General features: G+C 51.8%; 52 protein-coding genes and 1 pseudogene (2 of these 53 running past the window's edge). 6 read left to right on the forward strand and 47 right to left on the reverse strand.

Translation table 11 applies throughout. The features are described from left to right. Positions 1 to 933 carry the 3' portion of a mannitol-1-phosphate 5-dehydrogenase gene (locus EH198_RS04605; protein ID WP_124694328.1) on the forward strand. 261 nt of this gene lie to the left of the window's left edge, so the window shows 933 of its 1,194 coding nt (coding positions 262-1,194); the start codon falls outside the window, past its left edge; the stop codon is at positions 931 to 933. 121 nt (positions 934 to 1,054) lie between these two features. Here EH198_RS04605 and EH198_RS04610 read toward each other — a convergent pair whose 3' ends face one another. From EH198_RS04610 to EH198_RS04635, 7 genes are all read right to left on the reverse strand, one after another. After that, on the reverse strand, positions 1,055 to 1,813 hold the full coding sequence (locus EH198_RS04610; protein ID WP_124694329.1) for a class I SAM-dependent methyltransferase: 759 nt from the start codon (positions 1,811 to 1,813) through the stop codon (positions 1,055 to 1,057). Positions 1,814 to 2,049: 236 nt separating this feature from the next. Further along, positions 2,050 to 3,171: an acyltransferase family protein gene (locus EH198_RS04615; protein ID WP_124694330.1), complete on the reverse strand. Its 1,122-nt coding sequence runs from the start codon at positions 3,169 to 3,171 to the stop codon at positions 2,050 to 2,052. An 84-nt stretch (positions 3,172 to 3,255) separates the two neighbouring features. Next, the gene (locus tag EH198_RS24335; protein WP_148091483.1) at positions 3,256 to 3,477 is read right to left on the reverse strand and encodes a hypothetical protein; all 222 of its coding nucleotides are present in this window, start codon (positions 3,475 to 3,477) and stop codon (positions 3,256 to 3,258) included. Between the two features lie 161 nt (positions 3,478 to 3,638). Next, complete coding sequence (locus EH198_RS04620; RefSeq protein WP_124694331.1) at positions 3,639 to 4,025, reverse strand: hypothetical protein; 387 nt, start codon at positions 4,023 to 4,025, stop codon at positions 3,639 to 3,641. After that, on the reverse strand, positions 4,003 to 5,811 hold the full coding sequence (locus EH198_RS04625) for a dynamin family protein (protein WP_185702743.1): 1,809 nt from the start codon (positions 5,809 to 5,811) through the stop codon (positions 4,003 to 4,005). Before EH198_RS04625 ends, EH198_RS04620 begins: the two co-directional genes overlap by 23 nt. Beyond that, entirely contained in the window at positions 5,808 to 7,751 is a 1,944-nt protein-coding gene (locus EH198_RS04630; protein WP_124694333.1) for a dynamin family protein, read from the reverse strand. Before EH198_RS04630 ends, EH198_RS04625 begins: the two co-directional genes overlap by 4 nt. Before the next feature lie 49 nt (positions 7,752 to 7,800). Further along, positions 7,801 to 10,983, reverse strand: a complete 3,183-nt coding sequence (locus tag EH198_RS04635; RefSeq protein ID WP_124694334.1) for a TcaA NTF2-like domain-containing protein — start codon at positions 10,981 to 10,983, stop codon at positions 7,801 to 7,803. A 141-nt stretch (positions 10,984 to 11,124) separates the two neighbouring features. Between EH198_RS04635 and EH198_RS04640 the strand changes: the two are divergent. Continuing rightward, a pseudogene (locus tag EH198_RS04640) lies at positions 11,125 to 11,899 on the forward strand (SDR family oxidoreductase). 42 nt (positions 11,900 to 11,941) lie between these two features. Here EH198_RS04640 and EH198_RS04645 read toward each other — a convergent pair. Then, positions 11,942 to 12,823: a LysR family transcriptional regulator gene (locus tag EH198_RS04645; protein ID WP_124694335.1), complete on the reverse strand. Its 882-nt coding sequence runs from the start codon at positions 12,821 to 12,823 to the stop codon at positions 11,942 to 11,944. Positions 12,824 to 12,973: 150 nt separating this feature from the next. On the opposite strand from EH198_RS04645, the gene EH198_RS04650 reads away from it, so the two are divergent. Then, positions 12,974 to 14,179: an MFS transporter gene (locus EH198_RS04650; protein WP_124694336.1), complete on the forward strand. Its 1,206-nt coding sequence runs from the start codon at positions 12,974 to 12,976 to the stop codon at positions 14,177 to 14,179. Positions 14,180 to 14,315: 136 nt separating this feature from the next. Here the strand turns inward: EH198_RS04650 and EH198_RS04655 are convergent, their stop codons facing one another. From EH198_RS04655 to EH198_RS04780, 26 genes are all read right to left on the reverse strand, one after another. Further along, a complete protein-coding gene (locus EH198_RS04655; RefSeq protein ID WP_185702744.1) occupies positions 14,316 to 15,536 on the reverse strand; it encodes a 2-hydroxyacyl-CoA dehydratase family protein in 1,221 nt (406 codons plus the stop codon). Between the two features lie 151 nt (positions 15,537 to 15,687). After that, positions 15,688 to 16,572: an acyl-CoA dehydratase activase gene (locus tag EH198_RS04660; RefSeq protein ID WP_124694338.1), complete on the reverse strand. Its 885-nt coding sequence runs from the start codon at positions 16,570 to 16,572 to the stop codon at positions 15,688 to 15,690. A 57-nt stretch (positions 16,573 to 16,629) separates the two neighbouring features. Further along, on the reverse strand, positions 16,630 to 18,660 hold the full coding sequence (locus EH198_RS04665; protein WP_124694339.1) for a 2-hydroxyacyl-CoA dehydratase: 2,031 nt from the start codon (positions 18,658 to 18,660) through the stop codon (positions 16,630 to 16,632). Between the two features lie 78 nt (positions 18,661 to 18,738). After that, the gene (locus tag EH198_RS04670) at positions 18,739 to 19,521 is read right to left on the reverse strand and encodes an ABC transporter permease (protein ID WP_221621476.1); all 783 of its coding nucleotides are present in this window, start codon (positions 19,519 to 19,521) and stop codon (positions 18,739 to 18,741) included. 49 nt (positions 19,522 to 19,570) lie between these two features. Further along, positions 19,571 to 20,581, reverse strand: a complete 1,011-nt coding sequence (locus EH198_RS04675) for an ABC transporter substrate-binding protein (RefSeq protein WP_221621477.1) — start codon at positions 20,579 to 20,581, stop codon at positions 19,571 to 19,573. Between the two features lie 84 nt (positions 20,582 to 20,665). After that, positions 20,666 to 21,520, reverse strand: a complete 855-nt coding sequence (locus tag EH198_RS04680) for an ABC transporter permease (RefSeq protein ID WP_221621478.1) — start codon at positions 21,518 to 21,520, stop codon at positions 20,666 to 20,668. Positions 21,521 to 21,712: 192 nt separating this feature from the next. Then, entirely contained in the window at positions 21,713 to 22,636 is a 924-nt protein-coding gene (gene cysK, locus EH198_RS04685) for a cysteine synthase A (protein ID WP_124694534.1), read from the reverse strand. 84 nt (positions 22,637 to 22,720) lie between these two features. After that, complete coding sequence (nifH, locus tag EH198_RS04690) at positions 22,721 to 23,599, reverse strand: nitrogenase iron protein (protein WP_124694341.1); 879 nt, start codon at positions 23,597 to 23,599, stop codon at positions 22,721 to 22,723. 78 nt (positions 23,600 to 23,677) lie between these two features. Next, positions 23,678 to 24,553 carry an ABC transporter ATP-binding protein gene (locus EH198_RS04695; RefSeq protein WP_221621479.1) on the reverse strand — a complete coding sequence of 292 codons (876 nt, stop codon included), beginning with the start codon at positions 24,551 to 24,553 and terminating at the stop codon, positions 23,678 to 23,680. Positions 24,554 to 24,594: 41 nt separating this feature from the next. After that, complete coding sequence (locus tag EH198_RS04700) at positions 24,595 to 26,133, reverse strand: nitrogenase component 1 (protein WP_124694343.1); 1,539 nt, start codon at positions 26,131 to 26,133, stop codon at positions 24,595 to 24,597. A 41-nt stretch (positions 26,134 to 26,174) separates the two neighbouring features. Next, positions 26,175 to 27,515 carry a nitrogenase component 1 gene (locus EH198_RS04705; RefSeq protein WP_124694344.1) on the reverse strand — a complete coding sequence of 447 codons (1,341 nt, stop codon included), beginning with the start codon at positions 27,513 to 27,515 and terminating at the stop codon, positions 26,175 to 26,177. Further along, entirely contained in the window at positions 27,512 to 28,468 is a 957-nt protein-coding gene (gene cysK / locus EH198_RS04710) for a cysteine synthase A (protein ID WP_124694345.1), read from the reverse strand. The genes EH198_RS04705 and cysK (EH198_RS04710) overlap by 4 nt, the downstream gene beginning before the upstream one ends. Before the next feature lie 331 nt (positions 28,469 to 28,799). Beyond that, positions 28,800 to 29,711 carry a thiamine pyrophosphate-dependent enzyme gene (locus EH198_RS04715; protein WP_221621480.1) on the reverse strand — a complete coding sequence of 304 codons (912 nt, stop codon included), beginning with the start codon at positions 29,709 to 29,711 and terminating at the stop codon, positions 28,800 to 28,802. Then, a complete protein-coding gene (locus EH198_RS04720) occupies positions 29,698 to 30,891 on the reverse strand; it encodes a transketolase C-terminal domain-containing protein (RefSeq protein WP_124694346.1) in 1,194 nt (397 codons plus the stop codon). Before EH198_RS04720 ends, EH198_RS04715 begins: the two co-directional genes overlap by 14 nt. Before the next feature lies 1 nt (position 30,892). Next, positions 30,893 to 31,195: a 4Fe-4S binding protein gene (locus tag EH198_RS04725; RefSeq protein ID WP_124694347.1), complete on the reverse strand. Its 303-nt coding sequence runs from the start codon at positions 31,193 to 31,195 to the stop codon at positions 30,893 to 30,895. After that, positions 31,164 to 31,736, reverse strand: coding sequence for a 2-oxoacid:acceptor oxidoreductase family protein (locus tag EH198_RS04730; RefSeq protein ID WP_124694348.1), 573 nt, complete (start codon positions 31,734 to 31,736; stop codon positions 31,164 to 31,166). Before EH198_RS04730 ends, EH198_RS04725 begins: the two co-directional genes overlap by 32 nt. Further along, positions 31,733 to 32,905 carry a pyridoxal phosphate-dependent aminotransferase gene (locus EH198_RS04735; RefSeq protein ID WP_124694349.1) on the reverse strand — a complete coding sequence of 391 codons (1,173 nt, stop codon included), beginning with the start codon at positions 32,903 to 32,905 and terminating at the stop codon, positions 31,733 to 31,735. The genes EH198_RS04730 and EH198_RS04735 overlap by 4 nt, the downstream gene beginning before the upstream one ends. Next, a complete protein-coding gene (locus EH198_RS04740; RefSeq protein ID WP_185702745.1) occupies positions 32,892 to 34,244 on the reverse strand; it encodes a phenylacetate--CoA ligase family protein in 1,353 nt (450 codons plus the stop codon). The genes EH198_RS04735 and EH198_RS04740 overlap by 14 nt, the downstream gene beginning before the upstream one ends. Positions 34,245 to 34,305: 61 nt before the next feature. Next, positions 34,306 to 34,971 carry a methionine ABC transporter permease gene (locus EH198_RS04745; RefSeq protein WP_124694351.1) on the reverse strand — a complete coding sequence of 222 codons (666 nt, stop codon included), beginning with the start codon at positions 34,969 to 34,971 and terminating at the stop codon, positions 34,306 to 34,308. After that, the gene (locus tag EH198_RS04750; RefSeq protein WP_124694352.1) at positions 34,964 to 35,974 is read right to left on the reverse strand and encodes a methionine ABC transporter ATP-binding protein; all 1,011 of its coding nucleotides are present in this window, start codon (positions 35,972 to 35,974) and stop codon (positions 34,964 to 34,966) included. Before EH198_RS04750 ends, EH198_RS04745 begins: the two co-directional genes overlap by 8 nt. A 33-nt stretch (positions 35,975 to 36,007) precedes the next feature. Further along, positions 36,008 to 36,886, reverse strand: coding sequence for a MetQ/NlpA family ABC transporter substrate-binding protein (locus EH198_RS04755; RefSeq protein WP_124694353.1), 879 nt, complete (start codon positions 36,884 to 36,886; stop codon positions 36,008 to 36,010). Positions 36,887 to 37,346: 460 nt separating this feature from the next. Beyond that, the gene (locus EH198_RS04760) at positions 37,347 to 38,735 is read right to left on the reverse strand and encodes an MATE family efflux transporter (protein ID WP_124694354.1); all 1,389 of its coding nucleotides are present in this window, start codon (positions 38,733 to 38,735) and stop codon (positions 37,347 to 37,349) included. Positions 38,736 to 38,798: 63 nt separating this feature from the next. Beyond that, positions 38,799 to 39,242 (reverse strand): MarR family winged helix-turn-helix transcriptional regulator, encoded by a 444-nt coding sequence (locus tag EH198_RS04765; protein ID WP_124694355.1) that lies wholly within the window; start codon positions 39,240 to 39,242, stop codon positions 38,799 to 38,801. A 147-nt stretch (positions 39,243 to 39,389) separates the two neighbouring features. Continuing rightward, complete coding sequence (locus EH198_RS04770; protein WP_221621481.1) at positions 39,390 to 39,749, reverse strand: YrdB family protein; 360 nt, start codon at positions 39,747 to 39,749, stop codon at positions 39,390 to 39,392. Positions 39,750 to 39,998: 249 nt separating this feature from the next. Then, complete coding sequence (locus EH198_RS04775) at positions 39,999 to 40,778, reverse strand: dioxygenase family protein (protein WP_124694357.1); 780 nt, start codon at positions 40,776 to 40,778, stop codon at positions 39,999 to 40,001. A 118-nt stretch (positions 40,779 to 40,896) separates the two neighbouring features. Next, a complete protein-coding gene (locus EH198_RS04780) occupies positions 40,897 to 41,292 on the reverse strand; it encodes a DoxX family protein (protein WP_124694358.1) in 396 nt (131 codons plus the stop codon). 238 nt (positions 41,293 to 41,530) lie between these two features. Here EH198_RS04780 and EH198_RS04785 point away from each other — a divergent pair, with 238 nt between their 5' ends. Next, on the forward strand, positions 41,531 to 42,082 hold the full coding sequence (locus EH198_RS04785) for a helix-turn-helix domain-containing protein (protein WP_124694359.1): 552 nt from the start codon (positions 41,531 to 41,533) through the stop codon (positions 42,080 to 42,082). Between the two features lie 146 nt (positions 42,083 to 42,228). Continuing rightward, a complete protein-coding gene (locus tag EH198_RS04790; protein ID WP_124694360.1) occupies positions 42,229 to 43,914 on the forward strand; it encodes a methyl-accepting chemotaxis protein in 1,686 nt (561 codons plus the stop codon). 130 nt (positions 43,915 to 44,044) lie between these two features. Here EH198_RS04790 and EH198_RS04795 read toward each other — a convergent pair whose 3' ends face one another. From EH198_RS04795 to EH198_RS04805, 3 genes are read right to left on the reverse strand one after another with little or no spacing between them, the layout of a single operon-like run. Next, positions 44,045 to 45,052 carry a FecCD family ABC transporter permease gene (locus tag EH198_RS04795; protein ID WP_124694361.1) on the reverse strand — a complete coding sequence of 336 codons (1,008 nt, stop codon included), beginning with the start codon at positions 45,050 to 45,052 and terminating at the stop codon, positions 44,045 to 44,047. After that, on the reverse strand, positions 45,049 to 46,059 hold the full coding sequence (locus EH198_RS04800) for a FecCD family ABC transporter permease (RefSeq protein ID WP_124694362.1): 1,011 nt from the start codon (positions 46,057 to 46,059) through the stop codon (positions 45,049 to 45,051). Before EH198_RS04800 ends, EH198_RS04795 begins: the two co-directional genes overlap by 4 nt. An 11-nt stretch (positions 46,060 to 46,070) precedes the next feature. Continuing rightward, on the reverse strand, positions 46,071 to 47,063 hold the full coding sequence (locus EH198_RS04805; RefSeq protein WP_124694363.1) for an iron-hydroxamate ABC transporter substrate-binding protein: 993 nt from the start codon (positions 47,061 to 47,063) through the stop codon (positions 46,071 to 46,073). Between the two features lie 236 nt (positions 47,064 to 47,299). On the opposite strand from EH198_RS04805, the gene EH198_RS04810 reads away from it, so the two are divergent. Beyond that, positions 47,300 to 47,719: a GNAT family N-acetyltransferase gene (locus tag EH198_RS04810; protein WP_124694364.1), complete on the forward strand. Its 420-nt coding sequence runs from the start codon at positions 47,300 to 47,302 to the stop codon at positions 47,717 to 47,719. A 65-nt stretch (positions 47,720 to 47,784) separates the two neighbouring features. On the opposite strand, the gene EH198_RS04815 is transcribed toward EH198_RS04810, so the two are convergent. From EH198_RS04815 to EH198_RS04860, 10 genes are all read right to left on the reverse strand, one after another. Next, complete coding sequence (locus EH198_RS04815; protein WP_124694365.1) at positions 47,785 to 48,333, reverse strand: GNAT family N-acetyltransferase; 549 nt, start codon at positions 48,331 to 48,333, stop codon at positions 47,785 to 47,787. Positions 48,334 to 48,421: 88 nt separating this feature from the next. After that, entirely contained in the window at positions 48,422 to 49,624 is a 1,203-nt protein-coding gene (locus EH198_RS04820) for an ABC transporter substrate-binding protein (RefSeq protein ID WP_124694366.1), read from the reverse strand. A gap of 135 nt (positions 49,625 to 49,759) precedes the next feature. Further along, on the reverse strand, positions 49,760 to 50,893 hold the full coding sequence (locus tag EH198_RS04825) for a glycosyltransferase family 2 protein (RefSeq protein WP_124694367.1): 1,134 nt from the start codon (positions 50,891 to 50,893) through the stop codon (positions 49,760 to 49,762). Between the two features lie 62 nt (positions 50,894 to 50,955). Continuing rightward, entirely contained in the window at positions 50,956 to 51,543 is a 588-nt protein-coding gene (locus tag EH198_RS04830) for a TetR/AcrR family transcriptional regulator (RefSeq protein WP_124694368.1), read from the reverse strand. Between the two features lie 213 nt (positions 51,544 to 51,756). After that, a complete protein-coding gene (locus EH198_RS04835) occupies positions 51,757 to 53,457 on the reverse strand; it encodes a methyl-accepting chemotaxis protein (protein WP_185702747.1) in 1,701 nt (566 codons plus the stop codon). A gap of 236 nt (positions 53,458 to 53,693) precedes the next feature. Further along, positions 53,694 to 54,242: an HXXEE domain-containing protein gene (locus tag EH198_RS04840; protein ID WP_124694370.1), complete on the reverse strand. Its 549-nt coding sequence runs from the start codon at positions 54,240 to 54,242 to the stop codon at positions 53,694 to 53,696. Positions 54,243 to 54,254: 12 nt separating this feature from the next. Beyond that, positions 54,255 to 54,824: a TetR/AcrR family transcriptional regulator gene (locus EH198_RS04845; protein ID WP_124694371.1), complete on the reverse strand. Its 570-nt coding sequence runs from the start codon at positions 54,822 to 54,824 to the stop codon at positions 54,255 to 54,257. 703 nt (positions 54,825 to 55,527) lie between these two features. Further along, a complete protein-coding gene (locus EH198_RS04850) occupies positions 55,528 to 56,760 on the reverse strand; it encodes an aminopeptidase (protein ID WP_124694372.1) in 1,233 nt (410 codons plus the stop codon). Between the two features lie 49 nt (positions 56,761 to 56,809). Next, on the reverse strand, positions 56,810 to 57,580 hold the full coding sequence (locus EH198_RS04855; protein ID WP_124694373.1) for an exodeoxyribonuclease III: 771 nt from the start codon (positions 57,578 to 57,580) through the stop codon (positions 56,810 to 56,812). Positions 57,581 to 57,658: 78 nt separating this feature from the next. Then, positions 57,659 to 57,671, reverse strand: the end of a protein-coding gene (locus EH198_RS04860) for a DUF1349 domain-containing protein (protein ID WP_124694374.1). Its footprint extends 596 nt past the window's final position; the window shows 13 of its 609 coding nt (coding positions 597-609); its start codon lies beyond the right edge, outside the window; it ends in the stop codon at positions 57,659 to 57,661.

The raw sequence follows: 57,671 nt of genomic DNA on the forward strand, positions 1-57,671 counted from the left end.
ATTGGAATGTCGGCGCTTCGTGACATTGCGGAATCCATTGCCAGAGGTATCGAACTGAGGTTAAAGAAGACTAAGCGTCCTGAGCCGCTCCATATCATCGCATGCGAGAATGGTATTGGAGGCAGCCAGCGATTGAAAAAGCTAGTCTATCCTCTTCTGAAACCTTCTGAACGCAAGCGTGCCGATGAATTTGTCGCATTTCCGAATACCATGGTTGACCGGATCGTACCGATCCAGCAACATAAAGACCCGCTTAAGGTTATGGTTGAGCCGTTCTGCGAGTGGGTAATCCACAAGGCCGGAATGCTGGAGGGTTTTACCAGGATCAAAGGCGTCCGTTATGTCGATTCATTGGACCCCTATATCGAACGTAAATTGTTCACCGTGAATACCGGACACTGCGCCGCAGCTTATTTTGGATACCTGGACGGGTACTCTACGATTCAAGAGGCCATTGCCAATCCGAAGGTGCTGGAACAGGTTCGCGGGGTGCTGAATGAAACCGGCGCAATGCTGACGCTTAAACACAATCTGGACAGTAAGAAGCATGAACAGTATATTGAGAAAATGCTACACCGTTTTACAAATCCCCATTTTATTGACAAAATCACCCGTGTGGCCAGATCTCCGCTTCGCAAACTGTCTCCGAACGATCGACTCGTTCGTCCCGCTCTCCAGGCTCATAAGATGGGACTCGAAACGAACCATCTGGTCGCTGCGATTGCCGCAGCCCTGGTATTCGATCACGTGAAAGATCCGGAAGCCGTAAAACTCCAAAACTCCATTCGCGAGCATGGAATCGGCTATGTAATCGAAAATCATTTGGGAATTCCGGACACCCATCCACTGCACAGCCGTATTGCTGACAAATACGATGAAAGTTTCTCATCTTACCGTTCCGAGGCCGAGCCCGACCTTTTAAGCCGGACATAGGACGGTGCCAAATGATGAGTCTCGCAAAGTGTTTTGACCGTTGTTTCCTATAACAATTAAATAGGGATCAGAAAGAGGCTGCCAGTGTGCAGCCTCTTTGCATATCCTGCATAACAGTTAATCACCGCTTGCAGGCCACCACTCGAATTCTGCGGTAATCCATCTCCCAGCGATCCTTTTGAAAAAGCGAAGGTTTCAGATCCTGCTCCAAATGCCCCAGAACCGCCTCTCGCTCCGAAGGAGAAAGCACACTTAAGACTCCATTGGCAAAAGTGTTCAGCCACTGCCGGAAGCCCTGCTCCCCACCTTCAAGCGGTGTCGGACGGTCAAAGCAGAGCGCGAGGTCTACCGTCAGTCCATACCGCTCCAGCAGTGTTGTATACTGCCCCATGCTGGGGAAATACCAAGGCAATTGGAGCTTATAGCTGGCACCTATAGCGGCAAAAGCGCGCGGAAGCCCTGCTACGACCGAAGCGATATTGCCGAGCGCGCCGAATTCGGCGATTAAACGACCGCCCGTACGCAGACTGGCTGCGATGGAGGCAGCAGCCCCGTCCGCATTCTTCAGCCAGTGCAGCGCGGCGTTGCTGAATACAGCATCAACCGGCTGCTCCGCTACATAAGTTTGACCGTCCGCGAGGATAAAGCTAAGATCAGGATATTTGGCGCGTGCGGCCTGAATCATCTCGGCGGAGGCGTCGATCCCTGTTACAGCAGCGCCGTACCCGGCAATGGCCGCGGCCAGATCTCCTGTCCCGCAGCCCCAATCTATTATCCTTTCCCCCGGCTGCGGCTTTAACAGTCCAATTAAAGACTCCCCAAACCGGGATACAAACGACATATCCACATCATAGGTTCCGGTATTCCATTGCTGATTCATTGCAGCACTCCCCTTCTTGTTTCAGTAACTTCCGGTCATTATCGCAGCAGGTCCGCTCTTCATGAATATTTTACAAGCCGCCTCCTTATAAGTGAAATATATAAATCGTATAGAAGCAATTGGTGAAGCCTATAAAAGAATAAACCGGCGGCTTTCTGTTGGAATCGGGGAGGCTGCAATGGTCGTTCGTCAGTCACATTTATCGGCGCCGGCCTGCATCAAGCAGCTTCACTCTTTTACAAAATCCTGTCCGCATAAGGAATCTTGTAAATAACCTGCGCGGCCGCAAAGGTGAGAACGACGGAAACAGGGGCCACAATAATAAATTTCAGCAGAGGAGCCAAGTTCACCTGATGCATAAGCAGCGTACTGCTTACGACGACAACAGGATGAATGATATAGGCCGTGTAGGCTAGCTTCGATAACCTATCCATGAGTCTGGAGGCCTTGTTCATCCGGCGCTGAAACAGGCAGAGCAGCCCCAGGCTGACGCCGAAGCAAATAAACGGTTCCCACATCGCATAAAGAAAAGCTTGAAGATGAAGCCCGCCGCTGTAGGTGAGATTCCCGCTCAACGCTCCCGTCACAATGAGCAGCAAAGGGAAAACCGGAATCAGAATGAGAGCCGTACGCAACCAAACTTTGCTGAGTAAAGACGGAATTTGTTCAAGCCAGTTATGGCGATAGGCCAAGATGCCGGCAATGTACAGCAGTATGTATAATGGAAAATAACCCAGTTGGAGCTCCAGGGGGCCTGTGCCCAACGGAAATACAAACCGAGTGAGGAAAGCGGCGAGCCCGCTTCCGAGCGCGAAACCGAGAAGCCTTGCTCCTACCGGGAAAGCGATGGGACGCGTTGAGGTATCTTCACTTTTTTTGAAAATCATACGGTAAAGCACATAGAAAAGAGCAAAATATATCAATGCTTCCGCGAACCAGAGAGGCCCGAAATTGATCTTTTTAACGTGCATAATAGATTCCCTGAAGAATTCCGCATACGTTTGTTCATCACGGTACTTGGCTAGATAAATGGTTGTCGGGCCAAGCCACAGCATATAGAGAACCATGGGAATGCCTAACCGCAGCAAGCGGTCGGACAAAAATCGGAGAGGCCCTTTCCGGTCATACGATTTAGGCGTAAAATAACCGGATACAAAAAAGAAAAGCGCCATAAAGAAAGCTTGGCAAACCGCAGTAAAAATAGTCAGGACGATGATCGTCGCATTGATTTGGGACTTATCTACGTCCTCATAATACCAAGACCCCGCTCCCCCATACGCAATAGACGTATGAAAGACAATGACCAGCATAGTCAGAAAAACACGAAGATTATCGAGATAATACAATCTTTTTAACATAAAGCCTCCTAATTTAAAGCTGCAATATTAAAAAAGCCGCCAAAACTCTGGCGGCATTAATCGGCCAAGCCGGGTGCAGGCAAATCAGTTTTTTGAATCAATCGGCGTGGATTCTGCTTCTGTCCGGTAACGCTCCCGTATCTGATCGCATCCCCCCAACAGCTTATTTTTAAGCTTAACGGCCCACTCCGGCGAGCTTGAATCATCCATACCCTCGACACTGCGAAGCAGCCGCGCGAACGTATACAGATCTGCAAATTTCCGAAAAATGAACGGATCGCTGATATCAACTGTACCAAGTAGCATCCGCAATGCAAGCTGATCATTTTCTGCGTTTCCGGTCTTATGGCCGACGGTCCGAGCTTTCCGCCGGCTGCAATTTGCAGCGGCGGACTCCCGGCAGTGACCGTTCTCTGGACCGGATTGACGGCACACTTTTAGGACCTGTCGTTTCTCTCGTTCAAATTCTAAATATCCGAGCTTCCGGGATTATTTTGAAAGTATCCGCCGCCCATTCCAAGCGGTCTGTCGATTGAGGTATTCCCATCACCGTCGCGGAAGTAGCCCTTTACTACGGTTCCGTCCGCTTTAATATAATCATGTACATAATGAGGCTGAACAAAATGCATGTCGCCGAGATCGAGGGTCATTGCTTTAAACGTATACCCATTACAGTATTTAAGCGGATCGTTAGCTGAATAAATATGCTCGTTTGAAACGATATGCGTATGCATGAGCGGGTCGGTCCATCCTATTCCGTCATTTGAATGATGGGTTACAACATCATGGGAACTGCTTGCATCGTGCATATGCATGTGATTGAATGTGTGATCATGACCGCTGTAATTGTCCATTTGTAACTTCTCCTTCCCTGACCTGTGAATCATTTGAAGAAATAAGGTCAACAAGTCCAAGCAGCTCGTCACGCCGGACTTGCTTGCTGACAGCCGTTTCTTTTTTTACGGTAATCTCCATTTCCAAGGATGCTTTGGCTCCCTCAACCAGACGGCTAAATTCCCGAATGGTTTGCGTTCCGATTACGTTTACGGATTCCTTTACATAATTCCGCAGCAGCGCCCGGGACTCGTCAAATAGAGAATTCAAGTGAATTTCAGCCGCCGCCAATAATTCCGGCTTGGCCCTTTCCAGTTGTTTCTCGGCCAGCTTTTGCGAAATGAACGGAAGCCCTGCCATCCCTACCACCGGTATGATAAAAGGCGCTCCGACCAGCAAAGCCGCAGCGCCAACACCGCCTACGAGCAGCCCGGCCTTAACCGGTGCACTAACTGTCCGCTGCATCAAGATCGCACCTTCCGCATTCAGCTCAAGCCTGTCTTCCTTGTATGCCTTGATGTTCACCGACTGTTCGAAGACATTCATCAGGCCCTGTCCGACCTCCTGTTCCAGACGGTAAAAAAGAGTATGCAGAGACCCGGCATACTGGTCGGTCCATTGAGAGAACTGCAGGCCGATGTGAAGCGGGAGCTGCGATTCCGCCAATATTTTTATATCGCCGCCTTGAAAATGCTGTATCCGCTGACCAATGTCCTTGCGAAGACGTTCCGCAAAATAATCGAATGATTTCACCGCCATATAAGCGATCTCTTCCTCTTGCTCGGAGAGGTAATCCGCAATCTGGCTCTCCCACATTTCGCGCCGTGAAAGAAAGGCTTCCACTCTTTGCGTCTCGCCCAACAGCGTTTCGATGTCCTTGCCCGTCATTTCACATGCCGCCGAAGCCTCTGCATGCAGAAGACGAAGCGCGTTTCCATAACGTTTCAAATAGTTCCTCAGCTTGTTCTCCGCTTTGCCGCTGGTCCCGGCAATTTCCCGGATCGCTAGTTCCACGCTCCGCAAGCCCGACTGATTCAGCAATTCTTCATCCTGCCGCAGAGTGCCGAGCAGAGCTTCCTTGGCGGAAATAGGAAGAACACGGCCTGTATGGCCAGTCATTGCCGCAAGGCGCCGTTCCAGCCGCTGAATAACTGAATCCATTTCTCCCTCATCAATCCGGTCGGCGAAATTGGCAACGTATAGGATATGGTCGGTGCCCTTATTCAGCAGATGCTGTTCAATAAATTCCTGCTCCGACCTGCGGAACGGAGCCGTCATATCCAGCATAAATATCAGAACGTCCGCCCGGGGAATGAAACGGTATGTTATTTCGGCTCTGTGCTTGTTGAGATCGCCGACGCCCGGAGTATCGACCAGCATAACATCTTTATTCATAAACGGAGCGTTGCAATAAATTCGCAGGAACTGAATCGTACCGGGGTCGAATTCGGCGGAAGCGGTATAACGGTCAAGAATTCCTGCAGTAAGCGGATAGGTCTCCGTGCTTCCATCATTGTTCAGCACCTCGACCCGTTCATTGCTGTCGTAGATCACCGTATTGATCGTCGCCGTCGTCGGAGCGACGTCAGCGGGCATGATCTCGCGGCCGAGCAGCGCGTTAATGAACGTCGATTTGCCGTGTTTAAATTCGCCTACCACGACAACGGAATTGCAGTCCTCACGCAGATCCTGCCGGAGTTCGGCCAGGGCGTCAAGGCCGGCGCTCTCCGTCAGAAGCGAAGATGCCTTATTAATGAGTTCGACGGACCGATCTGCCAACTTTTCTTTTGTCCATGCTGCACTCACACTTTCGCCCCCACTCTGCTGCTGTCGGATAATCCGCCAACCAGTTTCTCAAGATTCGTGCGAATTTGTTGAAGTTTCCGTTCCTGACGGCCGAGCAGATCCAGCTTGCTTTCAATCTCATGCTGTTCAAGACCGGCGCTTGTCTCCAACTTCCGAAGCTGGTCTTCGATCTGCCGCACCTTATGGTTAACGTTCTTCCTAATCGATTCGCGAACGGCTTGATGGACGCCATTCCATTCCATGTCAAACCCGGATATTTTGGCTTTTCGCGACTGATTGAACTGCTCGGCAAGCTGCTTTTTCAGCTTCTCTTTAGGATCTTCCTGTCGAAACAGTCTATTGAACAGGAATGCCAACGAACCGGCAACGGCAGTCAGCACCATACCTGTTCCGATTATAGCTTTGGCGATCACACTTGTCCGACTTTCCCAGGCTGTTTCCAGTTCATTAAATATATCTTCAAAGAAGCTGCTTTCTTGTGGGCTGTTATTCCCAAGCAGTGCCAGCTCCTGCTTGCCAGCAGACGGGGTTTCTTCCTGGCCGACAATCTCTTCAAGCTCGGTCTGCAGCCCCTGCATCATCTGAATTAATTCTCCGCCTGAACGTTCCAACGCAGCTTTAACACTATCGGCTATCCGCTGTTTACGCTCCAGATGGAGTTCTCGCTCCCGCGGAGCAATTTCACTCTCAACCGCTCGGTTTATGAAATCGGTATTTCTGTGGCGGTTGACATCGAATATGGCCATTCCTCCAGCATAAAGTGCCTGAAGCTCTTGCTCATACCACCGGAAAATCGACTCTTCTTCTTTTTTCATCTCCTGTTCGAACTTTCGCAATGCCGCGTTCCCGGAGTCGACCGCCTTGGAAAGTTTAGGGCGGAATGCCTGAACCTTTTCCTTCAAGTTCGCTATATTTCGGGTAAGCGCCCGCTTTTCAACTTTAAGCTGCCTGTCGGAAATCTCTGCAATGCTCCGCAGAGCTTGCCGGACCGGCTTGCCAAGCTTGACCGCGCCGCGGTCGTACTGAAGAAAATCCGACAGCTCCATCTCCAGCTCGGGCAATCCGGTTTCATTCATCGGCCAGGTCGCCATCGGTCTCCCTCGGATGACCAGCGTTTCGCCTGCAGCTGCGCGCTTGGCGTTCAGCGCTTCCTTAGCGCTCACCATGTAAAGCCGTGGATTCCCCAAGACACTCTCCAGATGTGTTCGGGCATAAGCCAATATTTTCTCTTCATTTTCTTTAGAGCCAAGTTGATCCTTAAAGTTAATGACGATAAATACTTTTTGGATATCGCTGGCCAAAAGCCGGTCTCTTATAAAGCTCATCTCCGAATCGGAGAGAATTTTTACAGCTGACAATATCAGAATAGCCGCATCGGACTGTGGAATGATCCGGTTCGTAATCTGCTCGCGGACCGGATCAAGCTCATTCGTTCCCGGAGTGTCCAAAAGCTGAACGCCGTGTCGGCAGAATTCTAACGGATAACCGATCTCCGCATGCCGAATGCTTTTGATTTTGCCGAGGGCACGTTCATACTCCAGCTCGCTGTCGGTATTTCCTTTGATTGACTCCATAGGCGCCACCAGCTCCATAAAGCTCTTCTCGCTGATTATCTCGGATGGCCTTGCCGGGTCCAGATAATGAAGCCGGTAGTATGGATCCTTTGCGTATTCTATAATATTCAGTACTGTGGTTGTAGGCACCGCATTTGAGGGAAGCACCTTCTTTCCAAGAAGTGCGTTGATGAACATGGATTTCCCCCGTGAAAATTCTCCGACGACAGTAATCAGGAAGCGCTCCTCCAGAAGCTGCTTTTTGATTTCACTGATAGCAGCAACTTCCGCCGCCATGCCCATATCTTGATAGGTAAGCAGCAGTTGGTCAAACTGCTCAATGGCCTCGCGCTTGTTCCGATCGAAACTTTCCAAAGTAAATGTCATTGTAAACCTGCCTCCCGCCGCACCCTCATCATGTTCTGTATCTGTGCTTTCAAAATTTCGTCTTTTCCAAAATATTTAACGACATCATCTCATTGATCAATGGTTGTCCTTCCGGCGTTATCACAATGCGGTAAACAACATTCAGCTTCTTCTCGTCACCGGTTCCGTCTCTGTAATAATAACGGTCCTGGAGCGTAAGCGTGGCCAGGTACTGGTTATCGTTATGCTGGTGCACATCAACCACATCAATCGAAAGGTTCTCCATCTGCATTTGTTTTTCAATTGCCATATCCAAATAGGACTTCTCGTTCTTGAATTCCTTGCCTTTCGGGTCGTAATACGCCGCAATCGAGTTAAATCCGCCCCCATTAAACGCCGACGCAAAATCCGAATAGTATTGCTGGACAAATGCCGCCACATCCGCGGAAGAGACCAAGCCTGCCGTAGGCAATGTGATCGGCGTCTTGATTGTTTTACTAATAGCAATTTGATCTATCGAAAAATGCTCGCGGTCCAACGCATGAATAAAATACTGTTTGGATCGCTCATAGTCTGTCTGCTCGCCCAGGTCATCAGTGAACCTGAATTTCTCGTATGTATCCATCCGGTATTCTCTCGGCCCCGTCTTTTTGACTCCCGCTATGTCAAAGTCTTCGTGTTCAAAAAGGTATCCCCGCCCCGCGATATCCCCTATGTATTTTGCTAATTCCTTGTGCGCTTCTCCGTCCGGCGTCAGGTAAGACGCAACCAAGGAGAAGTCGCCTGCTTGGAGGGCGTCAAAGTAAGAAACCCGGAAATCTTTGAGAAAAGAACGAAGCACGCTCCCGTCCGCGTCAACCGCAGTTTCGGTCTCACTAATCTTCTTGGCAAGCACCGATTCAATGAGGTAGGAGCCGTTAAATTCAACGACGCCATAAGTTACTTGGTATTCGGTAAGAGCATCTGCTCCTTGGTAACTCTCAAGGGTCTGGATTCGGAATTCGTTACCCGAGGAACCGGAGACCTTTTCCACGGACGTCCGCGTCCGGGTGGCGTCAGGCTTAGTCGTATTAAAGGCTTGCAGCCCGTTCCAACCTTCTGCCGTAAAATATTCCTGGCCGTTCCCGTCGTCGATGGCTGAGATTACTTGATTCATAAACTTATGCATATCCTTGCGGGCAGGCGTTTCCGACGGCAGCGGCGTTTCCGGAATCACGGAATGATCATCCGTTAGTGCAGCGGCTGCAACAGGCGCCGTATCCGGAAAGGCCGCTGCCGATTCCTCCCGGCTTTCGGGCCCGTCTTCGTTATGCCACCATAAAAAAGCAATAATTCCGGCGATTGCGGCTAATGCGATCAAACGGTTTCTTATGATTTTACGTAAGGTTTGAACTTGAAGAAGCCGCTGCTCCGAATGGAAAGGAAGAGGATCGGGCACAACCGGAATGCGGGAATCAATCAGACCTTTTCCAAAGGTCCCTTTAATGGTAAGTTCGCTGAATTTCATAGGTAATAAACTGCCCCGCAGCAGATCTACTGCCGCCCGATTGGTCTCGGTATCGAGTTCCTTGCATATCCCTGCAATGTTCTCATATAAATAGCGGCAAGCCTGATAGTCTTCCAGAAGTCTAAGCTCATCGTCGGATTCAGCGAACACAGGGTCAAGCTGCTTCTTAATGGCCAGAAGAAAACCATGCCAATTCTCCAGATCGCTTACAATACCTTGATTAAGCTTACCGTATTTTTCCTTGGCCATATCCAGTCTTGTCAAGAATACCTTTTCTGCCCTGACAACCGCCTCCAAAACTTTCGAGATCTTCTCGCTCAGTTCTTTCTTCAGATTCACTTCGACTTGTTTAACCGATTTCTTAAGATGGTTGATCCGGTTCAACACTTGATCCTGCCGGTCTAAAAGACCGTTTCGCGCATTATTGTATTTCTTTTGCTCAAGCGTAAACCCGAGAATCCGCTTTTGTTTAAAGATGCCGTATCGGTCGAGTGTCTCCCACTCTTTTTCAAGTCTAATCTGAGTTTCCAATAATTTCATACAGTCGGCAGATAAATCGGCCGAACTTTCCAAAATACGTTCATACTCCGTCATGCATGACAACCGCCACTCCCTGGCTGCGTTGACCGGTTGGTTCATCTGACGGCTGAAGTCATCAATTTCTTCCCACATCTTTCCGGCCTGCTTCAATGATGTAATCTTCCGATCAAAGAGGCTCTTCCATGTCATAACCTCTGTTTCTGCATGCATCTGACGGGCGAGTAAATCTTCTTTCATTTGGACCAGTTCGGGATAAACTCCGGCAGTAAGACCTTCAACAAGCTCTTCATACAGAAAAAAATCTCTACTGCTCCGTTCCTCCATAAGCCTGTCATTAAGCTGCTTCAGCAATTCATTCAGTTTCTGAAATACCCGTTTGGCTTTCCAAGTATCATCAGCCGAAATTACTTCCATTAAATGCTCAATTTCAGCCCAGTTGCTATATTCCTTCTTCAAAGGGTCCAATTCCAGCTTAGCCTCAAGAGCTTCCTTGGCGGAGACGCCGATCAAAGTCCGGAAGAATTCACTCATCCGGCTGCGCCGCAGATTATTGCTGAGGAATTGCTGCAAAGAATCTTCCTCTTCATCATGCAGATCAATGGCGTTTACGATTCCATAGATTTGAGCGCCCTGACTCTTCAGCTCTTCGATTTCTTGCAGTTCGGAAGCTGTGCCAACATTGCGGTAAAAAAAGAGCCAGAACGCGAAATCCGCACGCCGCAGATAAGAACGTACCGTCTTCGTATGATGTGCATGATTGGAATTGAAACCAGGGGAGTCCACAATATGAACCCGCTTCAGCATTTCATTCGGCACTTGCACCTCAACATGATCGAGCAGCCTCCTGATGTTCTCTCCTTCGCCAGTTCTTTCGGCGGACAAGCCTTCCAACCAATCCATACCGTATATGCGGGAAGTCCCATCTATAAAATGAGCGATAATTTTCTTCTCAGTCCCGTATGTAAGTTTGGTCAAGACAGCGGTGGCCGGGGTAATATCAACCGTCAGGAGCGGTTCTCCCAGCAGCGCATTAATAAAAGTGGATTTCCCGGCATTGAATTCACCGGCAATAAGCAGCAGTGTAGGCGATTCTGCATCTTCCTTGATCTCCCTGATGGAGTCAGCAAGTTGAGTACAGGAATCCTGGCATTGAAGCAACCGTTCCAAGCCAGCGAGCCCTTCGGGCAATCTCGATTTCCATTTCATAATTTAATCTCCAGAATTTTTTTGTGTTAGGTATAGTCATATTTAGGTATTATGAAATAGCAATTCTACACAAGTGTCGAATTACCTCTTTTCATTCGAATTTCGCCTGTTTTACAATTCTTACTTCAGGGAGGAAAAACAATGAAACGATTACAAGGGAAAATCGCGATTATTACCGGAGTAAGCAGAAGCAAAGGAATTGGAAGCGCTATCTTTTGTACTCTCGCCTGTGAAGGAGCGGATATCTTTATTATACATTGGAGCAAGTATGACGGACGGCAGCCTTATGGCGCTGAGTATCAGTGGCCGGCTGTATTCTCTGAGGAGCTTTCTTCCTATGGGGTTCGCGCGGAATCGATGGAACTGGATTTATCCCACCCTTCATCACCAATTCAGTTGTTAAATGAAGTTCAACGGCTCTTGGGTTCGGCTGATATATTAGTAAATAATGCAACCTACTGCGAAGATGTAGATTTTCGATCGCTAAGCGCAGAGGTTCTTGATGCTCATTGCGCTGTTAACATCACTGGAACCTGTATGCTATCCGTTGAGTTTGCAAGAAGAATTGTACCGGACGTCGGCGGACGAATAATTAACCTCGTTTCGGGACAGGACAAAGGACCCATGCCGGGAAATCCGGCATAAGCGGCTACCAAAGGAGCGGTCTCGGCGTTTACCGTATCGTTGGCCGCGGAACTGGCACCATTGAATATTACAGTGAACGCCGTTGATCCCGGACCGACAGATACGGGGTGGATGGACGATGACTTAAAGCAAATTTCTGCTTCCGAAGTTTCCGATGGGAAGAGTCGGACAACCCAACGATGCGGCGAAGCTGATCGCCTTTCTGTCCAGTGATGATGCCCAGTGGATCACCGGGCAAATTATCCATTCGGATGGCGGCTTTCGAGGCTAGGCCTTCATCCAATAATATCCGCATTAGTTCGCATTTTTTGCATTATTCCTTCAAATAAAAGTCCAGCACAAATTGTCTAAACCGTTCTGCCGCAGGGGACAGAAACCGGTCTTCCATCCACGCGATTCCTATTTCTCTGCGGCAAGATTGGTTTTCGACTGACACCCAAAATAACTCTTCCTGATCCAATCCGCTGTATTTTGGCAGGATGGCAACGCCAAGTCCCGCGGCGACCAGCCCGGCGACGGTATCGACATCTTCCCCCTCAAAAACGATGGGTGGAGCTATTCCCGACTCTTGCAGCAGATTATCGGTAATGATACGCAGCCCGTAGCCTTCTTTAAAGGAGATCAAGGGTTCCTGGGCGATCTCGCACAATTCCGCCTGTGATGAACCGGCAAGCCGGTGTCCGGCAGGCACTGCTAAGAATAATTCCTCCGACCACAATCTGGCCCAGCGAATACGCAAGTCGGCATCCCGAGGCGAAGCCATGCACAGATCAATTTCACCGGAGACCAGCTGTTCCAAGAGGCGATGTGTGCTGCTCTGATGAAGCTGAAACCGGGTATGGGGATGCGCCCTCCGAAACTTGCCGATCAGATCGGGGATGTGGTGAATTCCAAGCGTATGCAAAAACCCCAGAGAGACTTCTCCCTGGGACGGGTTCAGCAGATCGTCAATCTCACGCTTGGCCATCCGGAATTCCTCAAGAATATGTTCAACATGGCTTAGAAAAAGCTGGCCATAGCGATTAAGCCGGATCGAACGGCCCTCCCTTTCAAAAAGCGGAATGCCCAGCTCCGTCTCCAGTCTGGCAATGGACCGGCTTAGAGCCGGCTGCGTAATGTTAAGCGTCTGAGCCGCCAGCGTCATATGCTGCAAACGCGCGGTTGCTTCAAAATATTCAAGCTGCTGCCATTCCAAGGCTGATTCCCTCACTTCGATTACATGAAATATATGAAAACAATGAAAATAATGCATTATACATTTAGGTTCTCTTCATTTTATACTTGCTTTGGCTAATAAGAAAGATGCAAATAAGCCAGCATGTAGACGAACGGGAGAGAAGTAAACATGAATGTAATCGAAATTGGAAGCTCTGACCATCGCAGGGCTTCGGCAAGCATGTTGATGGGAAGTATAGTCGTTTTCGCTGTTTTGTACAGCCCGCAGCCTTTGATCAGCCTTTTTTCCAGGGAATATCACATTTCACCGGCAATGGCGGGAGCCTCCATTTCCCTCGCCACGATCGGTCTGGGTATCGGCCTGATCCTGATTTCGGCGCTATCCAGCTCTCTGGAAAGAAAAAAATTAATGAGCCTATCCCTGCTGCTAACCTCCATCCTTGCGGTGGCATCCGCTTTCTGCCATCAATTTTCCTTATTTCTGGTCATCAGGTTTCTTGAAGGCATCAGTATCTCGGGATTTCCTTCGATTGCGATGGCCTATATTAATGAAGAGTTCCATCGAAAAGACATCGGGAGAGTCATGGGGAGTTACATTGCGGGAACGGCTATCGGCGGATTTACCGGGCGGATCGTGATCGGAGCATTAACCGACTTGTTTGATTGGCAGACAGCGATGATGATTCTGGGAATGATCAATCTGCTGCTTAGTCTTTATTTCTGGAGATACCTTCCAGCATCGCGCAATTTCCATCCTCACCGGCGGTCTTTCAAGCAGTGGCAGGCAGGGATGATCGGCAACCTGCTAAACAAGCGGCTGCTCTTGCTGTTCATCACCGGATTTTTGCTAATGGGCGTCTATATCATGATTTTGGACTATATCGGCTATCCGCTTACATCCAAGCCCTATTTCTTAAGCCAAACCGTCTTCGGATTTCTGTTTGTCGTCAATTTGGTCGGAACATGGAGTTCCATCTGGTTCGGCAAGCTCGCGGATCATCATCCGCGCCCGCAGGTCATCGCCATAGCGATCGCACTCTTTGCGGCAGGGGCAATGTTAACCCTGATTCCTGTTTTGGCAATCAAAATTTTAGGAGTTGCTTTGGTCGCCTTTGGTTTTTTTGCCGGACATTCGATTGCAAGCGGATGGGTAGGATTGGTGGCTGATTCCCGGCATAAAGCGCAGGCCGCCTCACTTTACTTGCTCTTTTATTACGGGGGTTCCAGCCTGGTCGGTTGGTCGGGCGGCCTGTTTCTAAGACACGCGGGCTGGAGCGGCCTGATTTATTATGCGTTTGTTCTGCTGGCTGCCGCTGCAGTAGTTTCCTCGCTTGCGGGAGAAGCCATCCGTCTGCGGCGTTTACAGTTAAAGTAAGAGCATCAGATACTCGGCCCAGCTTAAAAGCGGATAAGCAAAAGGGACGTTCCCGAATACGGGACGCCCTTTTTTTTTTACATTGAACGATATGGCTGCGCTAAATGTCCTAACCTCGAGCCGCCCCGCTTTTTGATCAGGACAACATTTCGATAAAAGCTTTAATCCGGGTAAGAAGCTGTCCGCTGGGGGCTCCGACCTGGAATGTTCCTTCCAGATTAATGCTCGGAATGCCTTTGTTATGGAAATAATCCCTGTACATCTCGCGTGTGACGCTACCGAACGAGCAGCCCAGGTATCCGTACAAAATAAGGCCGCGCGCCTGAATCCGGTCAACCTGCTGCTCAATGACGTGGCGCCGGTAAATCGAGGCCCCGGCCATCTGACTCTCCAGCTGGAAGCGGGCGACCGATTCGACCGGATCGATATCTTCGCCGAAATCCTTGGCGTAAGGAGAGCTTACAAATCCGAGCAGCGAACCCCCGGCATTGTCGATCGTTTCATAAATACCGAATTCCTGCCCATTGCCGCCCGTCCAGATCAGCGGAATAGCCCGTCTGCGATCGGCCTCATCGGTTTCAAGGCCAGACAATTCCTCAACCAGCGCATCCAATACCTCGGTATATTCCTCGGGTTTGCCGAAATAATGGGTAAGCCCGTTCATCAGGTACATGATTCCCAGACTTTTGACATGGAACGGATGCTTCAGCCGCAGATCCATGATTTCCCGCATCCTGCGCATGAGATGGTTCTTGCGGACAATCTCACGATGCAGGCTGTCCTTGTCAATCTCTCTGCTTCCAGTCAGCCATTCATTGAAGTCATGAATTTCATCAATAAAATAACGAACCAGTTCTTCATAACGCTCGCCCTCGACGCCAGGAGCCCGGTAGACGATGTCGCTGGTATATACGTCAAAGCCTTCCTTCTTCATTACTTCCCACGCCAGGTTATACGGTTCACAGCCGGAGGACGAACCGAAGATGCGGGTGATCGAGGTCCCGGCCTGCTTCCGCAAATGCCATTCGCCCGCTGTCGCTTTCACCATGGAGCAGGTTTCGGCGGGCATTTGATAATAATCCTCCGAGACGGTAATGGCCTCTTGTCCACTGATGCGGCCCATCTCCGAAAAAGCGACCGGTATGGCTCCGGTAGAATAGATAAGCGGCATCGCCCAGGGCACTCCGGCCCAAATGACCTTTGTGCCGCTTTTTCCGGCTTTCTCCGCATCGTCCACATAATCGATTACTAGATTGAACAGCTTTTGGATCGCGGGCGAATGGGCATGAACCGTATCCCGGCTGTAACGGATATGGTTGAGCTGTTCCTGCGCTTCGCTTGTCAGCACCGTCGACATTAACATATTCCTCCCACTATAAATTGATTCTGTTTCTTTGATTGCTTATACTCAGGGTAGAGTGCCTGCTGTGCTGGAACTGTTCTTTGGTCGGAGCGTTTCCCAGTTTACAGTAGGTGCTTTTTTTCATTAGATCGGTTAACTGTATTCATCATTTCGCCTTTAAAAGAGCAAAATCGGCCAACTCCGCCTCGCTGCTGGAAGCCGCCTTTTGGGCGAACACGGCTGCGCCCAGCGCTCCCGCATAGATCGTGTCGAGCTTGACCCTGCTGATCGGATGTCCGAGCAACTCCTCGAGCGCTTTGGTCATTCCCGGGTTATTCGATACTCCTCCCGAAAAGACGAGGTCCGGTTCAAGTCCGATCCGGTTGACGAGATTACGGACGCGGCGCGCTGTAGCCAGATGGATGCCGGCGGCAATGTTCGCAGCGGATACGCCTTTCGCTTTCAGGGAGATTACCTCGGATTCGGCGAATACGACACATTGGCTGCTGACATCTGCGGGAGCATCCGCGTTCAGCGCTTCGTTGCCGAGCTGCTCCAGCGTCAAATCAAGCAGATGAGCGACTTTCTCCAGAAACCGTCCGGTGCCGGCCGCACACTTGTCGTTCATGATAAATTCAACAACCTTGCCTGAAGCCGGGTCCACCCGTATCGCTTTGGAATCCTGTCCGCCAATATCCACGATTGACCGGACCTTGGCGTTCAGATAATGAGAGCCCATGGCGTGGCAGGATATTTCGGTCACGATCTTGTGCCCGGTCCCGCCGAAGTTCAGCGCAATGCGGCCGTACCCGGTGCCGACAATGTAGGCAATATCGTCCCGAGCCACCTTTGACTGCTTCAGCAGCTTGTCCAGCAGCTTATCGGCAGTCTCCTGCATGTACACGCCCGTAGGCGTGATCGCCGTATACAACTTGCCGCCGGCCAAAAGCACCCCTTTTCCCGTTCTGGAACCCAGATCAAGTCCGACCGCAATATCGCCGGTCACTGTGGACTGCAGATCAGGGTCGATGATTTCCTTCCATTCGCTCATGCAAGTTCATCCCCCTTAAAGAAATTAGTAATTTATTTGTTCGGGTCGCCCTGTTCTTCAAGCCGTTCCGACGGCGGCCAGCCCCTTGCGTTCCCTCAACACTTCGATAAAAGCTTCCAGCCGTGTTTTGAGCTGACCCTGATCGCTCTTGGAGTAGTCGATTGGCAGTTCAAGAACCGGAATGCCCAGCTGTTGATAATGACGGAAGAATTCGTTCTTGATTTGTCCGTAGCACGGGCAGAATTTAAGATAAGCATACAGCACACCGTCCGCCTGATATTCGGTTGCAAGTCCGCCTGAAATTTCCACGCGTTCCTGGAGCGGTTTCATCCGTGCGCAGGGAGTCTGATCAATATATCCTTCGGCCAGAGCCCGGTACGGATCGCCTTCCTCATCGATATAGCCTGAGGCTATTTTCAGCCCGGTGCAGTGATCCTCGGCGACAATTCTGGCTCCGAGCTCATCCTCGATCAGCTCAAGCAGCTTACGGTCGCCATCCGCGATAATGCCCCCGGCCATGAACAGACGGATCGTGCGGTCTTCACGGACAGGCACCGCGGCCAGCTTGTCATAGATGCCCTGGTACAGCGGAAGAAGCTCTTCGGCGGGCAAATAATAGAAGGCTTTGACCAGGTCTAAATAATCTTTGCCTGAAAGCGGCGGATTGGGACGCTTTCGCAGCTCGGAGATTTGGGTCAGCAGCTTTCGCACCTCGTTGTACTGCCGAATCTGCAAACGCAGCTCACCGTCGGTTATAATATTGCCGGACAGCTGCTCCAGATCGGCCTTGAAGCTTAGGATTTGGGAGCTGTAGAAATCGCGAGACGACGGCTTGTCCTTAATCCGGGGAAGCGTATAAATGTCGGCTGGCGTAAAGAACTCACCGATTGCTTCTCCAACGGTCTTAATGCAGTCGCAGGTATAGAAGGTATAGATTTTATCCAGAGAAGTATAGAGCGGGTCTTTCTCTTTGAAGGCGCCGAGAATACTCTTGGTGAAATCGCAGAATACGCTCTGCGTGATCTGTTCGCCGCTTGCCACCGTCTGGGTATCGCCAGCCTTGAACAGCCGAATATGGGAAACGCCGGCGGCGCTGATCATTTCGAGCGGCGTATAAGAGCATAGGTAGCCGACTTTTTTGCGATCTTCCGCATTGACGATAAGCTGATCCTGACGCTCGGCGATACGGTTCTCCAATCCTGTAAGATCCAATCGGAACACGTCCACCGCTTCTTGAGCCGAGGTGACGGCCGCCTTTGAATAATTCAGGGCATGAATGGCCGCTCCAAGAGCACCGGCGAAGATCGTGTCGATTTTGGCCTCGATCAAGGGATGCCCGGACAGCTCCTCAAGCGCCTTCCTCATCCCGATATTGTTCGAAACGCCGCCGGAGAAGATCAGGCCCGGCTCGATGCCGACCCGTTTGAGCAGATTGCGGACCCGCTTGGCTGAAGCGAAGTGAATGCCGGCGGCGATGTCCTGCCGCGTCTCGCCTTTGGCCCGGAGCGAAATGACCTCCGACTCGGCGAACACGACGCATTGGCTGCTGATTTCGGAAGGCGAACCGGACTTCACAGCTTCTTGCCCAAGTTCATCGATGGTCAGCTCCAGGATTTCAGCGACCTTCTCGAGAAATCGGCCGGTGCCGGCAGCGCATTTGTCGTTCATGACGAACTCGACAACACCGCCGGTCAAAGGGTCCACCCGAATCGCTTTGGAGTCCTGGCCCCCGATATCCACAATGGTTCGGACGTCGGCGTTTAAATAGTGGGCGCCCATGGCATGGCAGGAAATTTCCGTTACAATCTGGGATGAAATATCGCTATACTGAAGGGCAATGCGTCCATATCCGGTGCCGACGATATAATCGATGTCCGAACGTTCGAGGGCCGATTGGTCCAGCAAATCCTCCAGCAGCTCATCGGCCGTTTCCTGCATATTGATGCCGGTATAGACCGAGCTCGTATATACCTGTCCCCTGGACAGCAGCACCGCTTTGCCGGTTCTCGACCCGATGTCGATGCCAATTACGCTGCCGCCGGTTATCTTATCCAGCAGTCTTTCATCTACCACATCTTGAATCAACATGAGTAACACCTCGTATTTTGGAATTGGAATACGGCCTACCACAGCGTTTTACGGATGCGCAAAACCGGAGAGATGTCTTCACGACCCGGTAATGTCTTGTTTCCAGCGCGTTATATGTTTCTCCCAACGGACCAGCAGAAAGTTGACCAGCATGCCCAGAAGGATCAGGACAATTATGCCGGCATACATCTGTTCCACCTTGTAGTTCTGTTCGGAGGAGAAGATCAGGAATCCGAGTCCCTTGTCAGCCCCGAGCATTTCAGCCGCGACCAGTATGATAATCGAGCGCGAAGCACTGAGACGGATACCGGTAAAAATCGAAGGCAGGGCCGACGGCAGGATGATCCGGAAGAACATCGTCAACGGCGAAGCGCCCATGGACCGGCCGGATTTGACCAACAGAGTGTCTGTCCGATTGACCCCCTCCACCGTATTCATGAGAACAGGCCATACTGCACCCCAGAAAATAATCGCCACCTTCGAAAGCTCGCCCAGCCCGAAAACCAGAATAAAAAGGGGATATAGCGCCAAGGTTGGCGTATTGCGCATGAACTGCATGACAGGATCCAGCACCCGCTCGATTCTTGTCGACCAGGCCATCAGGAATCCTAACGGGATGGCGATCAGAACCGAGATCGCGAAGCCGGAGGCGGCCCGTTGCATACTGGCTCCGATGTCGGGCCACATCTGACCGGTGACGAGCAGTTGAACCAACTTATATATGACCCTGGTAAACGGAGGCAGGATGAAATCTTTGACCAGACCACTCCGGGAAACGGCCTCCCAGGCTACGCATACCGCGATGATCGCCGCCCATCTTTCGGGAGCGGACCTCAACCTTACCCAGGCTTTTTTCCTCATAATTGCCCCCTCCTTACCTCATCAGCTTATCAAGACAAATGCTGCGGGATCATTTCAACGTATCGTTGAATTCGTTGGTGAAAATGTCCTCGGGCTTGACATCCTTCTTGATTTCGTTGAATTGGCTCAGGAGATCGATCCAGACCTGCACGGATTCCGGGCTGATTTCACCATGGGCTGCGTAATGGTTTGCCCTGATTTTGGCCGGATCCATATCGCCTCTCTTCGCTGTAATCTCAATCGCTTTCTCCGGATTCGCATTGACAAAATCATTGGTCTTGCTGATCACATCGACGAAGCGTCTGACCACATCGGGCTTCTCCTTAATGAATTTATTTGAGAAATAGAGGGGGGTGGCGCCGCCGATACTCTTCCAGATATCATAATCCGTGAAAACGACTTTTAGATTGCCGCGCTTGATAATCGTGGACGGATTCTCATGCAGACCGATGAGGTCGACCTCGCCCTGCAGCAGCGCCTGTTCCAGCTTGAATTCGGGGGCGGTGACGATTTCAAATTTGCCTTTGGGATCGGCAATTCCGTTCTTTAGGAGATAAGCGTAAGGCGTATACTCGTTGCAGCCACCAAAGGCGGGAATACCCACTTTCTTGCCGACGATGTCCGCCGCAGACTTGATCGGGCTGTCTTTGGTCGTTACGAAGCTCATATGCGGGATTTCTTCGGTCGTCTCGGTTTGAGCCACAACCGCCTTGATTTTGGCTCCCGCGCTGATGCCGGCGATGGTGCGGTTGATGTGCGCGCCGCCCACATCGATCTTGCCCGCTACGACCGACGCCACGAGCTGTCCGGACTCAACGGCTCCGACATAATCGAACTGAAGTCCGGCTTCCTTCACATAGCCGAGCTCTTCGGCCACGTAATAATTGGAGATGCCGGTCAAATTGGTCGGGGTCGGCAGCCGGATAATATCAGGTCCTTTCACCGAGCTTCCCGCTTCCGCGGTGTCCGCGTCTTTGCCGCAGCCTGCGAGCAGTGTGGATACCGCAGCCAGCAGGAGCAGCGCCCTCAGCATGATCGGCCGCGCCGGTTTGGTCCTCATTCTCATGTTTCCCATGTCTTCCTATCCCTCTTTTCCTGTTACTGAATAGATCCCGGCTCAACGAGCTTTGGCAGGCCATGATTTCTAGCCTTTAACGATACGCTCCTTCCAGCGGGTCATCCGGCTCTCCAAACGGACTAATAAAAAGTTGATCAAGACGCCCAGGACAGCAATAAAGATAATGCCGCCGAACATTTCGGGGATGGCGTATCTTTCCTGGTAATAGAAAATCATGAACCCGAGTCCCCGGTCGGCGCCTAGCATTTCTGCGGCCACCAGCATCAGAATCGCGGTCGCGGCGCTGAGGCGGAGTCCGGTCAGAATGGAAGGTGTCGCCATCGGCCAGACAACCTTGGTAAACAGCCCGATTCTGGAGATGCCCATGGATCTCGCCGATTTAATCAGCAGCGGGTCCGCCTCCTTCACCCCCGATATGGTGTTCAGCAGAATCGGCCATACGGTTCCCCACAGAATGATGGCGATCTTCGATGTCTCGCCCAATCCGAAAAACAGAATGAATACCGGATAGAGGGCAAGCGTCGAAGTATTACGGCATACCTGCAGCAGCGGATCGGCGATGCGCTCGATCCGTTTGTTCCAGCCCATGAAGGTACCGACGGGGATAGAGAAGGCCACTGCTGCGAGGAATCCCAGCCCCGAACGTTCCAGGCTTTTGGCGATATGCCGGAACATCTCGCCCGACTGAAACAGGCGCACCAGACTTCCGACGGCGTCGCTGAACGGCGGCAGCAGGAACGGATCGACAAGTCCGAGACGCGGCAGCGCCTCCCAAGCCGAGAGAATCAGCAGCATAACGGCGGATTTCTCGGCAACAGCCTTCAGGATGGAGAGGACAGGGGTCTTTTTGCCTTTGGCCTTTGGATGAATGTAGTTCATCGGATAAGTCCGGAGCAGGATTTCATTGTCGATCTCGGGCATTTACTTTCACTTCCTTTCTTTTTGTATTTATTAAAAAAGGTCAAGCTCGCCGGATGGAAATCGGCTGCTTGACCTCTTTTGGAAAAGTGGGCTGCAAAGAATAACTGCACTTTTTAATTAGTAATCTTATCTAATTAGTCAGTTTTAAGGCACAATTATAGACTTAGCAAATCAAGTTTGAATCATATACGGTCAAAAAACATCCATGCTCAAATACCGCTCACCTGTGTCGGGCGCCATGCACAGCACTCTCTTGCCGGGGCCGAGCCTGTCCGCAACCTGCAATCCGGCCCACACCGCCGCACCGGAGGAAGGCCCTACAAGCAGACCTTCCCTGCGGGCAAGATCCCTCATGGCCACAAGCGCGTCATCATCCGATACCTGAACAATCTCGTCGTATACACTAGTATTCAGCACGGCAGGAATAAAGCCTGGACCGGTTCCGACAAGCTTGTTCGGCCCTGCCTTCCCGCCGGAGAGTACTGGAGAGCCCTTGGGCTCGACTACGTAAATAGAAATTCCGGGAATCAAACGTCTCAGCGTTTCTCCGACTCCTGTAATCGTTCCCCCGGTACCGGCGCACGCCACGAAAGCGTCCAGCCTTCCTTCCGTCTGCTCCACGATTTCCAGCGCTGTTGTCGTCCGATGGCTGTCGGGGTTGGCGCTGTTCTCGAATTGATGGAGCATGAGACTTCCTGGAATTTCTTCATGCAGCCTGATGGCCCGGGCAATGGCCCCCTTCATACCTTCCGCAACCGGCGTAAGCACCACCTTCGCACCGTAGGCTTTCAATATACTGACTCGTTCGTTCGTCATATTGTCAGTCATGACAATAATCGCCGAGTATCCCCTGGCGGCGGCGTTCATTGCGATTCCAATTCCCGTATTGCCGCTTGTCGGTTCGATGATCGTGCTCCCCGGCCGCAGTTTTCCCGTTTGTTCCGCTCTTAGAATCATGTTGTAAGCCGCCCGATCCTTAATACTTCCGGAAGGATTGAAAGATTCCAGTTTAACGAGAACCTCCGCAATATTTTTTCTGGCCAATCGCTGCAATCTCACCACCGGTGTATTCCCGATCAGATCCGTAATGCTGTTCACAACATGCGCTCTTGTCATCCGATGCTCCTTCTTGTTAAAGACCGCTCCAGACGCCGACAATGGAAAATTCTCCTGATATGGAGCCCCGATATGCATACGGAATTATAGATTGCCTGCCGCGGCCGGGGCGATCAGGCCGGATTCCAGCGCCACCAGTTGTTTCCCCCACTCGGCCGCCCACTGTCTTAACTCACTGGTCTCCATAGGGGCCGGCACCTTGGACTCGGTATGGTTAATAATTTTTTGGGCCAGCGATTTATACACCTTTGCCTGATTGGAATCGGGATCCGCTTCGATGGTTGTCTTGCCCTGCAGTTCAGCTTGGGTCACCGAAACCGAGCGCGGAACATATTCCATCACCTGGGTATGGGTGCGGGCAACGAAATCATCCACGATGTCTTTGGCATAAGGAGCGTTAATGGAATTGGCTATGACCCCGCCCAAAAGTGCGCCGCCTTCGGTAGAATATTTATGAATACCTTTAAACAGGTTGTTGGCCGCATAAATTGCCATGAAATCGGCAGAGGTAACTGTAAATACATGCTCTGCAATGCCTTCCCGAACAGGAACAGCAAACCCACCGCAAACTACATCACCCAGAACGTCGTAAATGACATAATCCAGATCTAATTCTTCAAATACCTTCTGCTGCTTCAGCAAAGATACAGATGTAATAATTCCCCGTCCAGCGCAGCCGACTCCGGGAGCCGGTCCTCCCGCTTCGACACAATAAATGCCATTAAAGCCTTCAAATATAACATCATGCGCTCTTACAATCTGTTTATCCCTCAGCGTATCCAGCACAGTGGGAATATACTCGCCGCCGCGCAGCGTGTTGGTCGAATCGCTCTTCGGATCGCAGCCGAACTGCATCACCTTGTAGCCCGCCACGGACAGAGCCGCGCTAATGTTAGAGGTTGTTGTTGACTTTCCTATTCCCCCCTTGCCGTAGATTGCAATTTGTTTTATTTTTTTAGCCATTAATCTGCACTCCTTCTCTGTTATACGCTTTTTTAAGATTTGAATGGAGACGCCGCTGTACCGTATCCCCGGGGAAGATTATAACGCTGCCGATGAGGATAGCTGCTCGGCGAGCTCAAGCGGCGCTTGAACCGGAGCCTGCTGGGGTGCCGGTTTGACTGCGGCCGTCTCTCCCTGCAGAAGTTCCCATACCCGGTGACGGATCCAACTGAAGTCGGCGGTGGATTGCACATCCCCTACACGTCTGGGACGGGGCAGGGAAACAGGAACAATTTCGCGGACTCTGCCCGGATTGGGCGACATGACAACGACCCGATCGGCTAGAGCGACGGCTTCATCAATGCTGTGGGTAACAAACACAATCGTCTTTCCTGTACGCTCCCAGATTTGCAGCAGCTCATCCTGAAGAGTCTCCCGGGTCTGGGCATCCACCGCCGCAAACGGTTCGTCCATGAGCAGAACTTCAGGGTCATACGCCAGGGCCCGGGCAATGGCTACCCGCTGCTTCATCCCGCCTGACAGTTCATAAGGATAACGGTCGCCGTAGCCGCTTAATCCGACAAGCTCCAGATACCGGTCGCTGATGGCTTTTCGATCTTTTTTAGGAACCTTTTTGATTTCCAGACCAAATTCCACATTGCGGCGAACCGTTCGCCAGGGAAATAAAGCATATCCCTGCATGACGATCCCTCTATCCAGCGCAGGACCCGTAATTTTCTTACCATCAATGAACAATTCGCCTTCTGTCGGCACGGCAAGCCCGGCCATAAGATCCAGCAATGTCGATTTTCCGCAGCCGCTCGGTCCCACAATAGTCAGGAACTCACCGGGTTTTACATTCAGTTCCACATCCTGCAAAGCGGTAAATTCTTTCTTCTCCTCTTCCGTATTCCGCCGGATCGAATACTTGCGGGTTACCCCGCTTATTTTAATTTTCGCTTCAGTTGCAGACATCTCCATTTCCCCTCCCATTTAATTGTTCAATTAATCGCAAGCTATCCAATGCGGGCAGCTATGCTGGCCGAATCGTCAATATACGTGAACGGGTCCTGCTCGTACCAGCTATCCCGGTAAGGCAATCTCGTATTTTTGCCCAGGTTTTTGTTAAATGACGCATTTTTCAAAATACGGCTAACCCGCGTTGCCACCTCATACACACCTTTATATCCTAAATAGTCGTCGCTTTGTCCGAACAGCGGGAAGATCGGATATCCCTGCTTGGCCGCCGAGCCATTAACGCCGATATGCCCAACGAATAAATCGGGAGTAATTTTGCTGAGCAGATTTGCCTGCTCGAACACCTGGCCCGAACCGATATTAAAGATCGCTTTTTCCGAATTGGGAACATCCTCCAAATATTCATCCAGGAGAATCTCGCCGTATTTGTCGAAGTGATAACCCCGGAGTCCAAGGATCTCAAATCCGAGATTATGCAGCAGTTCCGCAGTAGTCAGAATCCGCACCTCGCCGCCGGTGAGAAACGCGGTCTTCCCTTTGAACTCTGCTTTAAACGGTTCAATCGCCTGTTTCAGCTCCGCCGTCTCGGCTGCAATCAGCTTCTCGGTCTGCTCCTCGATCCCGAAGAAGGAGGCGATATCGCGCAGCCATTTGTTGGTGTTGGCAATGCCGATCGGAATGGTCCGCAGCACATAAGGAATACCGTACATTTGCTTGAAATGCTCTACGAAATAATCGTCATGCGTTGCGCAGATACTGACATTAAGAGCCGCTTCATGCGCATAGGTAAAATCATCAGGGTGCGAATACGAGGGCAAAATCCGAACGTTGAGATCAAGCGCCTTGAGCAATCGCACCAGTTCTTCCTCATCAATACGGCTCATCGAACCGACATTGAGCAGATTGACCGTTTTGCTGATTTTGGCCTGATGCTCGATCTCTTCCTCCGGTGTACGGATGACCGCAGGTTTCGCGGTATTGTCCTCGCCCACTAAATTGCGGATCAGACCGTGATAGACGGAGTCATAGGCCGTTGCCTGAATTTTCGTCTTGAAGCCTTCGCAGTGGATCGGTACGATCTTGGCCGATACCTGCTTTTGCAAATCATCCAGAATCCCGTCAATATCGTCGCCAATCAAGGCCGGAACACAGCTGTTAAAAACAAGAATCGCGCTTGGCCGAAATTCACGCTCAGCTTTGAGCACGGCCTGTCTCAGCTTGGCTTCGCCTCCGCTGATCACATCCACCTCGCTAAGGTTGGTGTTAATCCACCGCAGGCCGACCGCCGATTCCTGACGCAGTTTCTGGAACACTTTGTTAATCCCAGCGTTCTGAATCAGGTTGCCGCCGCAGCCGATCGGGCTGTGAATGACCATAACCGCGTCGCGCATCGAGCTGATCATGCCCAGACTGAGATTAAGCTGGCAGCCCTGGGTTTGAGAGAAGGTGCGTTTGCTGGCGTAGAGACAGCCTTTCTTTGATTCTGTGGACAGATCTCCGCACGTTCCTCCGTAGGCCTGGCAGGCCATCAGCCGGTCTTCACGCACCGGTGGTACTTTATGTTTAATGTAATCCATTGAACAAGCCTCCTTTTTTTATATGAAAATGTTGCGTCTCATTAACGATGAGCGACAACCAGACTGAGCACGTCCTCGGCAAGAGTAAGCCCGCCGGAATATCCCACATATGCCCGGTTCAGCACTACCCGGTTGGAGATGGGATAAGTGACCGGAAGCAGTGGCACTTTGAACTGTTCCGCCGTATCGCGTTCCATGACGCTTCCGATGATGACTCCCGGGGCGAAGCCTTTGTGATATTTTTGACCTTGATTCTGCGGCCAATGGCGATTGATGTAGCCTACGACGCTTGAGGCATCCTCGTCGAACACAATTTCCGGACGAAGCCCGGATTCGTATTCTCCGAATGAAGCAAGGACCCGTTCCTTCTGCTCCTCCCCCAAAATGTCGGTAATCACAACAAGTTCAGGGAGCCAGCCGATATCATCGGAAAGAAACCGCGTCACGGCCTGCGTATAATTGGGATCGCCGACCACGGTGGCGTACCGCTGGAAATCCAGATCGTTGTATACATCAGCCAATCGCTCCAGGTAGGGGTAATAGGCCTTTCTTTCTTCCTGGATCAATTTCTCGACCTTGATTTCATCGACGCCGAGAGCTTTACCGACTGTACGAAGAAACCGCGAAGTCCCGTGATCCCCGATCGGCAAAGGGACCGTAATATAGGGAACACCGTGCACTTCTTCAAATACTTTGGCCGCTTCGATTCCGTACGCATCTGACACGACGATATTCAGGCTTGCCTTTCCGGAATTTTTCAGGTTCTCCAAAGTCTCGCCCTGGCCAAAGAAGGTATTGGTCTCATAGCCCAATTTCTTCAGCAAACTTTTCAATACGCCGAGGTTGCCTTTCCAGAATACATCCTGCATGGGAACGACTCCCCATAAATTCACCGTCCCGGCATCTTTGACCGGAGCCGGTTCTACAAAGTCGCGGAACAAGGTTTCGAGCACCAGCTCGTAACCGTAATAGGAATTCCCCTTAAAGCTGACCGTTTCCGCTGCCAGAACAGGTAATTTTTCACCCTTGAAACGTTTAGTTACCGCATGAACATTGTCGCCGATCATTTCGACCATGCAGCCTGTTACTACAAAATACAAATCCCCATCCATTACCTTCAGTGTGTTCTCGATCTGTTCCTGCAGCCGGCCTTCGCCGCCGAACACAATGTCCCTCTCGGATACGTTCGAGCTTGGGAGCGCCTGTCCGCCGCAATAATTGCCGCCGTTATACCCCGAAGCTCCGCTTAACGCTCCCGCCAGATTTCCGCCGCAGCCGGAAGAGGAATGGAGAATCGGAATCGCCCGGGGCAGCGATTGGATGGTGCCGATCGCGCCGCCAAGGGCGCACACATAACGCGGTCTCTCAATTACTTTACTCATGACAAACCTCCTGCCTGCGCCGGTTCCTGAAACAATACGGTGGATAAGTAGCGTTCGCCTGTATCCGGCAGCAGGACGACGATATTTTTGCCTTTATTCTCTTTCCGTTTAGCCAGCTGGGAAGCTGCAAAAACGGCTGCGCCCGAAGAAATACCCACGAGCAGCCCTTCTGTGCGGGCCAAATCCCGCGCCGTATCCAGCGCTTCCTCATTTCGAACCTTGAACACCTCATCAATGACTTCCCGGTTCAGAATGAGCGGAACAAATCCGGCGCCGAGCCCTTGAATTTGGTGCGGTCCGGGATTCCCGCCCGAGAGAACCGGAGAATTAAACGGCTCCACAGCCACTATCTTCACATCCGAATTACGTTCTTTCAGGACTTCTCCCACTCCGGTTATCGTCCCCCCGGTTCCGACTCCACTGACGAAGATATCTACTTTGCCGTCCGTATCCCGCCAGATTTCCTCGGCGGTCGTCTGGCGGTGGATTTTGGGATTGGCCGAATTGTTGAACTGCTGCAGAACGAAGGAGTTCGGCGTAATCGCCGCCAGCGCTTCCGCCTTGCGAACAGAGCCCTTGATGCCCTCTGCTCCTGGTGTAAGCACCAGCTCGGCGCCCAGCGCCTTCAGCAGATTGCGGCGTTCCACGCTCATTGTGTCCGGCATTGTCAGGATCAGCCGGTAACCGCGGGCTGCAGCCACAAACGCAAGGGCGATTCCGGTATTGCCGCTGGTAGGCTCTATCAGGACGGTTCCAGGCCCGATCAGGCCCTGCTCCTCGGCCTCCTTGATCATGGCGTAGCCGATCCGGTCTTTTACGCTTCCCGCCGGATTGAAGTATTCCAGCTTAGCTATTACCGATGCGCCAAGCTGCTTTTCCCCGTTGAAGCCCTTGAGTTCCAAAAGTGGTGTGTTACCAATGAGATCCGTCAGTTTACTTGCGATTTTCGTCATGTTTACTTTCCTCCATCTTAAATTTGCTAGGGCTTGCTAATAAAAAGAGACTTGACCCGACCCTAAATGGTCATGTCAAGCCTCCAGTGAACTGGTTGGCTTAAGAGACTGACAGCTATAATTGTGATAATAATCACAAAATATCCCATTAAAAAAGGAAGCCAAGCGCCCCATGCATGGGGGTGCTCAGCTTCCGGGTAACCGGTCAGCCACATTCTTAATTCATATTATTTCCATGTGAATTAATGGTTAATATGGATTATAGGATAGTTCATTTACTCTGTCAATGAGGTTTCAGTAAACTCAGAAACTTTTCAAAATTCCAATATCCTTATTTCAGCTTCCATGAATTGCGAATTTGCTCCCATTTCGCATCCCTGGCATGTACGATGGCAGCGATATCTTCGTCCTCCAAATGCTTGAAACGTCCCTGTCTGCGAACATAATTCTCCACCGGAGCAAAAGATTTCGGATTGCGGTTAAGGCGGAACTCACCCTGCTCGTATTCCGCAAGCACCCAGAGACCCGTATCCACCACCTCTTTCGCCAGATCAATGGTGACATCGGTTTCGGTTCCCCAGCCCGTCGGGCAAGGCGCATAGACATGGATGTACGATGTGCCGTCCACCTCGGAAGCCTTCTGGATTTTATTGATAAAATCCTGGATATAACCTACGCTGGCCGTCGCGGCATAGTCGATTCCGTGTGCGGCAACAATCTCGAACATATTCTTCTTGGTTGTGACCGTGCCTTTAATATTCTCTCCGGCAGGCGTCGTCGTCGTCCGGGCGCCGAAAGGTGTCAGACCGCTCTTTTGAATGCCGGTGTTCATATAGGCTTCGTTATCATAGCAAATATAGATGACTTTCTCCCGTCGGTCGATTGCGCCGGACAGCGCCTGCAGGCCGATATCTGCGGTTCCTCCGTCCCCTGCGATGCCGACAACATGGTAATCCTTCAATCCGAGCGCCCGGGCGCCCGCCGCAATGCCCGACATCATCGATGCCGTTCCGGCAAAAGTGGAGATAATGGCGTTGCTGTCGAAGCACAGCTGCGGAAAGTTGAACCCAACCGCAGACATACAGCCTGCCGGAAGCACGGTAAACGTCCGTTCGCCGAGCACCTTGAGAATATGCCTTACGGCAAGGCTTCCTCCGCAGCCCGCGCACGCTTTATGCCCATAGAAAAATTCTTTGTCCGTAATCGTTCTCGCGTTAATTCTGACTTTGTTAACCACGCTCATCAATCGCGACCCCCAGACCCAAATACTGCACATTCTCCTGTGCGATCCCGTCCAATCCGTCCTGCAGACGCCGGTACATTTCCCGGATATGATCTTTGGAAATATCCCTGCCGCCAAGCCCTCCGATGAAGTTTAGCTTGAGTATTTCCGCCCCCGCTTTGGACAGCGCGGAGTTGACGTTCGTAAATACCGTACCTTCGTAGCCAAAGGAAATATCCTTATCCAGCACGGCTACAGCTTTGACGTTCCGCAGGGCGGCAATGATTTCTTCTTCGGGAAAAGGGCGCATAAACCGGATCTTCAGGACTCCCACTTTCCAGCCTTCATTCCTCAGCTCATCCGCGACTGTTCTACAGGTGCCGGTTACACTGCCCACACTGACTACGATCAGCTCCGCGTCGTCGCAGCGGTAGGCTTCCGTCAGCCCGCCGTAGCTGCGGCCAAAGATCGACTGAAACCGTCCATCCGTCTCCGCAATAAGCTCTTTGGCGCGGAGCATTCCGCGGTGCTGCCGGAGCTTGAACTCCAGGTTGTTCCCCGGATTCGAGCTGAAGGCCATATTTTTGGGCGCGTCAAAATCCAGTTTATTAACCGTCTCATAAGGAGGTAGAAATTCGCGCGCTTGTTCCCAGTCGGGAATATCCACCAGCTCATAGGTGTGGGTCAGCACAAATCCGTCCAGATTGATCATCACGGGAGTCAGCACCTCCGGGTGCTCCGCAATGGCATACGCCTGCAGAACCATATCCAGCGACTCTTGCGCATCCTCCGTATACACCTGAATCCATCCGCAGTCCAGCAGCGACATGGAATCCCGGTGGTCACCGTAAATGCTCCAGGGCAGCGCAAGCGACCGGTTCGCATTCATCATTACGATCGGGAATCGGCCGCCGCTGGCGTAATGCAGACATTCGGCCATATACACCAGTCCTTGCGAGGAGGTCGAGGAAAAAGTTCTGGCTCCGACCGCGCTTGCGCCCATTGAAGCGGACAGCGCCGAATGCTCGGATTCAACATGCATGAACTCCGCTTTGACGCTTCCATCCTCCACCATTTCCGCCAGACGTTCCACCACAACCGTCTGCGGTGTAATCGGATAAGCGGCGATAACATGCGGCGCCGACAGCCTTACGCCTTCGGCAACCGCCTCATTTCCGCACAAAAAAGCCCGTTGTCCCATGCTACGCCTCCCCCTCTCTGATCATAACGATGGCATCCTTGGGACAGCCGTTCCCGCAGATTCCGCAGCCTTTGCAGAAATCGTAATCAATATCGACTTTGCCGTCCGATTTGAAGATTACGCCTTCCGGGCAGTTCATATAACAGATATAACAGCCTGTACACGCCTCGGAGTCCAGAACCGGCTTACGGGTCCGCCAACCCGCATTCACGGTGACCAAATGACCGGCATCATAGCACGGACCTTCCGGCAGGTCGGACAAATATTGGGGATTAACGTATTTGCGCAATGCGGGTCGGTTCATCCTGCAGCCTCCTTGCTTCATCATAAATCCGGGACACAACCTGGCGGTTCTTATCCAGAAGGCTTCCTTTGAGAAAATGGGACATACCCTCAAGTACGGATTCTACGCCCGTAATGCCGGAAACTCCGATCAATGCGCCCAGCATGGCCGTATTTGTAATCGGTCTGTTCAGTATTTCCAAGGCAACCGAAGTAGCATCGAGCGCGATAATCCGGCTGCCTCCTTGTTCTTGATATTTTTCCGGTCTGGACGCATTCAGAATCAGCTTGCCCTCCTCCTTCAAATCGGACAACAGTTCCTGCCGATACAGCGTTTCATCCAGCACGACAATATAGTCACACCGGGTGATTTCGCTGCGGTCCCGAATACGGACATCGTCAATCTTCGTAAAAGCCTGCATCGGCGCGCCGCGCCGCTCCGGTCCGAAAGAAGGGAACGCAAGCGCGTGCTTGCTGCCGTACAAAGTGACCGCCACGCCAAGCAGCTTGGAGGCGGTGAAGCTGCCTTGACCGCCGCGGCCGTGCCATCTGATCTCGATCATAAGGCCACCTTGTCCGCTTTTTGACGTAGCAGTTCCAGACGGTTCAGCGCATCATGCAGGGTCTCCTGCCGTTTGGCAAAATGGAAACGGATCAGATGGCTGATCGGTTCGCGGAAGAAGCTGGAGCCGGGAACGGCGGCCACGCCGACTTCCCTTGCCATCCATTCGCAAAATGACACATCGTCGCTTGCGCCAAATTCCGAAATATCCACCATGACATAATACGCGCCCTGCGGCACGGTATACTTCAGCCCCAGGCTCTCCAATCCGTCCAGAAACAGATTGCGCTTCTCACTGTACAGCCTGGTCAAATCCGTGTAATAGCTCTCCGGAAAATGCAGTGCGGTCACCGCCGCCTCCTGCAGCGGAGCGGCTGCGCCGACGGTAAGGAAATCGTGAATTTTGCGCGCGCCCTCGGCAATCGCGGCAGGAGCGATCAGGTAGCCGAGTCTCCAGCCGGTTATGGAATAGGTTTTGGACAGCGAGCTACACGACAGTGTCCGCTCGAACATTCCGGGAAGCGAGGCGAAGTACGTATGTTCAAATGGCTCGTATACAATATGCTCGTATACTTCGTCCGTAATGACAAACGTATCGTATTTCTCCGCCAGACCGGCGATAATCAGCAGTTCTTCCCGGCTGAACACTTTCCCTGTCGGATTCGAGGGATTACAGAGTATGAGCGCCTTGGGCTTCTGTCGGAATGCCGCCTCCAGCTCATCGGCGTCAAAGCCGAAGGACGGCGGTTTCAGCGCCACATAAATCGGCTCGGCCCCCGACAAGATAGCGTCCGCCGCATAGTTCTCATAGAACGGGGAAAAGACGATCACCTTGTCTCCTGGATTGCAGACCGTCATCATGGCCGCCATCATGGCTTCCGTGCTTCCGCAGGTGACGACAATCTCAGTGTCCGGATTGATCGGAATTCCAAGAAGCTTGGACTGCTTCACCGCCAGCGCTTCACGGAAATTCGGCGCGCCCCAAGTGACGGCATATTGGTGAATCGAGCCTTCCGCGGTATTCACCAGCGCCCGTTTCAGTTCTTCGGGCGGGTCAAAATCGGGAAATCCCTGTGATAAATTTACCGCGCCGTGCGCGTTGGCAATCCGGGTCATCCGGCGGATGACCGATTCGGAGAATACCTCCAGCCTTCTGCTAAGCTCTGGCATGATCAACACTCGCTTCCTTTGGCGTATTTTGCTCTCTTAGATCGACGATCCGTTTCGCCTTATGCGTCGCTCTTGGCAGCACATTCGCTTCCAGCACGGATACTTCAGACGGCCGGACACCGAGCCGGGTCTTTAACCGTTCGGATACTTTGACGGCAATCGCCTCGCTTGATTCTTCATTTCCTTCCGCGCGTTCCACTGAAACTTTATACTTTGTGGCATAATTTTCATTAGAAAGAGTTACCTGATATTCCCCGGTCAGTTCCGGCATATTCCGGACCACAAATTCAATATCGCTTGGAAAAACATTAACGCCGGATACGATAAACATATCGTCCAGCCGCCCGGCGATATGAATCCGTCCGTGCGTCCGGCCGCAGCTGCACGGCTGCCGGTCAAAAGTTCCAATATCCCCTGTGCGGAACCGGATCATCGGGCGTGCCGACTTGCGCAAGGTCGTCAGAACCAGTTCTCCGCGTTCGCCGTCCGCCACCGGTTCCAGAGTAGCCGGATTGATGACTTCAACCAAAATATGGTCTTCAGCGATATGCAGGCCGTTCCGCTCTTCGCACATGCCCGCGCAGGCCCCGAATATATCCGAAATGCCGTAGAAGTCAACGATCTTCGCGTCCCATAGACGTTCGATCGCTTCACGGGTGGCTTCAATGGAACCCCCGGGCTCTCCGGCTACAATAATCGTACGAATGGCAAGATCCTTGGCCGGATCGATCCCCTGCTTCCTTGCCGTCTCCCCCAGATACCAGGCATAGGACGGCGTCGTCCAGATGATCGTAGGCTGAAATTCTTTCAAGATAAATAGCAGCCGTTCGGATGGAACCGTCCCTGCCCAAATGCACAAGGCTCCCAGATTTTGCGCGCCGATTACATCCGGTCCGCCAACGAACAGGGTGAAATTCAGGGCATGCACATACCGGTCTTTCGGTCTCATGCCTGCCGCCCAGAACAATCGGCTCTGCACATCCTGGTATTCATCGAAATCCGTTTTGGTAAAAGGACTCACCGTTGGAATCCCCGTCGAACCGCTTGAGGCGGATACGAACACGACATCTTCTTCATCAACGGCTGCCATATCGCCGAGCAGCGGTTTTTTCAGCTGTCTTTCCCGCTCAATCTGTTTGTTCACGAAAGGAAATTTGCGGATATCCTCAAGTCGGTTCAAATCGACAGGCTTGACTCCGTGCAGGTCAAACGCCTCTTTATAATAACCCGAGCGGCTGTAGGCAAATTGCAAATGCTCGCGGAGCTGAACCAATTGATACGCCTCAAGCTCGTCATGCGGCAATGTCTCCAGTTCCCGGTTCCAGTACTTATCGCCCATTATTCAAGTGCCCTCCTCCAATTGATTTTCACGCCCGCACATCGCGGCATTTGTTGACGATTTACCTTTTGTCCGTCTCTCCCGCAATCAGTTCTCCAAGACTCTGAATCACCTGTACGAGAACAATCAGCAGCACAACGGTTATAATCATGACATTCGTTTCGTAACGGTAATAACCGAACCGGATGGCCAAATCTCCGACGCCGCCACCGCCCACAATTCCCGCCATCGCTGTATAACCGACCAGGCTGACAACCGTGACCGTCAATCCCCGCAGCAGTCCGGGCAGCGCTTCAACCAGCAGCACCTCCCGGATGATCCGGCCGTTCGTCGCGCCCATTGCGGTTGCGGCTTCAAGCACGCCTTTGTCGACTTCAACAAGCGATCCCTCTACAAGCCGCGCATAAAAAGCGACAGCAGCGACCGAAAGCGGAACCGATGCGGCGAGCGGACCGATCGTTGTTCCGGTGAGCATATGAGTGACCGGAATTAAAAGAACGAGCAAGATTACAAAAGGCGTCGAACGAACAATATTTACAAGCAGTCCGCCGATTAAATGGAGAATCCGATTTTGCCAGAACAGACCCTCCCGGGTAATATAAATGAACAGGCCAAGCGGCAGTCCGAGTACAATGGAAATGAATATCGAGATGCCGCACATTAAAAACGTCTCCATAAAGGCCTTAATCAAATCCGTTATCAGTCCTGTAACGCTTAGACTAAGCATGCAGCTCCTCCACCTCCGCCACTCTGGTTTTTAAATAGGAAACAGCGGAATCCACACTTTCCTTGGCGCCTTCCAAATTCAGAATGAGAACACCTATCGGCTGTTCCGCGATGTATTCGATTTTACCGTGGAGAATATTCATATCGACGGGGAACTTTCTGACCGTTTCGCTAATCACCGGTTCTTCGGCCCTTTCGCCCCTGTACACCAGCTTAAAGAGCCGTTTCGTGCGATTCTCGTTCAATTTCCGCGGCAATTCCAAATCCAGCGTGCTGTTGACCAATTGTTTGGTGAATGGATGTTCGGGAACCGCAAAAATCCGGAATACATCTCCTGTCTCCACGACCTCGCCTTTGCTCATGACCGCTACCTTATCGCATATTTTTTTGATAACGTCCATTTCATGCGAAATAATGACTGTCGTAATCTTAAGACGGTTGTTAATCTCCTTAAGCAGATCAAGTATGGATTGGGTCGTCTCCATATCGAGTGCGGAAGTCGGTTCGTCGCACAGCAGAATCTGCGGATCGTTGGCAATCGATCTTGCGATCCCCACCCGCTGCTTCTGGCCGCCGCTTAAGTTAGACGGATAGCTCTTAGCCTTGTCGAGCAGACCAACCAGTTCAAGCACTTCCGGCACTCTCCGCTCGATCTCGCTCTTAGATTTTCCCGCCGATCTCATGGCGAAGGCAATATTGTCAAAGACCGTTTTATTATGAATCAGGTTAAAATGCTGAAAGATCATTCCCGTTGTTAAACGCAGCTGTCTCAGCGATTCTCCTCTTAAGTGAGTAATATCGTTCCCGCCGATTAAAATTCTTCCGTCCGTAGGTCTTTGCAGCAGATTGATTGTCCGCAGCAGCGTGCTTTTTCCCGCCCCGCTAGTGCCAACGATCCCGAAAATTTCCCCTTCCCCAATCTCCAGCGTTACACCGCGAACAGCCTCTACCTCCTGCTTGCTCTTCAATGTATATTTCACAGAGATATTCTCAAACCGGATCATGACCCCCACACCCCTTATGCGTTGTTAGAAGAGCTATTTGTTGGCGATGTTCCATTTCTCCGAATACCACTGAGGTCTTTGGAAATCTTTGAATTCATGCTGATCGTTCTCGATTTCATTCTTGAAGGCTTCAGAATTTACAACCTCCACAATATCTTTGGCAAAATCTTTGTCCTTATCTTCCGTTCTGATGGCGATCACGTTCTTCAGATCCTCGGACAGCTCTTCCTTAATCACAGCCGATCCCAGCGGAATGCCGGCGGCGATGGCATAGTTGCCGTTAATGGCGGACAAGGTGACGCTGTCAAGCGAACGGGGAAGCTGGGCGGCTTCAACCGGCTGGAATACAAGCCCGTACGGATTTTGATCAATATCTTTTTCGGAAGCTTTGGTAGGGTCAATTTCATTCTTGATCGTAATCAGGCCCGATTTAACCAGCACCTGCAGCGCTCTTGCCTGATTCGTAGGATCATTCGGCACCGAAACAATATCGCCAGCCTTCAGCTTGCTCTTCAATTCTTCCAGGCTTCCGGCTGTGAGCGTCTTGGAATATACACCCAGTGCTGCGGTTGGCACATTGGTAATGGAAGAGAGATCAAGACTGTGATCAGCAGAAAATTTCTTCAGATAGCGTTCATGCTGGAACAGATTAGCTGTGATTTCCTTGTTGCCAAGCGCCAGATCCGGCTGAACATAATCCGTGAACTCCTTGATCTCCACTTTATAGCCTTTCTTCTCAAGCTCAGGCTGAATCGCTTTGCGGATCATATCCCCATAAGGCCCGGGTGCGACCCCGAACACCAGAGTCTCATTTTTTGAAGCGCCGCTGACCTGGAGCCACGCGCCTCCGGCTATAAGAATCACGACGATCAAAGAAATAGCGGCAATAATGATTTTTCTGGATTTAGTCATTTTGAATTCCCCTTTTTATTCAATATGGTTTGATAGTTTCCAGGTTTTACCTTAAATCCTCCATTCTCTAATTTTTAATTATTATTCCTATAAGTTTAATGTACTTTAATACTTTAAAGCTTTCTCAAAAAAATTGTCAATGACATCAAACGCCTTTATTTGCGGATTATACGATCCACCAAGCAGCTTTTTCTGCATAAAAATGAAAAAAATCTCCGATTCTCAATACATCCCTTCGGCTTTCGGTCAAGGTTCACTCTCAAATAATTCACACTTAACCGATCCGAAATAAACAAAAAAACCGCCTATACAGGCGATTTCTCAAGTAAAACAAACGATCTGAATTACGCTTAGCAAAAACAATTCAACCTATTGACTTTTTCATTATCATGCATAAGTAAACAGAAAATGAATAAATATTTTTCCGCACAAAGTCCCAGGACAAATTGTTGCATTATATTCACAACTGCTCTGCCGCTTCTTTATGAGGCTGGCTGTCTTTGCCGCGATTCTCATTAATCTTTCTGTTCAGCAACAGAAACATCACCACTCCCGTCAGGCAGGTCAATATTTCCGTCACAGCCAGCGACCATACGATGCCGTGCAATCCGAAGATTTCGTGCATTAGGTAAATAACCGGAATAAACAGCAGTCCCTGTGTTACGGACATCACGACTGCCTGCCGGGCCTGGCCCGCTGCCTGAAAAAGACTGGTGAACAATCCCGTGAACCCGGTAAACAAAGAAGAAATGAGCATGGCGGTCAGGATGGAAGTTCCGATTTCAATTACGACCCCATCTGCGCTGAACATTTGAAGAACATGGGTCCGCAGAAAAAAGACGATTCCCGAAAACAGTACCGTTACAATCCCGATCCACAATCCCGTCATAACGGCTGCACGCTTGAATCTGGCCATATTATTCGCGGCATACGAATATGCCAATAATGGCACTATCCCCATAAACAGTCCCATGCATAAGAACTCCGGCAGTTGGACAATCCTCAGAGCGATCCCAAAGCCAGCAACGACGCCGTCTCCGTAGAGGACTGAATAATGGTTCAGCAGCAGCGTGGTCACAATCAGAAACATGGACAGAAGGAACTCCGATATGCCGATTTTAAATGTATTGGAGACCGTATCCATCGTAAGTTTGAAGCTTCTGAGAGAAAGCGATAAATATTGGCTTTTGCGCTGTAAATACCATGCGTAATATAGAACCGATATCCCATTCGCCAATGCCATCGAAACAGCGGCGCCGATAACATTCCAATCGAGATATAAAATGAGCAGCGGATCAAGCGCAAGATTAACCAAAGTACAGATGAACATCCCGGACATCGAGGCTTTGGCTGCCCCCTCCGCCCTAACCACTTGCTCAAAGGCAAAATTGGCGATGATGAACGGACTCCCGATTAGCAGCGCTACCGTATATCGCTTGGCGAGGTCAAATGTGGCGGCATCGGCGCCCAGCAAATGGACAATCGGATCAACAAAAAGAAGGGACAGCAGGATACAGAGCAGCCCCGTCGCAAAGCTGCCGCCGATAGCAAAGACAGCCGCCGATTTGGCTTCGTCCATTCTTTTTTCGCCCAACAGCCGGGAAATATATGTTCCTCCCCCAACCCCGTAAATATTGCCGAGCGCCATCAAAATCGTGAACACAGGCAGACCAAGCGTCACCGCGGACAGCATCGCCGTGTTGTGAAGCCGTCCGATAAAGAACGCATTCATGATATTTTGAATCACGCCGACCGACATCCCAAGCATCATGGGAACGGACAGTTGGAGTATGGCTTTGGACACCGGTGTTCTCTCAAAAATATAAAGATTGGATTGTTCTTCATTCATGGTTAAACACTCTCCTATTAATTAGAATTCTAAGTATATTGCGAAAAAAAATTCCGGCTTTGCTCAGGTCTGCTTTCTCTCTATATAGGTATCCACTTTACCAAGCAGCCGGAACAGCTCCTCCTGCTCCCGTTCGCTCAATCCGTCCTTGATCAACTGCTCTGATTCCGCGAAGAGCGCTTCGAATTCCGCTATTAATTCTTTCCCCTTCTGCAGCACGAACAGCTGCTTCTGCCGCTCGTCCGCGGCGCTTATACGCCTTTCGATATAACCCTTTTTCTCAAGACCCTGAAGCATGCTGGTGATGCTGGCGCCTCTGCGCTGAAATACACGCTCCAAATCCTTTTGGATAATGCCCTTCTCTTCATGGGAGGCGATATAAGAAATCATTCTGCCCTGCTGCGAATTCAATCCGTAGTCCGCCAGCCGCAGGTCCGCTCTTCTCTTTAACCGGATGCCGATGGAGCGGATCAAATAATCAAAATTGCGTTCGTCTCCTGCTGCCATTTTTCCACCTCTATTAGTTAGAATTCTAATTAAAAGTAGCATATGCTCTTTCCTCTGTCAACTCACTGGAAACCATAACGCGGACTCCCAGAACCCATATTTCGAAGGAAAGCCCGCAGCTGTCAGGTTTCGATTATTGATTACTGATTACTGGTTCCAGACAACCAGCAGCAGCTTATTGACCAGAGCCGCGATCCCATACACCGCTGCCTGCCCGGGACGGTTCATCAGGATCAGCAGAACGATCGGCGTTCCGAACATCAGAATCTCCAGCAGCAGATGCAGTGGGGCGGGCAGAGCGTAAGAGGCTCTGGGAGCGCCCAGCATTGCCCAAACTACGGCCGCGAAAAGCGGCAAACCCAGGCAGAACAATGTTCTGCTCCATGTGCTGCCTCCCAACCGGTAACCCCAAAACCCGTAAACGATCAGGACAACGATCTCCAGCAAAAAACGAAGCGAAAGGTTGAGCATTTGCAATATTCCGATCATGTTCCATTCCTCTCCCATCCTGTAATTAAATTTGGCTTTCCGTGAAAAAAACATAAACTAATCATATTAGTTTCATAATAAACTAACGAGATTAGTTTTTCAATGGTGATTTTTCATTTTTCTCAAGTATTGTTTGTTGAGGCTCCTTGTATAAGTGAAGAATCGAACGGGGGATGTCCGGAACCGGACGGAGTAATCCCCCAGCAGTGGAACGCTGCCTGTTCTGCCAGGGGTGTATGCGGAGACGGCCTCCGTCTTCGTCTTTATTCAGTTGAACCGCCAGGCTGTCAAGCTCAGGCTTCCCCACTGATAGCTGCGGTGAAGGAGCTCCGCATCTCTTCCCGCATCCCCGCTCCCCATCGCCAGCAGCAGCGGAATGAAATGCTCTCTCGTGGGAACAGCACGATCTGCGTAAGGAGCCAGCTCCAGGTAGCGGAACAACTCATCCAAATTCCATTCTTGCAGACGCTGCTCAATCCAGGTATCGAATTCTAGCGCCCATGGATCTACGGTTTCGGGCCCGGTCCCCCACTTGATCTGCCGCAGATTGTGGACGATTCCGCCGCTGCCGATGATGAGAACATCCTGCCCCCGCAGCTCGCCCAGCGCTTTTCCAATCTCGTACTGCTCCGCATTGCTCAAGTACCGGTTCACCGACAGCGCCACGACGGGAATGTCCGCGTCCGGGTAGATGAGCTTCAGCACCGCCCAGGAGCCGTGGTCGAGCCCCCGGTTTGTGTCGGGTACGACCGGGATTCCTGCGCCATTCAGCAGCGACAAGACTTGTTCGCTAAGCGCGGCGTCTCCGGAAGCCGGATATGTCATCCGGTACAATTCATCCGGAAATCCGGAGAAATCATAGATAGTCCCATGGGTTTGGACCGCGCTGACCTGCTGGACGTTATGCTCCCAATGGGCGGAAAAGATCACAATTGCCTTCGGCTTGCGCGGCAGCGAGGCGGCAACATTTTTCAAAAAAGCGGTATACTCGTGGTCTTCAATAACAAGCGACGGCGCACCGTGCGCAAAAAAGTATGACGGCAACATGGCGTTTTCACTCCTTCTTCTCTGAGATTAGACTATCTTCCAGCAAAAAGCCGCGCAGCGGGGATGCCGTTCTTACGAAATCGGGGACATAACAATTCATACGGCGCATCCATCAGCTTCAGTTCTCTTTATCGAACAGCGCGCTGTCCAGCGACAGACCGGTTCGGCCTGCCACGGCCAAATACAGGGCAATCAGAATAAAGGCCAGGTCCAGTTCATATCCGGCGGACTGCCCGTTACCGAGAAGACCGGCCGACAGTTTGGCGGTAAATACCGCTCCGACAAGCACCGCAATCAGCACGACCGACACATATCGCGTGAACAGGCCCAATATCAACATTACGCCGCCGATGAGTTCAACCGCCGCCACCACATAGGCCAAGAATCCGGGAACACCGATGCTTTCGAACCATCCCGCAACGTTGCCGAGCCCCATTTGCAGCTTGCTGATGCCGTGAGCAAGAAATAATACCCCAAGCACTACTCTCATCAAAATCGTCACCGTGTTTTTCATTATTCATTTCTCCTTTCAAAATATAAGTAATATGAATTATTATTTTATGTAAATAAACATAAACAAAATATTGCAGTTTGTCAATATTAAATATAGTTACTGACTATTTGTAATCTATTAACTGATTTTCTCGTGTTTATTCGATGCGAGTTTATTCGATGGGAATGGCCTTGCCGACGCCGAAGGTGATAAAATATTTGAATGACTACATTAATTCCTTCAAACGAGGTGACCGCCTGTGGATATCGGTTCCACAATCCGTGCCATACGCAAGCGCAAAAATATTACGATCGCCCAAATTTGCGAACAGACCGGGCTTTCCCAAGGCTTCATGAGCCAGGTTGAAACCAACAAGACCTCTCCTTCCATCGCAACGCTGGAAAGCATTGCCGGTGCGCTTAAGGTGCCGATCGCCTACCTACTGCTGCGCAAAGAGGAAAGAATTCAGATTGTGCGGGCTCCTGAGCGCATGCAGACGGCCAGCGGCCCCGAACATTTGAAAGTGTCTCATCTGGGGAGGACGAAAAATATGCGGATGGTACTCGTCGAGCTCCCTCCCGGGTCTTCAACCGGCGAACACCCCCATGCCCACGAAGGCGAGGAGACACATCTGGTCATCCGGGGCAAGATCCGCGTGGAACAAGGCGAGGATGTAGCCGTGCTGGAAGAAGGCGACGCCTTCAGTTGGAACGCCTGTACCCCACACAAGGTCCAAAATATAGGCGAAGATACCGCCGTGGTGCTGATCGCCGTATATACCGAAGAACAGGAAGACTGGAAGCTGACTTAGCGTACATTCCAAGACCAAGGAACTGAGCGGTTACGTAGTAAAAAGGTCTTCGGAATGGAGTATTCTGATGCTTTCCAACATTAGTGTAACAAAGCTGGTAACACCTCCCGATATAAATAAGAGCATTAAGTCCGGGAGGAATGTAAATGAATGTCAGAATTAAATTAATAGTGTTGGTAGCGCTGCTGATTGCAGCTCTCACCGGCAGCAGTATTTTAGCTGTAACATCTATTCGTGAAATTGCAGACCAGGCGCAGGAGCTGCGCAAACTGAATGAACTGCAGCGGGACATGAAACAGGTTCAATTTCTGCTTGCCGGGTTGGCAAATGACGAGCGAGGATATTTGCTTACCGGTGAGGCGGAATTCACCGAAGAAATGCAAACGAAGATGGGCAATCTTAACAAACTTCTTCAATCGATGGCTCCGCCCCTTAAGGACAAGTACGGTTCAGCGATGCAAGAGATCGAGCGCTCCCTGTCGAATCTGTTCCAATTGAACGGTGAAATGGTACGCCTGCGCAGCAGCGGCTCCGTGCAGAAGGCCAAAACCGTACATTTCAAGCAAGAGCGAAGTCTGCGCAAACAAAAGGTAAATCCTGCAGTCGAAAATGTGGTCAAGCTTCTTGCAGAGGAGGCTGCTCCGGTTGAGATACATATTAAAGAAAATTCCACCCGCTCTCAAACGATCTTGCTGACGGTCTCCATTCTAAGCGTAATACTCGGATCGGCCGCCTCCGTTCTGCTTCTGCGAATCATTTTGAAACCTTTAAGACTGCTCAATGAACAGATGATTGAAATCACAGCGGGTGAAGCCGACCTTACAAAAGCGATTCAGATTGCCCAAAAAGATGAATTTGGCATGCTGGCGGGAAGTTTTAATGCATTTGTCGCATCGTTAAGGGATATCGTCCGAAAGGTCGGCGAGACTACCGATCATCTCGCTTCCGTATCGCAGCAATTCTTCGCAAGCGTCGAGCAGTCCCGGTCCACATCACAGCTAATCGCCGAATCCATGCAAACCATTGCCGACAGAGCTTCCGAACAAAACAGACTTGCTACCCTTAATGCAAAGCAGACGCGCGAATCATTGGACAGGATTGAGTCCATTTCCCATCACTCCTCGGATATGGCTTCCGCTTCGCTCAGTATGCATGACCAAGCGGATCTCGGAGAGCGGACGATTGCGCAGACGGGTGAAAAAATGAATGATATCAAGCAAGCCGTTGACGAAGCGGATTCGAGATTAACCCTGCTCTCCGAACAGACGGTGAAAATCGCCGAGATCACCTCGCTGATCAACGAAATTTCCGAGCAGACCCATTTGCTAGCGCTCAACGCATCAATCGAAGCGGCAAGAGCGGGCGAAGCGGGCCGCGGATTTCACGTCGTAGCCGAAGAAGTGAAAAAATTGGCCCGACATTCTGCCAAATCGGCCAAAGAGATCCGCGAATTGATCGGGAATATTCGGGAGAACGCAAATATGGCGCTCACCAGCATGACGGATGTCAAAGCCAGAACCGCGGAAGGAAACGAGATCATGACCCATAGCGTGAATCAGTTCCGGGAGATCCTGCAATCAATCAGCGAGGTTTCCGGCAAAACGTCGGAAATCTCCGACTCGGCGCAGCTTGTCTGCAGAGAGTTCACTGTCGTCTCGCAATCCATGGAAACTGTTGGAAAGGGAACAAGCGACATTTCGGCCGGTACACAAGAGATTGCCGCGGCCACCCAGGAGCAATTGGCATCCGGTGAAGAAATGCGTTTCGCAGCCGAATCTCTTAATGACATGGCAGGAAACCTACAGTCGCTGATCTCACGATTTAAAGTCTGATCCCCCGTTTCCTCTTCAGTTAAGTAGTAATAAGCCAACAAGGCTGCACCGTGCAGAGATGTTCTGCCGGCAAAGCCTTGTTGTAATTCCATTTTTTCAATGGGAACCGTCCCTGACTTCCGTAGGGAAGTTATTTTTTCAATAGTAAATAGGCAAAGTACGGCGCTCCGATCAAAGCTACCATGATTCCTGCCGGAACCCCTTCGGGACCGACAATATTATGGCCTATGACATCGGCGACCATCAGCAGCCATCCTCCGAGCAGCAGCGATACAGGGATATACATCTGATGCCGGGGGCCGACCATCGATTTGGCGATATGCGGCGTCATCAGACCGATAAAGGCGATAGCGCCCGTTACGGAAACGGCAGCCGAAGCCAGCGCGACAGCGGCAAGAAGCAGCCCCAGCCGTTCACGCTGAAGCCGCACTCCGATGCCGACAGCCACATGATCGCTGAGCGCCAGCAAATTCAGCACGCCCGATTTGTACAAGACGTAAGGAATCAGGATGACCAGCCACGGAGCCAGTGCGGATATGAACGGCCAATCTGTGCCCCAAATATTACCCGCCAGCCATTTGGCAATGAATTCGTACTTCTGGCGGTCGGATGATGAAATAATGAAGATCATAAGTCCCGACAAGGCCATCGAACAGCCGATGCCCGTCAGCACCAGCTTGATCGGCTGAAGCCCTTCGCTTCTGCTGTAGGACAGGATATAAATCAAGGCGGCTGCCAAGAAACCGCCTGCAAATCCGACCAAAGGCAGCAAATACGCGAACGAACCGGCATCGATCGGAAAATGCAAGAAGAAGACAGCAACCGCCACTCCTGCGCCTGAATTGATGCCGATTATGCCGGGATCGGCCAAATCGTTCCGGGTAACGGCCTGAAGGATGGAACCGGACAGCGCCAGGGCCATCCCGGACAGCAGGGTAACCAGCATACGGGGAAGCCGTATGGAGAAGAGCACAAATTCGTCCTTGAACGAACCGTGCCCCAGAAGCGTTGGGAAAATACGGCCGTAAGAGACTGAAGCAGTTCCGATCCCCATGCCTGCAAAGATGGTGGCGATTAGCAGCAGAACGAGCGCAATGAGGATTCTTCTCTGCCGGGCAACAAGTTCAGACTGGATCATGACAGAAATTTCGCCCCTTTGCGAACAATAATAAGAAAGAAAGGAAATCCCAGCATGGCTATGATGGCGGCCACGGGCGTCTCAAAAGGCGCGTTGACCATCCGTCCCATTGTGTCGGCCAGCAGCATGAACGCAGCTCCTCCAAGCGCCGAGAGAGGCAGAATACTCCGGTAATCGGTTCCGGCAAACGTCCTGACGATATGTGGAACCATAAGCCCGAGAAACACCATATTCCCCACAAGCGCGACGGAAGACCCTGCCAAAATAATAACCATCGCATAGAGCGCCGCCTTGATTTGTCCCGTCTTCAAACCGAGGCCGGTCGCCGCCGTTTCGTTCAGGCTTAATAGGGTCAGCGGACGGGCAAGACTGATTGAAATGAGTATTCCGCCAATGACAAAGGGCGCAATACTCCGGACCTGTACCCAACTGGTGCCGATGAGTCCGGCCGCGGTCCACATGGATACATCTTTTGAAATCTTAAAATACAGGGCTACGCCTTCGGCTACAGCGGTCAACAGCGCCGAAATGGCTGCTCCGGCAAGCACCAGCTGTATGGAAGACAATCCGCTCTTCGATGCGGCCCCAAGTCCGAACACCATGAGCGCTCCGGCTGCCGCGCCTGCGAAGCAGGCCAGCATAATGCCGAAGTAGTTCAGCGAAGGAATAAACGCCAGTGCGCATGCCAATGCGGCATTGCCGCCTGAAGTGATGCCGAGCAGTCCGGGGTCGGCCAGCGGATTCCGCGTCAGTCCCTGCATGATAGCTCCAGCAACAGCGAGAGCCGCGCCTACCAGAATGCCTGCCGTTATGCGCGGCAGGCGGATTTCCCGAATCAATGTAATGTCATCGCTGGTAGCGTTCGAGGTCAGAGCAAGCCAGGCGTCATGAAGCGTCGTGCTCTTCGCCCCCACAACCAGCGAGACCGAAAAAGAGAGAATAAGAAGAACTAAGACGGCCAGCAGCTTCCCCCATAGTGCTCTTGAATGTGCAGAATCAGCTCTCATCACCGCTCCGCTTACTTGCCCAAGATACTCTTGTTGATGAAATTCAGCTGATAATCCAGCGTAAGCGGATCGTTGAAATAGAAAGCCTTGGCATCGACTTCGTAGACCTGTTTATTTTTGACTGCGGGAATATTTTTGTAAGTCTCCGTTTGCTGGAAGGCGTTATCCATTGCGGAGCTGCGGCTAAAGATCACATAGTCGCCCATATACTCCGGCATCACTTCCAGTGAAAGTGCGTACCATCCGTCTTTTGCTACCGCATCCTTCACTTTTTGCGGCATTTTCAGCTTCATGCCCTGATACAGTATTTCGGTGCCGCGGCCCCAATGATCGCCGAATACGTAAAACTGTTTGGCGTCGTTTTCAATGACCGATATGGTCTTGCCGCCGATCTTGGCTCTGATTTCTTCCCCGGCCTTCTCCATGCGCGCCTTGAAGCCGTCGACCCAAGCCTGAGCTTCTTTCTCCTTATTCAGCAGCCTGCCGATTTCCAGATGCTGCGTCAAATAATCGACCTTGGCATAAGTGAAGACTACGGTTGGAGCAATTTGCTTCAGCTTGTCCACATTCTTGACATTGTCAAGCCCGATGATCAGATCGGGTTTCAGCTCGATAATCTTCTCCAGGTCCTCATCGGAAACCGCTTCAACATTTTTCAGTTTATCCTCGAAGTTGGGGTTCATCTTGCTCCACGAATCGACACCGACCAGATTGACGCCGAGCGCCAGCACATTGCCCGCAAATGACGACAGTACGATGACGCGCTGCGGATTCGCCGGCACTTCAACGGGTCCGCTCTCGGACTGGTAAGTGATGGTGCCGGACGCACTTGCCGGGCTGGCTTCTGCTGTTGACGTGCTTTCGGGCGCTGCCGTAGCCGATGTATTGCCGGCAGCCGGACTGCTGCTGGCGGCTGCGCCGCCGGAATTGCTGCCGCCGCCATTGCCGCATGCGCTGACGACAAGCGCCAGCAGGATCAGAACCGGAAACCATAACTTTTTCATATCTCTTTTCCCCCTATAGTTGAATAGTAGTTATGTATTAGTGATAATGATTATCACTATCATTGATATATACATTAAATTCTTTGTTTCTGTCTGTCAATAAGCGATTGATATTTTTTGAGAATGATGGTTGTGTTCTTAGCATCCTTGTAACCGGCTCTGCCCTTGTGCTAACCTGAATCCGGAAACACTAGTGTTTGGACATATACGAAACGAGCTTTCGGGGAGAGAAATCCATGATCAACTTGACAGTGGCAGCCGCTTCCGGCGCTGATTTGGACCAGCTGGCGGAACTGAACCGGCAGCTCATCGAGGATGAGAAGCACGATAATACGATGAATAAGGAACAACTGAAGGAACGGATGAAGAGATTTTTGGAGGGAGAATACAGGGCTTATCTGTTCACGGAAGACGGAGAGGTCAAAGGCTACGCGCTGGTCGATCACAGCAGGAATCCGCTGTATCTGAGGCAATTTTTTATTTGCAGGCATTGCAGAAGGAACGGCTATGGGCGGGCAGCATTCACAACATTAGCGTGGTATCTGGGAACGGACAGGCTGGATATCGAGGTCATGCACTGGAATGAGCGAGCCTATTCTTTTTGGAAATCGCTCGGCTTCAGGGAAAGAAGCATTTATATGCGGTTGGAACCGTGAGGTTGAAGCGATGAGGCTGCACAAGCCGGGTACGTTCCCGAATGTGGCAGCCTTTGCTTCTCATTTCAGCCATTGAACCTTCCCATAACAACTGTATTATAGTATTTGCCATCGGAAAGAACTTTGTCATTCTTTAACACGCCTTCGACCTCAAAGCCGAACTTCTTATAAAGCTGAATCGCTTTAACATTGGTTTCCAGAACGCCGTTCAACATTATTTTTGAAATCCCGTTGGAGTCGGCCCAGGATACGGATTGCATCAACAGATTTTTTCCTATGCCAAAGCCCCAATAATCTTTTAATACGCATATCCCAAATTCGACTTTATGGGAGAATCGTTTCAGTGTATTCCCTTCGCATCTGGAAAATCCGACGAGCCTGCCGTCTGCTTCCGCGACCAAAAACAGGTTCACCCTGCTCTCGGTATCCGCTTTGATAATCTGTTCAAAACCCGGAGCATCAATGAACCCCTCGCCCCGTTCCCGGTCCAGATTTTCAGTCTCTCCATCAATCTGTACTCTGATCTCGGATAAACTTTTCGCATCTTGCACCAAGGCAGATCTAACCGTATAGCTTAGCCCGTTAACCTTGAACTTTTGTTCTTCAATTTTCATTAGTTTGCTCCTTTCATACGGCAAAAGGATGCCCCAGCCGCCATCTCATGACTGCGGAGACACCCTTTCTAAGTTAACAGAATATTCCTTATTTATAAATCCCCACTTGGGATTTTCTCTTCCAATTTTGCTGAAAGAGCGATTGGGTATGGCCCTTCAACTGCTGCAGATCGATGGACCGGAGATAATCCCAACCCAGCCACTTCATCTTCGCCTGCGCGGGCAGAGCGTTGTCCACCTCGGCATTGAGCGCCGGGAAGGAACAGGCAGCAACCTCGCGTCCCAGCTGCGGACCGGTCATGTAGCGCGCGATCGGCTCAAGCTCACGGTAACGGTCTTTGCGGACCAGCATAAACAGCGGATTGGCAATCGCTCCATCCTCCGGCCACACGACGGATACTTTATCCGGTCTTGGACTGAACCGGGCAAACGCCCACGGAAGCACATATATCGCCGCCCCTTCTAATGAGCCGCTTCCCGCCGTTTTCGCCATTCGGGAGCCGTGCCAACCGTCCTTGATCGTAACGCCGAGCCGGCTGATGCCTTCGTCGCCATGCTCTTTGTGCGTGTACATGAGCAGCAGCTCTGATACTTTTTCGGGAGAACCGATTACAATAACATTATCCTCGTATACGGGATTCATCAGGTCCGCCCACTCCCTCGGGCGCGGCAGCGAGCCTATCCGGGTCTCGTCGATCATCATCACATAAGGGTAGATTCCATACAGGGTATAAGCGCCATATGGATCAATCAGCTCCGGGGAAAGCGAAGCGTTGATCGGCATATCCACGGCTTGGAAGACGTTCTTGTTCAGCAGATTGTCCCTAAATTCGGCACGAAAAAAATCGCTGAACCCGCAGCCGCTAACGATTCCCGGGAAGTCCCTAACATTCTCCGCCTGCCACACATTCCGGTACGGATTGCCGCTGCCGCAGTTCCGGGGCAGGTAACAATTGAAGCTTTGGCCCGTTTCCTCCCTATAATCCGTCATCCATTCGTCAAAACAGGCCTGAAACCGCTGGCGCATCAAACAGATGGTCATTCCGAGAAAATCCAACTCTCCCACCGCCGGCAGCAGACGGTCTTCCTCGCCTTCATTTAACAGTGACAGCAGGGTATCCGCCGGTTTCCCTTCACTCTTCAGCATCCGGTTCAGGTAAGTGTCCGCCCCATAACGGCGAAGCAGTTCCGCAGATGTGCCCGCATCAAAAAACTCCTTGAGTACACCTTCTTTGTCCGGATACCGGTCCAACAATTCGCCAAGCTTCAAATACGTTCTGATCGCGCCCACTTTTTGGCCTCCTTTAGACTTGTTATGCCTCCTCTGCGATGACTTTTCATGGTTTCATTAGATTCTCTTAAAATTTTTCAAAAAAGGGAGTGATCCATGTCATACTTAATCAATTCGGCGCCAATTCTATAATGCTCAGGACTTCAAGTTTTTCAGATCGTAGGTGGTGCCACGCCAGGTCATGCCGCCCCGCCGAGAGGCCCGGTAAGCGCCTCGGAGCCCGCCAAAAATAAGGCAAAGCCCGATTAGCGGATGGGCGATGCCGTACCACCGGCGTCCGCCGGCATGGCGCGCGTATACGAAGTACAGCCAGAACACCGACAGCAGGCTCACCGCACAGAGCGCTCTTGGGACCGGAGGACCGATAAAGAGACCGGCCCAGGGATACAGCATCGTCAACAAACAGGATAAAGAAGTGGGCAGGGCGTTCCGAAAGCTGAACACCAATTTTTCTACACTCCCGATTAATTGTCCCAGACTCTCATACCAGTTCCAGACGGCGATCATCCGGGTTCCGTAAGCGGCATCCTGGCGGCAGCCCGCCTGTTTAATCCGTTTGCCGAGCGTCGCGTCGTCCGTTGTATTATAGGAGAAAGCCGCGTGTGTACCGATTTGTTCGTACGCGCTGCGCTTGACCAGATTAAAAGCTCCAACGCCAAGCGATTGCGGCGCTTTCGGATTCTTCACTCTCCAGAGCATGCCAAATGACGATGCGCTCAGGAAAATAAAGGCGCCGTACCATTTGGAGAACAAATGGCTGCCGTGAAAATCAGGAATCAGCGTTAAATGATCGAGCCGGGCTTTTCGGCAGTAAGTCTCCGCCTTGGACAGACACGCCGGTTGAAACAAAATATCACCATCCGCAAAAAGCAGCCAATCCCCTTTCGCCCGCTTCACTCCCTCGAACAAGGCATGGCTTTTTCCCATCCAATGCTCCGGCAGTTCTTGGATATATACCCCTGACACATTGGGGTGCTTAGTGGCCATCTCTTCGATAATCGACCGCGTGCCATCTGCGGAACGGTCGTCGACCGCGATAATTTCGAGTCTTGGATAAGTCTGCGCGGCCAGTGAGCGAATGCAGCTTTCAAGCGCTTTTTGCTCGTTTCTGGCGGCAATAACCACAGAGATCAGCGGCGGCTCCTGAAGCGGCAGCTCTTCCGTTTTGTACAGCTGGCCGATCTGCCCGACCTTGGCCGTATACAATAACGCCACGCCTCCCCACATCAGCACATTCAGTCCCGAAAGAAGCCAGTATACCCATTCCATACGGATTCCCCCTTCCCCTTAAATTTGGACAATCGTTCTAATCACTCCGAAAAAACAGGGTTCTACCCTGAGATCGACCGCAAAAACAAAGCCGCCGTCTCCCGGTAAAAGCCCCGCAGCGTATCCCGGTCCAGCGTGTGAACGTACGCGTTAAGCCCGCCGAGCCAAGCGCTGAACAGCAGGCTAAGCCGTTCCGCGTCCCCTTGTCTGAAAGCGCCGCTTGCCATTCCTTCTTCGATGATTGCCCGGTAAGCCGCAATCGGCGTTACCGAAAGTCCATACAGCGCCTGTGCAGTCGACGGCTGTACACCGGGAAGCGAGGCCAGCTCCTGTCCCGCTTTCAGCAGATCCTGCTGATAGTTGTTCATGACGAAATCGGCAATCGCGTACAGCTTCTCCGAAGGAGAGGAACAAGTCAAAGCGCGCTCCTGCCAGCGCTCCCCCCATTTCCGCATGGTCTGCTGCGCCAAAGCAACGAACAGCTCCTCCTTGCTCTTGAAGTGATAATAAATATGCCCCTTGCTGTGCCCTGTTACCTTGGAAATATCGGCGATCGAAGTGGCGGTGTACCCTTTCCGGGAGAACAGCCCTTCGGCTTCCCTCAGCACATCCTGACGGACACGCTCGCTGTCATAGCTTCTCTTGGCCACTCTTCCTCACCGCCCCTTAGATATAGAACGATTGTACTAAAGCGATCATAAAAGAAATCCAGATTTTTGGCAAGCGGGAACTAACCGTGGAGACGGAGCGAATCCCTGCTTCCGCGTAGCGGACCGGCAGTATGCCCTGACGCCCGCAAGACGCGCACTTTGAGCAGTGCGCGCCTTGATTCGGCGCTGTCAGAGCCAAATGCCCGGGCTCAATTATAAGGTAATAAACCTTCCGATTAGCATCCGGAGTTCAGCCGCCATGACGCTGATCCTTTCCGACTCCAGGCTAACCTCCTTCATCGATCCGAGCTGATTCTCCGAGGAAGCCGCCACGCTGCGGAAATGTTCCGATGCCGCTCGCGAAATCGCCTCCAGCTCGCCAACCGATGCCGCAAGCTCCTCAGAGGTTGCACTCATTTCCTGCGAGGAGGAAGAAATCTCCTGAAGCCGGTCCGAAACGCTAGCGATCCCGGCCACTATCTCTCCAAAGGCGCTGCCCGCTTCGCTGACCAAAGTCCTGCCTCTCCTTGCTTCAGCCGCTCCCTGCTCCATGATTGCCGCCAGCTCTGCCGTTCCCATCCGGATTTCCTCCGCAATCCGTGAGGCGGACTCAAGCGAAATCTGAGACTGGTCGGCAAGCTTCCGTACCTGCTCCGCGACTACGGCAAAGCCCCGTCCGTGCTCGCCCGCCCGGGCCGCTTCGATCGCGGCATTTAGAGCCAGCAGTTGCGTCTGCCCGGCAATGTCTGACATGAAGACGGAGATTCCGCCAATCTCTTCCGAACGAACCGCCAAGCTACGGGCGGCGGCGGCCATTTCCTCAGTCATGCCGGTGATTCGGTTCATCTGCTCCACGCTTCCTGCGACTGAGAGTCTGCCTTCTTGAGCCGCGCTCGTTGTGCTTGCCGACAATTCCGCCGCCTCAGCGGCTGATTCGGCAATGCGCTGCACGCCGGAAGCCAATTCCTCCATCGCCCGGCACATCTCCACAGTCTGCATCGCCTGCGTCCGGGCTCCGGACGCGGCTTCCTGCATCCGGCTGGAGATTTCGGTGCTGGCCGCTGCCGTGCGCTTCGAGTGCTCGCTCACCTCGGAAGAGGACGAAAGCAGCCGCTCCGATCCTTCCTTGATCCCTTCAATCACCGTTCGGGTGCCGCTAACTAGGGAGTCAAAGGCGGAAGCCAGTCTTCCGATTTCGTCTCTGCGGGTAACGGGCACGGCCACGGTCAGATCGCCGTCTCCGACCCGAAGCATCTCGCGCGCTAGCCTCTTCAGCGGAGTGGTTAAAAATCTAGCCAGCGCATAGACGAGCGCCAGGCTTGCAAGCAGAATTGCGGCTCCGGCAATCAGCATCATTCTCCGGGAAGCGGCCATCGATTCATAGACATTCGTCGCATCCAGATCAGCTCCCATTATGCCGAGCAACCGTCCCTCCCGGTCATAAAAAGGGACATAAGCGGATACCGTCGCCCCATACTCATCCCGGGACAAATCTCCATATTCGGCCGTTCCCGCAAAAGCCTTCACCATTTCGGGATAGTCGTTGTCCTCCACCGAGCCAAGCGGTGAAAAATCATCCTCCGCAGCATCCGCCGGTGCTGCGTCCACCATATAGACATAAGAGGTCTTATCGCCGTTCTCCGTCCGGCCCAGGGTATACAAATATTTGAATCCGTTGTTCTCTCTGAATGCATTAAGCTTCTCACGCAGTTCGGCGTAATAGGCATTCTCGCCGCCAGCCTTTGCAGGAATGCCTGCATATTTATCCGGATCGATAAGCTTCACCGCCCTTTCGGCAACGGACAGCGCCTGCTGTCCCATGGAATGTTCCACGAGCCGGACGGAGGAGAAGTAAACGGTTCCCCCCAGGATCGATCCGCTGACCAGAAGCAGCACAGAGAAAAATAAAACCATACGCGACAACAAACTGTTCACTTTCCGTCGACGCCCTTTCCAAATCCAAAAGTATGTATTCACTTCAAATGTTTCAGACCGTTCCGTCTGATTGGTGAAATGCATCAGCACCTCCTTTATCCCGATTCTACCAAAACATTCCTACGAAAAACACTAGAATTCCGCACAAGTCCGGCGGCAACTGCCACGCTTCATTGTTAACCCGGAGGACCGCTTCTGTTATTCCGCTTCCACTCTTATTCCTCCAAATGATTGGTCGCCTTCTGTCTCCCTTTCAGCAGCAGCAGGAGCAGCGGAGGCCCAATAACAAGCAGTACAATCAGACTGCTGCCGATATCGCTCCAATCCGCGGCGCCCCCGTCAAGAAACCGGTAAAAAGCATACGCCGAATAGGGAAGCGCGATCAATATGGCCGTCCAGACGCCGGGGGTATACCTTTTTAAGTACAAGGCCTGAAAGGCATGCGTGAACGAATGAAGAAAGAACAAGGAAAGCGCCGCCAGAAACGGCAGATAAACCGAGAATAACACGGCCAGCAGGGTCGAGGCCACGATAACGGAGTATACGTACAGCACATCCTGGGCAAATTGGCGGGTGCCGCAGTGCAAAGAGGGTAGAAGAGCCTTGCGGGCAAAAGGCGGCATTGCGGCGAGCACCTTGTCCCTATTGTTTTCGGCCCATTTCTCGACCGTCAAAATTTCCTCGAAATCATGAAACATGAATAACACGGGAAACAGCCACAGCAGGCTGACCCAATTAACCGCCGCATCCAGCCACTCCAGCATGGTTATACCTCCTTATTTTAAAATCCCCCGTAAAAATACTCTCGCGGCCTGCCGGCCAAGCTCCTCTTCGCTTCTTTCTCCATTCAATAAATACCGGTAGGTCAGGCTTTCCACTGAGGCAACGAGCGACTCGGCCGCCACCTCCGGATCGATGTCTGGGCTGACAACTCCCCGGGACTGGTTTAATTTCAGGTTGGTGTACACTTGCTGCGCCAGTTCGCGACGAATCCGGTCGCCGGATGCTCCCTGCAGCGCGATTTTGGACAAATTGATGTTCTCTCCCAGAAGCTTGAACATTCGCACAAGAGAACCGGCGGCGAAGCTTTCCACCTCTCCTTCCGGCTGTCTTCCGGCTTCTTCTCCCGCATTCCCGAGCTCTAACATTCGCGTCTCGAACCGGTTCAGCAGTTCTTTGAGCATTTCCTCCTTGCTTGCAAAATGCAGATAAAAAGACGCCTGCGTCAATCCCGCGCCCGCCACGATTTGGCTGACTGTCGCCGCGTGATAGCCTTTCCCGGCAAATAAAGCCTCCGCCGACGCGATAAGCTTGGCGCGGGTCACTTCCCCTTTCCCTCCGGCCATTAGCCAATCACCTCTTTCGAATTAATATTACTAACTAGTTAGTTATATGCATTGTAGCACGATTCCCGTAAGGTGAAAACGGGAAGCATCCATTAAAGGCGCCGCTTCCTCTTTTCCGCAATTAAAGCGCGGGTATCCGGTGCAATCTGTATTCGATAATGTGGAGGGAAGCTGAGTTTTCTTAATAGTGGAGGATGGTGGAATATGAGGATGCGAGAGGTGTGAGGGATGTGAAATATGGGGGGTATGAGGACGTGAGGGATATGGGGATATGAGGATGTAAGACTTGTGCTGATATATGGTTGTTTGGGATGCATGGGTTGTCTGGGATATCTGCAGGCGTGGGCGGTTTCTATTGGAACGGGTGATTTCGAGATCAGTAATTTGTGCAGGTGTCCGCGATAAATGGGATGAATGTGATGTGGGTGATGGAAGGGAAAACCTCCCTTATATTTCGCAAAAAAAGAGACGAAACAGCCATTATGCGGGAAAATCTCCGGTTTATTAATCCATTCCTATTCAAGTTCGGCCAAAAGGCCGGATTAGAAGGGAGATTTTCCCGCTCAGTCTACCGGAATCCCCAGTTTCACGAAAATAAGAGGGAGGAATTCCGCCTTATTTGAAGCTCAGCATCATTCGATCGCTTTGCTGTCAACCTCGGAGTCGTATCCCCGGATGCCATCCATCAGCAGATCAGCATCATTTACGCCCAGTTTCCTTGCCGGAACACCGGTTCAATCGTTCCGTCCGGCAGTTCGCCGTCAATATCCAGCTCAGGGGACCCGATCATGAAATCCACATGCGTCAGGCTGACGTTAACGCCTCTGGCCAGCAGTTCATCCCGGCTTAGCTTCGTCCCGCCCTCGATATTGACCGGATAGGCGCTGCCGAGAGCGAAGTGGCAGGAAGCATTCTCGTCAATGCCGGTATTGTAGAAGATCCGGTTCAGCCGGGAAATCGGCGAATCATGCGGCACTAGCGCCACCTCGCCCAAGTAGGACGCGCCTTCGTCCGTCTCCAGCAGCGAAGCCAGATGCTCGCGGCCTGTTGAAGCGTCAAATTCCGTCACCTTGCCATCCTTAAAGGTCAGCTTTATGCCGTCCACAAGCCGACCGTTCAGATTAAGCGGCAGCGTGCTGCTTACCGTTCCGTTCACGCCTGTACGGTGAGGCATGGAGTATACTTCCTCCGTCGGCATATTGGCGACAAAATAGACGCCCCGCTCATTCTCGCCTCCCGCGGCCCGCCACAGATGCCCTTCCGGCAGTTCCACGCGCAGATCGGTGCCCGGGGCGCGGTAGTGCAGACTGCGGTAACGCTTGGCGTTCAGCTTGTCCTGTCTTTCTTTCAGACGAACAATATGCTCCCGCCAGGCTGCGACTGGATCGCCGTCCGCCTCCACGCGGTTCATCTGAAAGATGGCCTCCCACATGGCGTCAATCCGCTCTTCTTCCGGCAGGTCGGCGAATACCTTATCCGCCCAGGCCCGGGTGGGCGCTTTGACCAACGACCAGCTAATCCGGCTGTTGCGGGTGTACGCCTGGTACTTCTGGCGGGCGACCGCCGCCGCTTTTACCGCAGCCGATACTTTCGCGGAATCGATGCCGCGCAGCAGCTCTGGATCGGGCACTTTGATATGCAGGATGGCTCCGCCTTCCTCGGCGAATTTCTCCAGCATATCCGCATGCCACTGCGGGTAATAGCCGAAGGAATCCTCCGGCGCTTTCTCGTAGCGGATACGGGTTATCGCCTCATCGTCCCAATCCATCATGACGTATTTGGCGCCCGCCTCATAGGCTTTGGTTACAATCAGCCGGGTCAGCTCGGCGGTCTCCAGCGGCGCGTGAACCATCAGCACCTGCCCGGGCTGGATATTCACCCCCACTTTGACGACCAAGTCCGCATACTTTTCCAGCAGTTGTTCAAAAAAAGCCATGTCTGCTCATCCTCCGTTTGTTCATTTGAACCGGCATCTTATTAGTGTATCACAATGGAGCCGTGGCCGCGTTCAACTCCAGTACGACCGGACAATGATCGCTGCCCATGACCGCGCACTCGATCCGCGCATCCTCAACAGCCGGAGCCAGCCTTGCGGACACGAGAAAATAGTCGATCCGCCAGCCCACATTCCGTTCCCGGACCTTCGGCATATAGGACCACCAGGAATACGCGTCCTTCACATCGGGATGAAGGTGGCGGAACGTATCGATAAACCCCGCTTCCAGCAGCTCGGTCATCTTTTGCCGTTCTTCGGGCGTGAAGCCGGAATTGCCGTTGTTGGATTTCGGATTTTTCAAATCGATCTCCTGATGAGCCACGTTTAAATCGCCGCATATCACGACCGGCTTATGCTTGTCCAGACGCTGCAAATGTGCGCGGAAACGCTCCTCCCATCCCAGCCGGTACTCCAGACGCGACAGGTCGCGCCGGGCATTGGGGCTGTAGGCATTGACGAGATAGAAGTCCGCATATTCCAGCGTAATGACTCTTCCTTCCGTATCCTCTTCACCTTCCAGCCCGAGGGTGACGGACAATGGCTCTTTTTTGGTAAACACCGCGGTTCCGGAATACCCCTTCTTGACAGCGTAATTCCAATACTGCCGGTATTTATCACCGTGGTCGAGCGTGATTTGCCCTTCCTGGAGCTTCGTTTCCTGCACGCAGAAGATATCCGCGTCGCAATCCGCGAAATACTCGTTAAATCCTTTGTTCACGCAGGCTCTCAGCCCGTTGACGTTCCATGATACCAGCTTCATTCTTCCTTATTCTCCTCGCTTTTGAGCCTTGATTATGATAAGATGACTGCCGAAATTCTTGATACAACCCGGGTATTCCTATCCTCCGGCC

The organism is Paenibacillus rhizophilus (assembly GCF_003854965.1).
Lineage (GTDB): Bacteria > Bacillota > Bacilli > Paenibacillales > Paenibacillaceae > Paenibacillus_AQ > Paenibacillus_AQ rhizophilus.

Excerpts from the sequence above, each read along its gene's own strand:
- EH198_RS04695 (WP_221621479.1), bottom strand. The coding sequence starts at position 24,553 with ATGTCTGCAACTGAAGCGAAAATTAAAATAAGCGGGGTAACCCGCAAG.
- EH198_RS04620 (WP_124694331.1), bottom strand. The coding sequence starts at position 4,025 with ATGGACAATTACAGCGGTCATGATCACACATTCAATCACATGCATATG.
- EH198_RS04840 (WP_124694370.1), bottom strand. The coding sequence starts at position 54,242 with ATGCTGGAGTGGCTGGATGCGGCGGTTAATTGGGTCAGCCTGCTGTGG.
- EH198_RS04670 (WP_221621476.1), bottom strand. The coding sequence starts at position 19,521 with ATGAGGAAAAAAGCCTGGGTAAGGTTGAGGTCCGCTCCCGAAAGATGG.
- EH198_RS04675 (WP_221621477.1), bottom strand. The coding sequence starts at position 20,581 with ATGAGGACCAAACCGGCGCGGCCGATCATGCTGAGGGCGCTGCTCCTG.
- EH198_RS04650 (WP_124694336.1), top strand. The coding sequence starts at position 12,974 with ATGAATGTAATCGAAATTGGAAGCTCTGACCATCGCAGGGCTTCGGCA.
- EH198_RS04665 (WP_124694339.1), bottom strand. The coding sequence starts at position 18,660 with ATGTTGATTCAAGATGTGGTAGATGAAAGACTGCTGGATAAGATAACC.
- EH198_RS04765 (WP_124694355.1), bottom strand. The coding sequence starts at position 39,242 with ATGGCAGCAGGAGACGAACGCAATTTTGATTATTTGATCCGCTCCATC.
- EH198_RS04715 (WP_221621480.1), bottom strand. The coding sequence starts at position 29,711 with ATGAGCGTGGTTAACAAAGTCAGAATTAACGCGAGAACGATTACGGAC.
- EH198_RS04795 (WP_124694361.1), bottom strand. The coding sequence starts at position 45,052 with ATGATCCAGTCTGAACTTGTTGCCCGGCAGAGAAGAATCCTCATTGCG.
- EH198_RS04825 (WP_124694367.1), bottom strand. The coding sequence starts at position 50,893 with ATGGAATGGGTATACTGGCTTCTTTCGGGACTGAATGTGCTGATGTGG.
- EH198_RS04850 (WP_124694372.1), bottom strand. The coding sequence starts at position 56,760 with ATGGCTTTTTTTGAACAACTGCTGGAAAAGTATGCGGACTTGGTCGTC.
- cysK (WP_124694534.1), bottom strand. The coding sequence starts at position 22,636 with ATGACAAGAGCGCATGTTGTGAACAGCATTACGGATCTGATCGGGAAT.
- EH198_RS04750 (WP_124694352.1), bottom strand. The coding sequence starts at position 35,974 with ATGATCCGGTTTGAGAATATCTCTGTGAAATATACATTGAAGAGCAAG.
- EH198_RS04845 (WP_124694371.1), bottom strand. The coding sequence starts at position 54,824 with ATGGCCGGAGGGAAAGGGGAAGTGACCCGCGCCAAGCTTATCGCGTCG.
- EH198_RS04745 (WP_124694351.1), bottom strand. The coding sequence starts at position 34,971 with ATGCTTAGTCTAAGCGTTACAGGACTGATAACGGATTTGATTAAGGCC.
- EH198_RS04660 (WP_124694338.1), bottom strand. The coding sequence starts at position 16,572 with ATGAGCGAATGGAAGGAAATCATCGACCCTGATCTGCAGTCCACAGTG.
- EH198_RS04635 (WP_124694334.1), bottom strand. The coding sequence starts at position 10,983 with ATGAAATGGAAATCGAGATTGCCCGAAGGGCTCGCTGGCTTGGAACGG.
- nifH (WP_124694341.1), bottom strand. The coding sequence starts at position 23,599 with ATGGCTAAAAAAATAAAACAAATTGCAATCTACGGCAAGGGGGGAATA.
- EH198_RS04755 (WP_124694353.1), bottom strand. The coding sequence starts at position 36,886 with ATGACTAAATCCAGAAAAATCATTATTGCCGCTATTTCTTTGATCGTC.
- EH198_RS04805 (WP_124694363.1), bottom strand. The coding sequence starts at position 47,063 with ATGAAAAAGTTATGGTTTCCGGTTCTGATCCTGCTGGCGCTTGTCGTC.
- EH198_RS04800 (WP_124694362.1), bottom strand. The coding sequence starts at position 46,059 with ATGAGAGCTGATTCTGCACATTCAAGAGCACTATGGGGGAAGCTGCTG.
- EH198_RS04700 (WP_124694343.1), bottom strand. The coding sequence starts at position 26,133 with ATGGATTACATTAAACATAAAGTACCACCGGTGCGTGAAGACCGGCTG.
- EH198_RS04630 (WP_124694333.1), bottom strand. The coding sequence starts at position 7,751 with ATGACATTTACTTTGGAAAGTTTCGATCGGAACAAGCGCGAGGCCATT.
- EH198_RS04770 (WP_221621481.1), bottom strand. The coding sequence starts at position 39,749 with ATGGGAGAGGAATGGAACATGATCGGAATATTGCAAATGCTCAACCTT.
- EH198_RS04615 (WP_124694330.1), bottom strand. The coding sequence starts at position 3,171 with ATGTTAAAAAGATTGTATTATCTCGATAATCTTCGTGTTTTTCTGACT.
- EH198_RS04610 (WP_124694329.1), bottom strand. The coding sequence starts at position 1,813 with ATGAATCAGCAATGGAATACCGGAACCTATGATGTGGATATGTCGTTT.
- EH198_RS04790 (WP_124694360.1), top strand. The coding sequence starts at position 42,229 with ATGAATGTCAGAATTAAATTAATAGTGTTGGTAGCGCTGCTGATTGCA.
- EH198_RS04775 (WP_124694357.1), bottom strand. The coding sequence starts at position 40,778 with ATGTTGCCGTCATACTTTTTTGCGCACGGTGCGCCGTCGCTTGTTATT.
- EH198_RS04780 (WP_124694358.1), bottom strand. The coding sequence starts at position 41,292 with ATGAAAAACACGGTGACGATTTTGATGAGAGTAGTGCTTGGGGTATTA.
- cysK (WP_124694345.1), bottom strand. The coding sequence starts at position 28,468 with ATGACGAAAATCGCAAGTAAACTGACGGATCTCATTGGTAACACACCA.
- EH198_RS04740 (WP_185702745.1), bottom strand. The coding sequence starts at position 34,244 with ATGGGCGATAAGTACTGGAACCGGGAACTGGAGACATTGCCGCATGAC.
- EH198_RS04835 (WP_185702747.1), bottom strand. The coding sequence starts at position 53,457 with ATGGTTTTATTTTTCTCTGTGCTGCTTCTGGTCAGCGGATCGATCCTG.
- EH198_RS04680 (WP_221621478.1), bottom strand. The coding sequence starts at position 21,520 with ATGCCCGAGATCGACAATGAAATCCTGCTCCGGACTTATCCGATGAAC.
- EH198_RS04655 (WP_185702744.1), bottom strand. The coding sequence starts at position 15,536 with ATGTCGACGGTGCTGACAAGCGAAGCGCAGGAACAGCTCAACCATATC.
- EH198_RS04730 (WP_124694348.1), bottom strand. The coding sequence starts at position 31,736 with ATGATCGAGATCAGATGGCACGGCCGCGGCGGTCAAGGCAGCTTCACC.
- EH198_RS04725 (WP_124694347.1), bottom strand. The coding sequence starts at position 31,195 with ATGAACCGACCCGCATTGCGCAAATACGTTAATCCCCAATATTTGTCC.
- EH198_RS04815 (WP_124694365.1), bottom strand. The coding sequence starts at position 48,333 with ATGAAAATTGAAGAACAAAAGTTCAAGGTTAACGGGCTAAGCTATACG.
- EH198_RS04735 (WP_124694349.1), bottom strand. The coding sequence starts at position 32,905 with ATGCCAGAGCTTAGCAGAAGGCTGGAGGTATTCTCCGAATCGGTCATC.
- EH198_RS04855 (WP_124694373.1), bottom strand. The coding sequence starts at position 57,580 with ATGAAGCTGGTATCATGGAACGTCAACGGGCTGAGAGCCTGCGTGAAC.
- EH198_RS04810 (WP_124694364.1), top strand. The coding sequence starts at position 47,300 with ATGATCAACTTGACAGTGGCAGCCGCTTCCGGCGCTGATTTGGACCAG.
- EH198_RS04705 (WP_124694344.1), bottom strand. The coding sequence starts at position 27,515 with ATGAGTAAAGTAATTGAGAGACCGCGTTATGTGTGCGCCCTTGGCGGC.
- EH198_RS04760 (WP_124694354.1), bottom strand. The coding sequence starts at position 38,735 with ATGAATGAAGAACAATCCAATCTTTATATTTTTGAGAGAACACCGGTG.
- EH198_RS04720 (WP_124694346.1), bottom strand. The coding sequence starts at position 30,891 with ATGGGACAACGGGCTTTTTTGTGCGGAAATGAGGCGGTTGCCGAAGGC.
- EH198_RS24335 (WP_148091483.1), bottom strand. The coding sequence starts at position 3,477 with ATGCTACTTGGTACAGTTGATATCAGCGATCCGTTCATTTTTCGGAAA.